A 41,106-nucleotide genomic window follows, 5' to 3' on the forward strand; every position below is an offset into this window, starting at 1 on the left:
AAGGTCGTGCTCTACCAACTGAGCTATTCCCGCAATGGCGTCCCCTAGGGGACTCGAACCCCTGTTACCGCCGTGAAAGGGCGGTGTCCTAGGCCACTAGACGAAGGGGACACGCTACATCTTCACTATTTATTACTGACTTGCTGCATCTAGCGGTTAGCTTTCCGCTGCAAGTGGCGCGCATTCTAGGGATGCCTTCGAAAGCCGTCAACCCCTTTGTATAAATTTATTGAAATCAATGACTTCGGCGCTGGCTGCGCAGCTATATAGGTAGCGTCCGGGGATTGGCGTTGATTTTCTGACAGCAGCCCGGCAAGCTCGCAGCAAAGTGCCACTAGCGATCGACTGCACTGCAGTTTTTGCCGTGCGAGCCGACACAGGATACAGGCATCGTGCCTGGCGTCCGCCAAGCTGCACTGTTCGCCCTCCAGCGAACTCACTACACTCATTGCAGCAAAACTTATTCATGAGGCGTTAACGGTGACACCACTTCTGATCACTCTGCTCATCGTTGCCGGCATTGCCCTGCTGATCGTTATCGGCTACCTCAACAATGTGGTCGAGAACAGCAAGCTCGAACGCGCACGGCTGAAAATCGAGCTGGCCGAACGTGCCCGCCGCTGTGGCGAAATCAACGAGACGTTCCCCGGGCAGCTGATGAACCCGGCGCTGAAGCTGTTGATGACGCGCCTGGAACACAACGTCACGCAGCGCCAGCTGGCGGTGGACAAGAACAGCGCCCCCCTGAAAGCGCGCTTGGCCGAGCTGGAAGGTTTGATTGCACTGGGCGACAAGCTGCCGGTGAACAACCCCCCGAGCCCGATCCAGACCGAAGTCAAAGCCAAGGATGTGCGTTTCCTGCTGGAAGCACTGCACAACCAGATCGTGCGTGCCACCCAGGAAGGCTTCCTGGCCAGCAACGAGGGCAAGTATTGGGTCAAGGAAATCCGCCATATCCTGGTGCTGCTGCACATCGAGTTCTTCAACAACCTCGGCCAGCAGGCGCTCCAGCAAAATCAGCCTGGTCAGGCGCGGTTGGCCTTCGAGCGCGGCGTGCAGTACCTGCGCAAGCAGCAGGAGCCCAAGCAGTATGAAGAGCAGTTGACCTATCTGGAGAAGCTGCTGGCCCGCGCCAACGCTATGGTGCTGGACCAGATGGAGCCTGCCGAGAGTGACAACAATGAGTTGACCGAAGGCCTCAAGACCGACGAGGAAGAGACCTGGAAGAAAAAGGTCATCTACGACTGATTGCCATGCTGCATCGGTTGCAACACAGCACAAGGGGCCTGATCAGGCCCCTTGTCGTTTTCAGCAGTCGGTCAATTCCAGAAAGATCGCCGCCAATCGCTCCAGCCCCATCTGATCGGCCTCAGTGAAACGCGCAAGCCTGGGACTGTCGAGGTCGAGCACGCCAATCAGCCTGCCCTCCTTGACCAGCGGAATCACCAGTTCGCTCTGCGATGCACTGTCACAGGCGATATGCCCGGGAAACGCATGCACGTCTTCCACCCGCTGGGTCTGCCAGCTGGCTGCGGCCGCGCCGCATACGCCCTTGCCGAAAGGAATGCGCACGCAGGCCACTTGCCCCTGGAATGGGCCAAGTACCAGCTCTTCGTCACGGTTGATATAGAAGCCGGCCCAGTTCAGGTCATCCAGCTGGCTGTACAGGAATGCCGAGAACTGCGCGGCATTGGCGATGAAGTCGCGCTCGTCGGCAAACAGCGCCTGCACTTGCGCGGCCAGCAGGTGATAGCCGTCCAGGCCTGCGCCACTGGCATTGAGGTCGATCATTTCAGTTTTGCTCCAGCAATTGCAGGCCGACCCAATAACGGGCGAACTGATAGGCACAGCGGCCGTTACGATTACCGCGCCCGGTGGCCCAGCGCACGGCGAGAATTTCCAGTGCTTCGTCGCGCTGCCATTGCAACCCGGCGGTACTGGCCAGTTGGCCGATCCAGTGCTCGACCACATCGAGGAAGTGCTCCTGGGTGAACGGGTAGAACGACAGCCACAGGCCGAAGCGGTCAGACAAGGCGATCTTGTCCTCCACCGCCTCGTTGGGGTGCAGCTCGCCGTCAACCATCTTCCAGTTTTCGTTGTCGCTCTGCTTCTCTGGCACCAGGTGGCGGCGGTTGGAGGTGGCGTACAGCAGGACGTTGTCCGGCGCCTGCTCCAGCGAGCCATCGAGCACGCTCTTGAGCACGCGGTAGTCGCCCTCGCCTGCTTCAAACGAGAGGTCATCGCAAAACAGCACGAAGCGCTGCTTGAGCTTGCTCAATTGCTCGACCACCCGCGGCAGGTCGGCCAGGTGATCGCGCTCGATCTCGATCAGGCGCAGACCGGCGCCGGCGTGCTCGGCGAGCAAGGCGCGCACCAGCGACGACTTGCCGGTGCCACGCGAGCCCCACAGCAGCGCGTGGTTGGCCGGCAGGCCGTTGATGAATTGATGGGTGTTGCGGCCGAGTTGATCGCGCTGCTTGTCCACCCCGATCAGGTCGGACAGGCGCATGTCCAGGCTGACTTCCAGCGGCATCAGGTAGCCGCTGCGGCCATCGCGCTGCCAACGGGCCGCCAGGGTTATGTCCCAGTCGATCTGCGGGCGCAGCGCGGGCAGCAGCGGTTCGAGCCGGGCGAGCACCGATTCGGCGCGCTCGAGAAAGGCGGTGAGGCGGGGGTCCATGGTGACTCCTGGTTAAAACGGATGCAGGGAAAGGCTGAATGTTTGACAGACCCACCAGTTGCCGAGGTTGATCGGCTATGCTTGCGCAGCGCAGGAGCGCGAAACCGGCTTGGGATCCATGGATATAAAGTTCACCAATCGTCTGTCTTACAAGCAAGCCCGGCTGACTGTCCTGGTCGGCTTCATACTGGGAACATTGCTCAGTCTCATCCAGATCGGTATCGATTATGCCAGCGAAGACGCGTCTATCAACCGCGAAGTGCAGGCATTATTGCAAATCAGCCACAACCCCGCCTCGCGCATCGCCTACAACATCGACACCGAGCTTGCCCAAGAGCTGACCGGCGGCCTGCTGCAATCGCCGGCGGTGATCCGTGCGCGGCTGATCGACAACAATGACACGGTGCTGGCCGATGTGCAGCGCCCGCGCCTGGAAGACCGCTATCGGCTTTTGAGCGACTTTCTGTTCGGCGAGCAACGCCAGTTTCAGGAGCGCCTGCACCTGGCGCAGATGCCCAAGGACTACCTCGGCACGCTGTACCTGGACGTCGACACCTACACCTTCGGCGGGCGCTTCCTCGAGCGCGCCTGGGTCACCCTGCTCAACGGCTTTACCCGCAGCCTGGTGCTGACCGGCATCCTCCTCGGCCTGTTCTACATGATGCTGACCAAGCCGCTGGTGACGGTGATTGCCGCGCTGAGCAACAGCGACCCGCGCCAGCCCCAGCAAACCCGGGTGGATTGCCCGCCCGGGCACGAGTCGGACGAGATCGGCGTGCTGGTCAAGGTGGCCAATCGGCAGTTCGTCAGCATGGCCACCGAGATTCAGCAGCGGCGCGCTGCGGAAAACCGCCTGACCGACTACCTCAACGAACTGGAGGACCGCGTCTCGGCCCGCACCGACGAGCTCAAGGCAAGCAACGATCGCCTCAGCCAGACCAACCAGGACCTTGAAGAAGCACGCCGCCGCGCCCTGGAAATGGCCCAGGCCCGCGCGGCGTTTCTGGCCAACATGAGCCACGAGATCCGCACCCCGCTGAACGGCATGCTGGGCATGATTTCGCTGGCCCTGGACAGCGGCCTGCCGGCCGAGCAGCGCCAACAGCTGTCGATCGCCCATGATTCCGGCAAGGTGCTGGTCGAACTGCTCAACGATATCCTCGACCTGTCCAAATTCGACGCCGGCCAGCTGGAGCTGGAGCGCATCCCGTTCGACCTCGGCGCAATGGTCGAAGACACCGCCAACCTGCTGTCGCAGAACGCCGCCGCCAACGTCGAGCTGACCTGCCTGATCGCCAGCCAGTTTCCCAGTACCGTGCTCGGCGACCCAACGCGGGTGCGCCAGATCGTCAGCAATCTGCTGTCCAATGCGCTCAAGTTCACCCGCTTTGGCCGTGTCGATGTGCGCCTGTCGCCAATTGTCGGCGGCGTACGCCTGGAAGTCTGCGACACCGGCATCGGCATCCCCGAAGAGGCCCAGGCACGAATCTTTCAGCCGTTCACCCAGGCCGGTGCCGGCATCACCCGCCAGTACGGCGGCACCGGCCTGGGACTGGCCCTGACGCGCAACCTGTGCAAAGCCATGCAAGGCCACCTGCATATCCAGTCAGCCGCAGGCTTTGGCAGCCGTTTCAGCGCTGACCTGCCGCTGCTGACCCACACCGAAGCGATTCCCGCCGCGCCACTGCGTGGCCGCGTGGTGGTCCTGAGCAAGGCCGGCAGTGGCCTGGCCGAGCTGCTGAGCAGCAACCTGCCTGGCTGGGGCCTGGACTATCAACAGCACGAAAGCGCCAGCACGCTGCAGCCAGGCGCCTTCGAGCTGTTGATCACCGATGACCTCGAACAACTGCTCGCGCTGCGCCCGCAATTCGCTGCGCCGATTCTGCTGGTCACAGCCTACGGCAACTTCCTCCCCTCCGAGCGCGCCGGCGAGCTGGCTCCGCTGGTGCAGCTGGCTCGGCCGTTGGCGCGCAACGCGCTCTACCAGACGCTGCGGCGGATGCTCCAGGGCGAACAGGCCCACACCGCTCCCGTGCAGGCTTCGCCCAACGCCCTGCAGCACCGCGCACGAGTGCTGCTGGTCGAAGACAATCCAGTCAATCAACTAGTGGCCAAGGGCATGCTGGGCAAGCTCGGCTGCCAGGTGCTGGTCGCCAGCCAAGGCGCCGAGGCCCTGGAAATGCTCGAACGGGAAACCGTCGACATGGTCCTGATGGACTGCAACATGCCGGTCATGGACGGTTACGAAGCCAGCCGGCGGATTCGCCAGAGCGGACGTTGGCAACAATTACCCATCGTCGCCCTGACCGCCAATGCCATGCCGGAAGAGCGCGAGCGCTGCCGCGCCGCCGGCATGGATGACTACCTGGCCAAGCCGTTTCGCCGCGAAGACCTGCTCGCACTGATCGAACACTGGGTGCCGCTCAAGGGTTGAGCAGTTTCTCCACCGCAGCCTGTAACGCCTGCGGCTTGGTGGTCGGAGCAAAGCGGGTGACCTTGCCGCTGACCGGGTCGAGCAGGAACTTGGTGAAGTTCCACTTGACCTTCTCGGTGCCAAGCAGGCCCGGCGCGCGTTTTTTCAGCTCGACGAACAGCGGATGAGTGCCTGGGCCGTTGACGTCGATCTTGCGCATCAACGGGAAACTGACGCCAAAGCGTGCTTCGCAGAACGAGGCGATTTCGCGGGCATCGCCGGGCTCCTGCTTGCCGAACTGATTGCAGGGAAAGCCCAGCACCACCAGGCCCTGCCCGCGATAGTCGCGCCATAGCTGTTCCAGGCCCTGATACTGCGGGGTGAAACCGCACTGGCTGGCGGTGTTCACCACCAGCAGCGCCTTGCCGGCGAAGTCGCCGAGCAGCTTGTGCTCGCCGCTCAAGGTCACGCAGGGGATGTTCAGCAAAGAATCGTCCATGGTCGCTCTCCGGTCAGTCACGCGGCTTGAAGTCCAGGCACACCGAGTTGATGCAGTAGCGCAGCCCGGTCGGCGGCGGGCCGTCAGGAAACACATGGCCCAGGTGCGCATCGCACTGGGCGCAGGTGACTTCGGTACGGATCATGCCGTGAGTCGTGTCACGGATTTCGATCATCGCCCTGTCGGCAATCGGCGCATAGAAGCTTGGCCAGCCACAGCCGGAATCGAACTTGGTGGTCGAGTCGAACAGGTCAGCGTTGCAACAGATGCAGGTGTACACACCGTCGGCCTTGTGGCTGTTGTACTTGCCGCTGAACGGGCGCTCGGTGCCTTTCAGGCGACACACCTGATACTGCTCGGGGTCGAGCATGGCGCGCCATTCATCCAGGGTTTTGTCGATCTTTTGCATGTTGTCACCTCGGCAGGCTGAATTTCACCTCGCACCGGCTTTTCCACGGCGCGGGTGGCACGTATATTAGTTGGCTTCGTGCGCAAGGCTCCAAGTCTGGCACCCGCGCCGCGCCCTTACAAACCTTTCGACGGCGACGCGTCCGCGACTTCTCAATCGGGATCACATCATGCAGTTCAGCAAATCGAACAAGCTGGCCAATGTCTGCTACGACATTCGCGGCCCTGTGCTCAAGCACGCCAAACGCCTGGAAGAGGAAGGCCACCGCATCCTCAAGCTGAACATCGGCAACCCGGCGCCGTTTGGCTTCGAGGCGCCGGATGAAATCCTCCAGGACGTGATCCGCAATCTGCCGACCGCCCAGGGCTACAGCGACTCAAAAGGCCTGTTCAGCGCGCGCAAGGCAGTCATGCAGTACTGCCAGCAAAAAGAGATCGAAGGCGTCACCATCGAGGACATCTACCTTGGCAACGGCGTCTCCGAGCTGATCGTGATGTCGATGCAGGCGTTGCTCAACAATGGCGACGAAGTGCTCATCCCGGCACCGGACTACCCGCTGTGGACCGCCGCAGTAAGCCTGGCCGGCGGCAACCCGGTGCATTACCTGTGCGACGAGCAGGCCGACTGGTTCCCGGACCTGGCCGACATCAAGGCCAAGATCACCCCCAATACCAAGGCGCTGGTGATCATCAACCCGAACAACCCTACCGGCGCGGTGTACTCCAAAGAGATGCTGCTGGGCATGCTCGAACTGGCTCGCCAGCACAACCTGGTGGTGTTCTCCGACGAGATCTACGACAAGATCCTCTACGACGAAGCCGTGCACATCAGCACCGCCGCGCTCGCCCCGGACCTGCTCTGCCTGACCTTCAACGGCCTGTCCAAGTCGTACCGGGTGGCGGGCTTCCGCTCCGGCTGGCTGATCATCTCCGGGCCCAAGCACAACGCCCAGAGCTACATCGAAGGCATCGACATGCTGGCCAACATGCGCCTGTGCGCCAACGTGCCGGCCCAGCATGCGATCCAGACCGCGCTGGGCGGCTACCAGAGCATCAATGACCTGATCCTGCCGCCGGGCCGCCTGCTCGAGCAGCGCAACCGGACCTACGAGCTGCTCAACGACATCCCGGGTGTCAGCTGCGTCAAGCCGATGGGCGCGCTGTATGCGTTCCCGCGGATCGACCCGAAGGTCTGCCCGATCCTCAACGACGAGAAGTTTGCCCTCGACCTGCTGCTCTCCGAGAAGCTGCTGATCGTCCAGGGCACTGCGTTCAACTGGCCGTGGCCGGACCACTTCCGGGTGGTTACGCTGCCGCGCGTGGATGACCTAGAGCAGGCCATCGGCCGCATCGGCAACTTCCTGCGCACCTATCAGCAGTGATCCAGCCTTGAGCATGACGGGGCCGCGCTGCGGTCCCGTCTACGGGTGCGGAATTCCCCTTACATCCTGCAACGCTCTCGCCTACAGCTGGGCGAAATTCCTCTGCCATACTCCGCGCTACACAGTTTGAAATAGTCGCCCGGTTGAATCAGCGCGACAGCCCCCTTATATACCCCGCAGTCAGCAAAATTTTCATCCGTCAGGAGAACGTAACAACCATGATGCGCATTCTGTTGTTTGTAGCCACCAACCTCGCGGTGGTGCTGGTTGCAAGCATTACCCTGAGCCTGTTCGGCTTCAATGGGTTCATGGCCGCCAATGGGGTTGACCTCGACCTCGGCCAGTTGCTGGTCTTCTGCGCCGTGTTCGGCTTCGCCGGCTCGCTGATCTCGCTGTTCATCTCCAAGTGGATGGCGAAGATGAGCACCGGCACGCAGATCATCACCCAGCCCCGCACCCGCCATGAGCAATGGCTGTTGCAGACGGTCGAAGAGCTATCCCGCGAAGCCGGCATCAAGATGCCCGAGGTGGGTATCTTCCCGGCTTACGAGGCCAATGCCTTTGCCACCGGCTGGAACCGCAACGACGCCTTGGTCGCCGTGTCGCAAGGCTTGCTCGAGCGTTTCTCGCCCGATGAAGTCCGCGCGGTGCTGGCCCACGAAATCGGCCACGTCGCCAACGGTGACATGGTCACCCTGGCGCTGGTGCAGGGCGTGGTAAACACCTTCGTCATGTTCTTTGCGCGGATCATCGGCAACTTTGTCGACAAGGTGATCTTCAAGAACGAAGAAGGCCGCGGTATCGCCTACTACGTCGCGACCATCGTTGCCGAGCTGATCCTGGGCATTCTGGCGAGCATGATCGTCATGTGGTTCTCGCGCCGCCGCGAGTACCGCGCCGACGAAGCCGGCGCTCGCCTGGCCGGCACCGGCGCCATGATCGCTGCCCTGCAGCGCCTGCGCGTCGAGCAAGGCATGCCGGTGCACATGCCCGACACGCTGAAGGCCTTCGGCATCAATGGCGGCCTCAAGCAGGGCCTGGCTGGTCTGCTGATGAGCCACCCGCCGCTGGAAGAGCGTATCGAAGCGCTGCGCCAACGCGGTTGATAACCGCCGGGCCGCTGCCAAATGCAGCGGCCTGGCACGTTACATCTCGGACCGCTTCAGCGGTGCAAGTGATACACCCGCTCCAACAAGCTGCTCACGCCGGCCTGACTGTACTTAGGGCTTTCGGCAATGATCTGGTGAGTCCCCAGCGCATCAACCTGCCAACCTGCATAGCCTTCCCGCACTTCACGCTCAGCCACCGAAAACGGCGGACCGTCGATACGTGCCTGATCGTACTCAAGGGTCACCAGCAAGCCTTGGGCGCCAGCTGGCAAGCCGTTGCCAAGCAACTGCAGATAGCTGCTACGCATTTCCTGCGGCAAGGCAATTAGCGCCGCACGGTCATACAGCCCGGCGCACTCGGCCAGGTCAGCCGCCTGCAAGTCGAAGATATCGCCACACCAAAGCTCGATTTCCCCGCTGCGCCAGACCTCGAACTGGCCCTGACGGGACACCTCTGGCTGCAGCCCGTTGCCGGCAAAAAACGCCTCGATTGCCTGAGCGGACAGCTCTACTCCACGCACCTGATGGCCCTGCCCGGCGAGCCAGAGCAGATCCAGGCTCTTGCCACACAGCGGCACCAGCACCCGGCTACCAGGCGCCAGTTGCAGGGCCGGCCAATGCGCCTGCAAATAGGGATTTACCTGGCTCTGGTGAAAACCGATCTGGTTGTCTGCCCACTTCTTGTGCCAAAACGCAGCCTGCATGCTTCCTCCTGGTTTTTCGATCAGTCACTGCAAAAACTTATATTGGAAGTCGATCTGAATCTGCTCGAAGATGGCCTCATCTTAGCCTTCAGGACCACCGCCATGTTGCCCAGCCTGTTTATTTCCCACGGCTCTCCAATGCTGGCCTTGCAACCTGGGGCCAGCGGGCCGGCCCTGGCCAGGCTGGCCCGCGAGCTGCCTCGACCTAAAGCCATCGTACTGGTCTCGGCCCATTGGGAGAGCCGCGAGCTGCTGGTCATGAGCAACCCGCAGCCAGCGACCTGGCACGACTTCGGTGGCTTCCCGCCAGCGCTGTATGCCGTTGAATACCCGGCACCGGGTGCGCCCGAGCTGGCCAGCCAGATCAGCCAGCAACTGAGCGCTGCCGGCCTGCCAGCGCGGCTTGATGACCAGCGTCCGTTCGACCATGGCGCCTGGGTACCGCTGTCGCTGATGTACCGCGAGGCCGATATTCCCGTAGTACAGGTGTCGCTGCCCAGCCACGCCGGGCCGGAGCTGCAACAGCGCGTCGGTCAGGCACTGGCCGCGTTGCGCGCAGACGGCATCCTGCTGATCGGCTCAGGCAGCATCACCCATAACCTCGGCGAGCTGGACTGGCACGCTGGGCCAGATGCTGTAGAGCCCTGGGCGCTGGCGTTTCGCGACTGGATCGTGGCCAGGCTGGAGGCGGATGACCGCCCTGCCCTGCTTGACTACCGGCGCCAGGCACCGCACGCGGTACGCAACCACCCGAGCGATGAGCACCTGCTGCCGTTGTTTTTCGCGATGGGTGCAGGGGCGCGCCTTGGCGTGGTCCATCAAGGCTTCACCCTCGGTGCGCTGGGCATGGACATCTATCGCTTCGATTGAGCCTGGGCGTTTTTCAGGCAAAAAAAATCCCCGAATCAATCGGGGATTTTTTTTAGTGCGCCAGGATCAATCCTCGCGATAGCGGCGCAGCTTGAGCTGCTTACCGGCTACGCGGGTGTCCTTGAGCTTGGTCAGCAGACGCTCCAGACCATCTTCTGGCAGCTCGACCAGGCTGAAGCTGTCGCGCACCTGGATACGGCCGATAGCATCGCGGGCCAATCCGCCTTCGTTGAGGATCGCGCCGAGCAGGTTCTTGGCGGCGATGCCGTCACGAGCACCCAGAGCGGTACGGCAACGCACACGGCCTTCGGCCAGTGGCATTGGCGCACGGCGCTCACGGTCGCCACGGTCGCTGCTGCTGCGCTCGCCACGATCAGGGCGGTCGCTACGCTCGGTACGCTCGCCACGCGGGGCACCGGTTGGTACCAGCGGCTGCTCGCGCTCAACCGAAGCCAGGTCCAGCGGCTGACCGTTGGTGGCTTTGCTCAGCAGGGCGGAAGCCAGGGCACGCGGGGTGCATTCCAGCGAAGCGGTCAGGCGGTCGAACAGGTCGCCGTGGGTGGTTTCTGCTTCGGCTACCAGTGGCGCCAGGCTTGCGGTCAGCTTCTTGATGCGCGCATCGAGCACAGCTTGTGGGCCAGGCAGACGGGCTTCAGCAACTTTCTGACCGGTCACACGCTCGATAACCTGCAGCATGCGGCGCTCACGTGGAGTCACCAGCAGCAGTGCACGGCCTTCGCGACCGGCACGGCCAGTACGGCCGATACGGTGAACGTAGGACTCTGGGTCGTACGGCATATCCACGTTGAACACGTGGGTGATGCGCGGTACGTCCAGACCACGGGCAGCGACGTCGGTAGCGACGACGATGTCCAGGCGGCCATCCTTGAGCGACTCGATGACGCGCTCACGCTGGTTCTGGGCGATGTCGCCGTTCAGCGCGGCAGCCTTATAGCCTTTAGCTTCAAGGGCGGCAGCGAGATCCAGGGTGGCTTGCTTGGTACGCACGAAGGCGATCAGGGCATCGAACTCTTCGACTTCCAGCAGGCGCAGTACGGCAGCGATCTTCTGGTCAGCGTGAACCATCAGGTGAGCCTGATCAATCGCGGTGACGGTCTGAGTCTTGCTCTGGATCTTGACGTGTTTCGGCTCGCGCAGATGACGCTCGGCGATGCTGCGGATCGACGACGGCAGGGTCGCAGAGAACAGCACGGTCTGGCGAGTCGGCGGCAGGGCCTCGAAGATGACTTCGAGGTCGTCCATGAAGCCCAGCTTGAGCATCTCGTCGGCTTCGTCCAGCACCAGGTGCTGAACAGTCGACAGGACTTTCTCGTCGCGACGCAGGTGGTCGCACAGACGGCCTGGGGTCGCTACGACGATCTGAGCACCATTGCGAATGGCACGCAGCTGTGGGCCCATCGGGGCGCCACCGTACACAGCGACTACATTGATACCCGGCGTTTGTTTGGCGTAGGTTTCGAATGCGGTAGCAACTTGCAGCGCCAACTCACGGGTTGGCGCCAGGATCAGGGCTTGCGGTTCGCGCTTGCTCACATCGATGCGATTCAGGATCGGCAGAGCGAAGGCAGCGGTTTTACCGGTGCCGGTCTGCGCCTGGCCGATCATGTCATGACCGTCGAGGATGATCGGGATCGACTGATGCTGAATGGCGGACGGCTCTTCGTAGCCGGTGGCCATTACAGCAGCAACAATGTTCGGGTTAAGTCCGAGAGCGGCGAATCCGCCGGTTTCCTGGGTCATGGGTCTGCCTCTATGTGCATCCGCAAAGACCCATGCTCCAAAACTGCACATGCCTTGAAAGACCCAAAGGTCACCCAGGCAGTTTTGGCGGCGGGGATTTGCGAAAACGATTGAAAAAGAAATACTTGAGAAGGTCCGACTAGCGGACGTGCAGCCGAAGCTGGACTCGGAGGATTTGCACCACCTGATTTTGCGGCCCGCTAAAAGACCGGCGCGTACTATACCCGAAATCCTTGATTACGGTGAAATTTTTTTCTCGACCGTGGTGGGGTGGGTAGCTGGCCAGGGATTATGGCTGAATCGGTTCGGCTTTTGCGGGTGGCAGGATGAAGAATTGTAGTGTGCAGGCAATTCGGGGGGCATGCGCCCCGAAGGCCTCAGGTCGCCGGGCGAATCGTCTTGATCAGGTACTCAAGGCTATACCCCAACTGCGGCGCCAACGCCTCGGCCCGCGCGCGCAACTCGTCGATCTGCAATTCCTGATCGAATTCGGCTGGCACCAGCACCACGACATTGCCCTCCTTCACCGGCAACTCCCAATAATGCCGGTGGTAGAGTCCACGCAGCAGCGCCGCACCCAGCGGCTTGCCGTCATCGCCGGCCCACTGGTTGATCACCAGCCAACCGCCTGGGTTTAGCTGCTGCTGACACTGCTCGAGGAAATTCCAGGCCAGATGCGCCACTCCCGGCCCATGGTCGGTATACAGGTCGACAAAGATCAGGTCAGCCTTCTCGGCCGTCGGCAGCAACTCGACCGCATCACCAATGCGCACATACAGCCGCGGGTCATCGTCCAGACCGAGGTATTCCATGGCCAGCCGCGGTACATCCGGGCGCAGCTCGATGGCTTCGACGTCATCCAACGGCAGGAACTTCAGGCACGCCTGGGTCAGCGTACCCGCACCCAGGCCGAGAAACAGCGCGCTCTCGGGCAGCTCATGGCACAGCGCGCCGATCAGCATCGCCCGGGTGTAGTCGTATTCAAGCCAGCTAGGGTCAGCGGTAAACACGCAGCTTTGCTCGATGGCCTCACCGAATTCGAGAAAACGATAATCCTCGACCTCGTAAACGCTGACGATGCCATAGGCATCCTCGACCCGAGCCAGCAGCCGCTCTTCCCGCTCGTTAGTCATTACCACTCCCGCTGCACCGCGCACAAAAGCGCCATTGTCCGTCAATGCCTGCGGTGCAACAAGCACGCCGCCACCTGATACCATGAGCCATTGCCCATAACAGCCATAACGAGCCCGTGATGAACCAACCCTGGAGCCCTGAAAGCTGGCGTGCCCTGCCCATCCAGCAGCAGCCGAGCTACCCCGATGCCGCGCACCTGGCCAAGGTCGAGCAGACCCTCGCCAGCTATCCGCCGCTGGTGTTTGCCGGTGAAGCGCGCGAGCTGCGCCGGCAATTCGCCGAGGTCACCCAGGGCCGGGCGTTTCTGCTGCAGGGCGGCGATTGCGCCGAGAGCTTTGCCGAGTTTTCCGCCGCGAAGATCCGCGACACCTTCAAGGTGCTGCTGCAGATGGCCATCGTCATGACCTTTGCGGCCGGTTGCCCGGTGGTCAAGGTCGGGCGCATGGCCGGGCAGTTCGCCAAGCCGCGTTCGGCCGGTGACGAGACCATCGGCCAGGTGACCTTGCCAGCGTATCGCGGCGACATCGTCAACGGCATTGGCTTCGACGCACCCAGCCGCATCCCCGACCCCGAGCGCTTGCTGCAGGCGTATCACCAGTCCACCGCCAGCCTCAACCTGTTGCGCGCGTTCGCCCAGGGCGGCTTTGCCGACCTGCATCAGGTGCACAAGTGGAACCTCGACTTCATCGCCAACTCAGCCCTTGCCGACAAGTACCACCAGCTCGCCGACCGCATCGACGAGACCCTGGCGTTCATGCGCGCCTGTGGGCTGGACAGCGCGCCGCAGCTGCGCGAAACCAGTTTCTTCACCGCCCACGAAGCGCTGCTGCTGAACTACGAACAGGCGTTTGTACGCAGCGACAGCCTGACCGGCGATTTCTATGACTGCTCAGCGCACATGCTGTGGATCGGCGACCGCACCCGCCAGCTCGATGGCGCGCATGTCGAGTTTCTGCGCGGAGTGCACAACCCGATCGGGGTCAAGGTTGGCCCGAGCATGGACCCTGAGGAGTTGATTCGGCTGATCGATGTGCTCAACCCGAGCAACGATCCAGGCCGTCTGAACCTGATCGTGCGCATGGGCGCAGGCAAGGTCGGCACACACCTGCCGGGGCTGATCCGTACGGTAGAGCGCGAAGGCCGCCAGGTGCTGTGGAGCTGCGACCCGATGCACGCCAACACGATCAAGGCCAGCAGCGGCTACAAGACCCGCGACTTTGCGCAGATCCTCGAAGAGGTGAAGCACTTCTTCCAGGTTCATCAGGCCGAAGGCTCGTACGCTGGCGGCATTCACATCGAGATGACCGGGCAGAACGTCACCGAGTGCATTGGCGGTGCGCGACCGATCACCGAAGACGGCTTGTCCGATCGCTACCACACCCACTGCGACCCGCGGCTGAATGCCGACCAGTCGCTGGAGTTGGCATTCCTCATCGCCGAAACCCTCAAACAGGTCCGTCGCTGACCTGCTCCGCGCAGTCACTGCCAGCCAGTGACTGCGCGACCGGCTTACAGCTCGTAAGCCAGCAGCACGGCGCACACCACCAAAAAGCCACAGAACATCATGCGCAGCACGCGCTCGGGCAAGGCGTGCGCGAGCTTCACGCCCCAACTGATGCTGAGCAGCCCGCCCACGGCCAGGGCAGCGCCCATCTGCCAGTCAACACTGTGGTGCAGGCCGTAGGTGAGCAAAGTCACCGAGGTGCTCGGTGCCGCCAATGCTAGCGACAGGCCCTGGGCGACTACCTGAGTGGTGCCGAACACACTGGTCAGTACCGGTGTGGCAACCACCGCGCCGCCAACCCCGAACAGCCCGCCCATGGTCCCGGCAAAACAGCCGAGCACACCCAGCCACGGCCACGGATAACGCAACTGGCTGCTGGCCGGTGCGGTGCGCATGAACATCCGCGCCAGGTTCCACACCACCAACGCCAGCAAAAAGCCGACAAAGCCCAGGCGCATCGAATGGGCATCGATGCCGACCGCCCAGATCGAGCCCAGCCAGGCGAACAGCAGACTGCACAGCGACAACGGCAAGGCGTAGCGCAGTTCGATGCGATTGCGCTGGTTGTAGCGCCACAGCGCCAGCAGCACATTCGGCACCACCATCACCAGCGCGGTGCCTTGCGCGAGTTGTTGGTCCAGACCAAACAGTACGCCCAGCGCCGGGATCGCGATCAAGCCGCCACCGATGCCGAACAACCCGCCCACCGTGCCCAATGCAGCGCCCAGTACGATATACAGCAACCACTCGATCATCAGGGCCTCATCTGCCTGTTACACAATGTGTACATGCTAACCACTGCGGGCTGGTAGGGAAACGCACAGCAGCGCACAATGGCTTTGCGTATCTCGCACAAGCAGAGCCTGAATGAACCCCGATGCCCTTACCGAACAGCTGAGCCTGTTCCTCGACGTGCTCGACACCGGCAGTTTTTCCGCCGCGTCCAGGCGCCATCCCCTGACCCCATCAGCCGTAGCTCGGCGCATCGACAGTCTCGAGGCAGCAGTGGGCAGCCGGCTGTTCGTGCGCAGCACCCATGCTGTACGCGTGACTCCCGCCGGCAAGGCCTTTGCCGAACGCGCGCGACGCATCATCGAAGAGCTGCGCCTGGCCCGCGCCGAAGCGGTCTCGCTGAGCAACGCCCCTGAGGGGCTGATCCGCATCGACGCCCCGGCCGCCTTCGGCCGCCTGCACCTGGCCCCGGCGATTGCCGACTTTCTCGCGGCGTATCCCGGGCTGGACGTGCGCCTGCGCCTGATCGACAGCTTCGTCGACCTGCACGGCAGCCACCTGGGCGAGGTCGATCTGGTGTTGCGCGCCGGCCCCTTGGCCGACACTCGCCTGGTTGCTACACCACTGGCCTACATGGTCCGCGTGGCCTGCGCCAGCCCGGCGTATCTGACCAACCGTGGCCTGCCCAACTGCCCCAGCGAACTACCAGAGCACGACGGCCTCGACTGGGACGGCCTGGCGCCACCGTTTGCCTGGCGCTTCAACGTCGACGGCCAACTGCGCCTGTATCGGCCCAGCCGCATGCGCATGTCGGCCAACAACGCCGAGACCCTGCTGTGCGGCGCCCTGGCCGGTTTGGGCGTGGCACACCTGCCGACCTGGCTGATCAGCGAGCACCTGCTGCGCGGCGACCTGGTGCCGTTATTCTGCCAAAACGGCCTGCCTGCAGCCGAGACCAGCGGTATCTATGCATTACGCCTGGAACATGAAACGAACTCTCGCAGCCGCTTGCTGCTCGAATTCCTCAAGAGCCGGTTCAGTCCGTTGCCGCCGTGGGATCTTGCCCTGCGCAGCGAATTACGCTGGTAGTGAGCGCGCCAGCTATCAGCGTGCTAGATTTTAAATCTGAAGAATTCAAGGACCTGCATGAACGCCGACACTAAAGCCCCCTGCGACGAGCTGCTGCTGAACAACCAGGTCTGTTTTGCCCTGCACTCGACCTCGTTGCTGATGACCAAGGTTTACAAGCCCTTGCTGCAGGCGCTTGGCCTGACCTATCCGCAATACCTGGCGATGCTGGTGTTGTGGGAGCAGGACGGCCTGACCGTAGGTGAGATCAGCAATCGCCTGCTGACCGACCCTGGCTCGCTGACCCCGCTGCTCAAACGCCTGGAAAGCGAGGGCCTGCTCAAGCGCACCCGCAGCCGCGAGGATGAACGGGTGGTACTGGTGCAACTGACCGACAAGGGCCATGCCCTGCATGAGGATGCCAAGCGCGTGCCGCAGTGCATTCTGCAGGCAAGCGGGCGCAGCCTGGAGCGGCTCCAGCAGTTGCAGGCCGAACTGTTGGACCTGCGCGCCAGCCTGCAAAAAGCCGTATAGCAACTAGGCTGTGACAGCCGCTCCGACAAACGGTCAGCTATTTATCTTGCGCACTAACTAATTGCGCGCTAATTTAAATCCCACACCAACCAGCGCCACGGCGCGCAGCACATTACGCGAGGCTAGTCATGCAAAAGGTCACTCCGCTGTACATTGCCCAAGCCACTTCTACCGGTGGTCGTGATGGCAAATCCCGCTCGGACGACGGCAAGCTCGAAGTCAAACTGAGCACGCCGAAAGAGCTCGGCGGCGCCGGCGGCGAAGGCAGCAATCCCGAGCAGCTGTTCGCTGCCGGCTACTCGGCCTGCTTCATCGGTGCCCTGAAGTTTGTCGCGGGCCAGGCCAAGCAACCGTTGCCAGCAGACACCACGATCACCGCCAAGGTCGGCATTGGCCAGATTCCCGGTGGCTTTGGCCTGGACATCGACCTGGAGATCAACCTGCCCGGCCTGGAACAAGCCGCAGCGCAGGAGCTGGTCGACAAGGCACACCAGGTCTGCCCGTACTCCAATGCCACCCGCGGCAACGTCGATGTACGCTTGCATGTGAACGTCTGAGTAATCTTCAGGCATAAAAAAACCCGGCCAGCGCCGGGTTTTTTTGCGTTCGGCAGAAGTGATTACTTCTTCGAACGGCCTTTGAAGCTACCGTCACGGGTGTCGATATCGATCATTTCGTCGATTTCGATGAAGTCAGCAACCTGAACTTCAGTACCGTTGGACAGTTTGGCAGGCTTCATGACCTTGCCCGAAGTGTCGCCACGCGCCGAGTTCTCGGTGTAGACAACTTTACGGCTGATGGTGGTCGGCAGTTCAACCGAAACCAGACGGTCTTCGAAGAACACCGCTTCGCAGACGTCTTCCATGCCTTCTTCGATGTACGGCAGAACGGCCTCGATGTCTTCGGCGTTCAGCTCGTACATGGTGTAGTCGCTGGTGTCCATGAAGGTGTACGAGTCACCGCTGATGAACGACAGGGTCGCTTCTTTGCGATCGAGGATCACGTCGTCCAGCTTGTCGTCTGCACCGTATACGGTTTCAGTCTTGTAGCCGGTCAGCAGGTTTTTCAGCTTGGTCTTCATGATCGCGCTGTTACGGCCCGACTTGGTGAACTCAGCTTTCTGAACCAGCCACGGATCGTTATCGATGCGCAGAACGGTACCGGGTTTGATTTCTTTACCAGTTTTCATTGCGAAATATCCGAATCTGGATGGATTTATAAAAATCGAGGCCGCGTATCATAGCGAATTTCGGCAAAAGTGTACTAGCGCTGTGGCGAGGTCCGGCTGAGCGGCTTGCGCGACAGCCCATTCGCGGGCATGGGTTTGCAGTTCGTCCCAGTGTGGCTGCAGCGCTTGCCAGGCCTGGCCCATGTCGCCGTCGATGTTCCATGCCCGCCACAATGCGGTCAGCGCCACGCTGGCCGGGTCTGACAGACCCTGGCGATAGAGCGCCAGGAACGCTTCGAGTTTTTCCCAGTGGGCATTCTCGTCCTGGACGTAGATATGCCACAGCATCGGCACACCGGACCACTGCGCACGCACGAACGAATCTTCACCACGCACGGCATTGAAGTCGCAGGCCCACAGCAGCTTGTCGTAATCACCCTGACTGACGAATGGCACCACCTGCACAGTCAGCGCGCCGCGCTGATGCAGCGCACCCGGCGCCAGCGTGGCAACCTCGAGCCAGGCCGCCAGGTCCGCCAGAATCCGCCCTTGTGGCACCAGCAAGTGAGTCGCTTGCGGCCCTGCCGCCAGCGCCTGCAGCCAACTGCCCAACTGGCGGTTCTCATAAGCGAACAGCGACAGCAGCCGGCTGCCGGATGCGACCTGCACGCCCAGCCCTGCCAAAAACTCTGCCCGTTGCTTTGGCGCTGACTGCAGGCTGTCGCGGCTCGCCAGCAAACCGGCCTCGCGCAGCAGGCCGCCGGTCCTGGCGGTGAAACCCGGGAAGAAAAACACCTTGCGCAGGCCGTTGGGCTGGGGCGACGGCAAACCGTGGCAACCCTCGACCCAGTCTTCGGCGCTCAGGTACTCGAGGTTCAGCCACAACGGCGGCGTCGCTTGCGCGCTCATCGCTTCGATGTAGGCCGGGGGCAGTTGGCAGGCAAAAGCACCGATCACCACCTCGGCTGGTGTAGTGGCCGGCCATGCCGCCGGCCAATGGCGCACATCGACACCCTCGTGCCACTGCTGCTCGGCGTTGGCGTCAGCGGCTGGGCACAGCGGCACGAAGGCGTTCAGGTCGTCGACCCACAAGCGAACAGCCAGGCCATGTTCAGCCACCAGTTGCCGGGCCAGGCGCCAGGTCACGCCGATATCACCGTAGTTATCCACAACGGTGCAAAAGATATCCCAGCTGGCTTTCATCGCCGCTCCCATGCTGCGCGGTAAAACCCGCGATTTTGCGGATAAACGCCTGCCGACAAAAGCACCGCGCTGAATATTTGTCGGCGGCCATGCGACAATGCTCGCCACCCCGCCCTGCCAGGAGGCCGCCATGTACCGCCGCCGTGAACTGAAGATTACCCTCAAGCCCGTGCAACTGGTGCTGTGTATTGCCTTCGGCCTGTGGCTTGGCGCCGTCGCGATTGCCGTGAGCCTGTGGCTGGCGGCGCGGTTGTGGCCCGAACACGTGCAGCCGGTCGCTCAGGTGCTGGCACCGGCAATCGTAGCGCCGGCACCGGCCGCAGCCGGCGATGCCCAGGCGCAGATGTTCGAGCGCTACAAGGACATTCTGCACAACCAGGAAGCCGAGCAGGCCGCCGCAGCCGCGCAGGGCAACCCGCGTAACCTGAACAAGCCCAAGTGCCAGTTCTGGCTGCAGCAGAATCGCACCGCGCCGACCGACAAGAGCCAGGCCAACGTACTCGAGTTCTGTTACTGATGCTGAACAAGAATGAAGTCCTCAGCGCCATCGTCACTGCCCTCGAAGCCGACGTCGAGGCACTGCGGCGGGCCGCGCAGATCGCCTATGAAGCCGCCACCGCCGAAGAGAACAAGGCCGAGAACAAGTACGACACCCTCGGCCTCGAGGCTTCTTACCTGGCAACCGGCCAGGCCCGTCGCGCTGCCGAGATCCGCCAGGCGCTGCTGACCTATCAACAGTTGGTGCTGCGTGACTATGACCCCGCACGCGGCATTCAGATCAGCAGCCTGGTCACCCTCGAAGACGAACAAGGCGATCAGCGTCGGGTGTTCATTGGCCCGGAGGGCGCCGGTCTGAAGATTGGCCACGGGCCGCAGCAGGTGACCGTGATCACCCCGCGCTCACCACTGGGGCAAGTGTTGATCGGCAAGCGGCTGGACGATGAAGTGAGCCTGGTGGTGGCAGGCGTGGCCCAGGTGTCCGCCGTGGTTGCTGTCGTCTAAAGCAGCTCCAGCGCATCAAAGGCGCTGGCCAGGCCCTGCTCGGCAAACTGCTCGACGACAAAGTCGATGAACGCGCGGGTCTTGCCCGGCAGCAGCTTGTGCCCAGCGTAGTAAACGCTGATGTTGCCATCGTCCACGTACCAGTCCGGTAGCACCCGTTGCAGCAGGCCAGCGCGCAGGTACGGCACAGCAAACGGCAGGCTGACCAAGGCAATCCCTAGGCCTTGCTGGGCCACCGCGCAGGCAGCATCGGAGTCGCTCATGGTCATGGCCTGACGCAACTGCAGCGGTCGTTGCTCACGCCCGCGACTGGTCAATGGCCAGGCCCGCACGCGGCCGGTCTGCGGCGAGCGGATAAGAATGCCGGGCAACTCGAGCAGATCTTCCGGCTGATTGATCGCGGCGCGCCCTTGAATAAACCCAGGCGCCGCGACCAGCACCCGATGCGCTGGAGTCAACCGCCGCGCCACCACCCCCGGCGGCAGCTCGAAGCCGCCGCCGATGGCCGCATCGAAGCCCTGGCCGATCAGGTCGACCTGGCGGTTGTCGAAGTGCCAATCCGGCGTGATCGCCGGGAAGCGCTGCAAGAACTCACCCAGCAGCGGCAGCACGTACAGGCGGCCGAACACCGTGCCCATGCTCACCCGCAACAGCCCCGCCGGCTGCCCCTGCGCGCTGGCCAGGTTGGCCATTGCCGACTGGATAGTGCCGAAGCTGTCCTTGACCTCGCTTAAAAAGCGTTGGCCGGCTTCGGTCAGGGTCAGCTTGCGGGTGCTGCGCTGAAACAGCCGCACACCCAGGCGCGACTCCAGCTGGGCAACGTTCTTGCCCACTGCGGCCGGAGTCAGGCGCAGCCGCCGAGCCGCTTCGGCGAAGCTGCCAACCTCGGCGCTGCGGATAAAGCATTCCAGCGTACTGAATGACTCGATGGCCATGATTAGCAACCCAGGGTTTACTCTGCTGATAGTGATTAGCATCTTATCAGTAGCTAATCGGCAGCGGATACTGCGCCCATGCCAAGGCCTTTCGCCTTGCCCACTAGCAGGAGTTCGCCCATGTCCAGTTCCCTCACCCTCACCGGCAAAGTCGCTTTGGTCCAAGGCGGTTCGCGTGGCATCGGTGCAGCCATCGTGCGCCGCCTGGCGCTGCAAGGCGCACAGGTGGCCTTCACCTACGTCAGCTCCGCCGGGCCTGCCCAGGCCTTGGCCGAAGAGATAAATAGCGCCGGCGGCAAGGCCTTGGCGCTGCGCGCAGACAGCGCCGATGCCAGCGCCGTCCAGCAAGCGGTAAAGAACACCGTCGACGCCTTCGGCAGGCTGGATATCCTGGTCAACAACGCCGGCGTGCTCGCCGTTGCACCCGTCGCCGAGTTCGATCTGGCCGAGTTCGACCGCATGCTCGCGGTCAACGTGCGCAGCGTGTTCGTCGCCAGTCAGGCTGCAGCGCCGCACCTGGGCCAGGGCGGGAGGATCATCAATATCGGCAGCACCAATGCCGAGCGCATGCCGTTTGCCGGCGGCGCCCCGTATGCCATGAGCAAGTCAGCGCTGGTTGGCCTGACCAAAGGCCTGGCACGCGACCTCGGCCCGCAGGGCGTGACCGTCAACAACGTGCAGCCAGGGCCAGTGGATACCGACATGAACCCGGCCGATGGCGACTTTGCCGACAGCCTGATCCCGTTGATGGCCGTCGGCCGTTATGGCCACGCCGAGGAAATCGCCAGCTTTGTCGCCTATCTGGCCGGCCCCGAAGCGGGCTACATCACCGGCGCCAGCCTGACCGTGGATGGCGGCTTTTCGGCCTGAGTACCTGCCCCGTTGCGCCAGACAGCGCGACGGGGTCGCCTGGTAATCGCTACCATGCAGCAATTGAATTGGGATGGGGCCAACGCAGCCCCAATACTCGATGTACTTTTTACTGCCAGCAAAGGACCTGCCATGCCCTCCCCGACCTTGAGTCGCGCCCTCATCCTGCTGATGGCGACCGCCACCGGCCTGGCCGTTGCCAGCAACTATTACGCGCAACCTTTGCTGCACAGCATCGCCGAACAGTTTGGCCTGAGCACAGCCAGCGCCGGCACCATCGTCATCGCTGCGCAGCTTAGCTACGGCGCCGGCCTGCTGCTGCTGGCGCCGCTGGGCGACATGTTCGAGCAACGGCGGCTGATCGTGTGCATGATTGCCATCGCCACGGTCGGCCTGGTCATCAGTGCCTGCGCCCCGAACCTGGCCTGGTTGCTGGTCGGCACCACGCTGACCGGATTGTTTTCGGTGGTGGCGCAGATTCTGGTGCCGATGGCCGCCAGCCTGGCCGCCCCCGAACAACGCGGCCGCGCGGTCGGCACCTTGATGAGCGGGCTGCTGCTGGGAATCCTGCTGGCGCGCACCGCTGCGGGCTTCATGGCCGAGCTGGGCGGCTGGCGCAGCATCTATGTGCTGGCGGCAGTGTTGATGGCGATCAGCGCCATCGCGCTATACCGCAGCCTGCCGCAGCACAAGAGCCACGCTGGGCTGAAATACCCGGCACTGATTGGCTCGGTGTTTCGCCTGTTCGCCGAAGAGCCGGTGCTGCGCCTGCGCTCGTTGCTGGGGCTGTTGGCGTTCAGCCTGTTTGCGTTGTTCTGGACCCCACTGGCGTTTTTGCTGGTGCGCGAGCCCTACCACTATGGCGAGGCGGCCATCGGCCTGTTTGGCCTGGCCGGGGCTGCCGGTGCCCTGGCAGCGAACTGGGCCGGGCGCCTGGCCGACCGCGGCAAGGGTGCCCTCGGCACTACCGTGGGCCTGAGTGCGCTGGTGCTGTCGTGGCTGCCACTGGGTTTTGCCGAACAGTCGCTGGTGGCCCTGCTGATCGGTGTGTTGCTGCTTGATCTGGCGGTACAACTGGTACATGTCAGCAACCAGAACGCCGTGATCAGCCTGCGTCCCGAGGCCCGCACCCGGCTCAATGCCGGCTACATCACCTGCTACTTCATCGGCGGCGCGCTGGGCTCACTGCTGGGGACGCAGTTGTTCGAGTACAGCGGCTGGAAAGCCATCGTCGTCGCCGGGATCCTGATCGGCACGCTGGCCTTGCTGGTGTGGGTTCTGGCCGAGCGCAGGCGCAAGCTGCAGCCGCCACGCCCGTCGGCTGCCGCGAGCTGAATTATCTGCCAGCTCAATCGTTTCTCTGAACGGGCGCCTCTGAAATAGGGGCGCCCGGCGCTGCTGCGCCTGCTACCATGGCGCCCCTTTTTCGCCTGCCTGGCGCAACACCAGCAGGCTGCCCGCTGCCGCTGCCACGCCCCGCCTGCCCTCGGCGCAGCGGTGCCGCGCGCGCGTTTTTCCAGGAGCCCTGCATGACCTCGCTTCGCCCTCGCCTGCCCCTGAGCCTGCTCAGCCTTGGCCTTGCTCTGCACAGCGGGCAGGCCCTCGCTGACGGCGTGACCCTGGCGCCGTTGCAGGTGACCGATGTTTCCGCCAGCGACGGTTATCAGGTGCGCCAGGCGCAGGTCGGCGGCTGGCAGCCAGCGGCGCTGCTCGACACCCCGGCCTCGATCAGCGTATTCAGCCAGCAACTGCTGGAAGACCGCCAGGTGCGCAAGCTCAGCGAAGTGCTGCAAAGCGATGCCTCGGTGGGCGAAAGCTATGCGCCGATTGGCTACTACGAAAACTTCAACGTGCGCGGCTTCGAGCTCAATGCTGCCAGCAGCTACAAGATCAACGGCCAGACCATCGCCGGCGAGCAGAACGTCGCACTGGAGAACAAGCAGCAGGTGGAACTGCTCAAGGGCTTGTCCGGTTTGCAGAGTGGCGTCTCCGAGCCGGGCGGCCTGATCAATTACGTGACCAAACGCGCCGCCGATGTGCGCAGCGTCAGCGTCTCGACCAACGAACACGGCGAGCGCTATCTGGCCACTGACGTTGGCGGCTGGTTCGGCAGCGAGCGCCAGTTCGGCCTGCGCGCCAACCTCGCCCACGAGGACATTCGCTCGTATGTCGACCACGCCGACGGCAAGCGTGATTTTGCCTCGTTGGCGTTTGACTGGCAGATCAGCAGCAACGCCACCTTGCAGCTGGACGCCGAGTATCAGCACCGCGAGCAGCGCTCAGTGCCGGGTTATCAGCTGCTTGGTGGCAGCGCAGTGCCGCATGGGGTCGATCCGAGTGATCGGCTTGCTTATCAGCAATGGGCCAAGCCCGTGCAGAACGATTCGCTGAACCTTGGCGGGCGCTTCGAGTACCGCTTCAATGACGACTGGAGCGGCACGCTGAGTGCTTCGCGCAGCAAGGTGGTGATTGATGACTACAGTGCATTTGCCTGGGGCAGTGAAGATGGCATGCAGTCGCATTTCAGCCCAGACGGCGACTATGACATCTACGACTACCGCAGCCCGGACGACACCCGTCGTACCGATGAGGCGCAGGCGATGCTCAATGGGCGCTTCGATGCGTTGGGGTTAGGTCATGAGTTGACCGTCGGCACCAGCGCCCAACGGCGCACCGTGGACCAGCGCCCGTACTACAACATCGATGTCGGCAACGGCAACATCGAAACGGGTGCGCCAGCAGCCAACCCGTCAGATTTGCCGGTTGGCGCCAGCCAACGCCGCCTGGATAGCCGCCAATACGGTGTGTTCTTCAGTGACCGCATCACTTTCAATGAGCACTGGCAAACCGTGCTCGGTGCTCGCGAAGTGCGCCTGGATGAGAAGGCCTGGCTCGAGACCGGTGAACTCAACCGCCATACTCAGCAATACCAGTTGCTCCCAAACGCCGCGCTGATCTACAAGCCGCAACCTGACACCACCGTCTACGCCAGCTACTCCAAAGGCCTTTCGGCCGGGGGCACGGCACCGTGGTTCACCAGCAACCTCGGCGAAATCCTCGCCCCGACGCTCTCAAGGCAACTGGAACTGGGCATCAAGCATGACTGGCAAGGCATGAGCTTCAGCGCTGCGCTGTTCCAGATCCGCCAGGCCTACCAGTACGCTCGCCCTGAGGTCGGTGGCTTTACCTACGTCCAGCAAGGCCAGCAAAAAAACACCGGCCTGGAGCTCGGCGCCAGCGGTTGGGCCACCTCGAAGTTGCAACTCCAAGCCAGCGTCGCAGCTATTCGCGCGCGGGTCGAAGACAGCGGCACCGACGCTTACGAAGGCCACCAGGCGATCAACGTGCCGAAGGTGCGCGCCGCGCTGCACGCCGAATACACCCTGCCGGTGCCCGGCCTGGCCCTGCTCGGCGGCGCCCGTTACAGCGCCAGTAAGTACGCCAGCCAGGCCGGTAACGTCGAAGTCGGCGGCTACACCGTGTTCGATCTCGGCAGCCGCTACCGCACAGCCATCGGCGGCTATGACACGGTACTGCGCCTGACCGTCGACAACCTGTTCGACAAGCGCTACTGGCGCGACACTGGCGATTATCTGGGCGACAACTACCTGTTCCAGGGCGCCCCGCGTACGGCTCGGTTGTCGGCTTCGGTAAGTTTTTAACCCAGCGTCGACCTGCATGCGGTCATCAACCGCATGCAGGTGAAGTACAGCCCGCCAAACCGCGCCCAAAACAAAAAGCCCCCGAACTTTTCAGTTCGAGGGCTTCTCGTAGAATGTGGCGGTGAAGAAGGGATTTGAACCCTTGATACGATTTCTCGTATACACACTTTCCAGGCGTGCTCCTTCGACCACTCGGACACTTCACCGTTTCTCTTCAAGCTATTCAGCCTGTCGAGGCGCGCTAATTTAGTCGAAGAGTCGGGTATTGGCAAGCGCTTTTTTCAGAATTTTCATGCGCTTAAGCAAACCCGAGGATCGCTGCAGGGGCCGATGGCAAAGCTGCCATTGTACCCGGCGCTTTTCCCGCGCAACGGCGGCCACGGCCGCAACCCGTGGCCGCGATGGCCGCAGCTGACTGACCGGTCAGCCTTGCTGCTTTACCTGCGCAGCTGCGCTGGGTAACGTCATCGCCACGCCACTTAAAGGACTCTGCCATGAACGAGCTGATCACTTACCACGCCGAAGACGGCATCGCCACCTTGACCCTGAACAACGGCAAGGTCAACGCCATCTCGCCAGACCTGATCACCGAATTCAACGCCGCCCTTGATCGTGCGGTAGTGGAGCGCGCTGTGGTGATCATCACCGGTCAGCCCGGCATTCTCTCCGGCGGCTACGACCTCAAGGTAATGACCTCGGGCCCACAGCAGGCGGTCTCGCTGGTCACCGCAGGCTCGACCCTGGCCCGCCGCCTGCTCGCGCACCCATTCCCGGTGATCGTCGCCTGCCCCGGCCATGCCGTGGCCAAGGGGGCGTTCCTGCTGTTGTCGGCCGACTATCGCATCGGCGTCGAAGGGCCGTACAAGATCGGCCTCAACGAAGTCGCCATCGGCATGACCATGCACCACGCCGGCATCGAACTGGCCCGCGACCGCCTGCGCCGCTCGGCCTTCCACCGCTCGGTGATCAACGCCGAGATGTTCGACCCGCAGGCCGCCCGCGAAGCTGGCTTCCTCGATGCGGTGGTACCCGCCGAGCAATTGCTTGAAGCCGCCACCAGCGCAGCCCATACGCTGAAAAAACTGAACATGAATGCGCACAAGAAAACCAAGCTGAAAGTGCGCAAGGACCTGCTCGATGCGCTCGACGAAGCGATCATCCTCGACCAGGACTTTGCCCTCTGAGCCCGCGCCGAGGTTGCCTGCGCGGCGCAGACCGACCAAGCTGTCCGACATAGTCAACCGAACAAGCGGACAGCCATGGGTCGAGTCGTCGCAGCGGCGGTGTACAGCGCCGGAAGAAAGGTCACCAACATCAGCATCGACGAGGGCAGTGAGTGGGCGAAAAAGCCCGGCCACTTCGTCTGGATCGGCCTGGAAGCGCCCAGCGCCGAAGAGCTGGCCAGCCTGCAGTGCCAGTTCAACCTGCATGAGCTGGCCATCGAGGACGCGCTGGAGAAACACAGCCGGCCCAAGCTGGAAACCTTCGGCGATGCGCTGTTCATCGTCACCTATTCGCCGGTGCGGCAGGACGGCAAGCTGGAATTCATCGAAACGCACATCTTTGCCGGCAACGGCTACATCATCACCTGCCGCAACGGCCACTCCAAATCCTACGCGCTGGTGCGCCAGCGCTGCGAAGCCCGACCGTTGCTGCTCGATCACGGTGAAGACTTCGTGCTGTATGCCCTGCTCGACTTCGTCACCGAGAATTACCAGCCAGTCAGCGAAGCGATCCACGGCGAGATCGAGGAGCTGGAACAGAGCGTGCTCAGCAGTTCGCTGATGGAAGACGACATCCGCCGCCTGCACAGCCTGCGCCGCGACATCCTGCGCCTGCGCCGCTACGTGGCGCCGATGGTGGAAATCAGCGAAGAGCTGCAGCGGCTGAGCTTCCCCTTCATCGACAAAAACATGCGCCCGTATTTTCGCGACGTGCAGATCCACGTCACCCGGCAGATGGAAGACCTGGTGAGCATTCGCGATATCGCCAGCCAGACCATCGAGATCGGCATGCTGCTGGAGTCGTCACGCCAGAGCATTACCCAGCGCAAGTTCGCCGCGTGGGCAGCGATCCTGGCGTTCCCGACGGCGATTGCCGGGATCTACGGGATGAATTTCCAGAATATGCCCGAGCTAAGCTGGCACTACGGCTACTTTGCCGTGCTGAGCGTGATCGGCCTCGGCTGCACCGGGCTGTTCGCCAGTTTCAAGCGCTCGGGTTGGCTGTAGCGGGATAAGCAGGAGCCGCGCTGGCGGCTCCTGACAACTGCCTCAGGCGGCGCTTTCCTTGGCGCTCGGTGCGTGCGCAACAAAGCGCAGCATCCACTCGCCAACCAGATCGCCTTGGTGCTCCAGCTTGAGGCTGGCAATGGCGCGCTGGTAAACCTCGTCCCCCAAATGCTCCTGGCGGGCATCGAGCAGTGCCCGCGAGTAATCATGGACAAACTCAGGGTGGCCCTGGAAGCACAGCACCTGATCGCCCACATGGTAGGCAGCGTTCGGGCAGAAATCGCTTGAAGCAATCACCGTGGCGCCTTTGGGCAGCTGAGTGACCTGATCCTGGTGGCTGATCAGCAGGGTCAACTCGGTTACCTGCGGGTCCATCCATGGCGCATGCGCAGCCAGGGTGTAGCGGTGCACGCCCACGCCCCAGCCACGGTCGGCACGTTCGGCCTTGCCGCCGAGCACCAGCGCCAGCAGTTGGTGGCCAAAGCAAACACCGAGCAGCTTGTCACCACGCTCGTACAGCTTGAGCAGGTACGCCTTGAGGGTCTGGATCCACGGATCATCGCCGAATGAGTCGGCCTTGCTGCCGGTCACCAGATACGCATCGAAGCGCTCGCCCTCGGGGGGATAGTCGCCGTTCATCACGTTGTACACACGAAACTCGGCCTGGTTGACCGACTGACGCAAGAACAGCTGCTCGAACATCCTGCCGTAACCCTGGTACTGCGCCGTCAGCTCTGGCCGCAGGACGTCGGTTTCAAGGATGCAGATGCGTAACGACATAGCGATAGTCCTGAACGACACAAGGAGGGTTTGGCTGTAGAGACTGCCGCGAAAGACACGTACAAGCAAGTAGGCTGTACTGACGAACGGTAAGGGGTGTCACCCTTGGTAACCCCCATCGCGCAGCGGTCTAGCCCAGACATATCGGGCTGCTGGCAAGTGGCCTTAAATGAAACTTGAATGACAAAGCCCGCACTTAGAATAAAGGGTTCTCAAACATGCATAACCTACACCCTACTGTTGGATGTATACCCAAAAGCAGGAGGCCAGCAGAACCGGCGTGTAGCCACGCCGCTGTGATCGACCCGACCCGGCAAAGGGAAGCCAACGGCTATTCAGGAATAACAACAAGAAGGCGGTCCGCCATGTTCAGACAATCAAAAGTACGCCAAGCCGGACTCATATTGTTCGCTACCACCTTGCTGCTGATCTTGCCGAACCTTTCTCGGCTGTTTGGCTGACAGCTTGTGTGGCTATTTCAGACACTGCGTAGGTAATCTGCCGATCTCACCGGTTGGAGATTACCTATGCGCATCACCTTCGCCCTGCTGGCACTGCTGCTCAGCCTGCCCGTGGCTGCGGCGCAGCTGAACCTTGAGCTGGGTGAGCGCACGCGCCGTTGGCAAACTGCTGAGCTGCTTGCCCATCCGCAGGCACGTGATATCGACATTCCGGCAGACGTCGCCTACAAGCGGCCCATGCATTACCGCGTAGTGCCCTTGGCTGTGTTGCTCGAGGGCGTGCAGCCAGGCGAACACCTGCAGGCCATTGCGCTGGATGGCTTTGCTGCCGAGATGCCCGCTGCGCCGCTGTTGGCCAATGGCCCCGCGCAGGCGTGGCTGGCGGTAGAGGACAGCGCCAAGTCATGGCCCGCACTGGGTAAAGACCAGCCGAGCGCCGGGCCATTCTATCTGGTCTGGAGCAACCCTAAGGCCAGTGCCATCCGCCCGGAGCAATGGCCCTTCCAGATCGCCACCATTCGCCGCCTGGCAGCGGTCGAGCAACGCTTCCCGGCACTGCTGCCCGAAGCCGGCCTGCCCATTGACGACCCGGTACGCCAGGGCTTTGCCCTGTATCAACAGAACTGCATGGCCTGCCACCGCCTCAATGGCGCCGGTGATGCGCAGTTCGGCCCGGACCTGAATCGCCCCTACAATCCTACCGAGTACTTCCAGCCGGCGTTTTTGCGCAAATACATTCGCGACCCACAAAGCTTGCGCCAGTGGTCGCAGGCAAAAATGCCTGGCTTTGCCGAAAGTGTATTGAGTGAACAGGAACTGGACGCGCTGCTGGCGTACCTGACGCACATGAGCAAGCGCAAAGGGTGAGCCGCAGGTAGAGCCATTCGCGAGCGCACTCGCGAATGGCCATGGCACTTAAGCGGTTTGCCGCTCGTGCTTGACGCCCCAGCCTTCGACTTCGCCACCGAGGGGCGAAACCACCCCCTCGAAGGCCTCTTCGAAGGCACCGATGCCGCGGTAGGTTGCATACATGATCTTGCTCAACTCAAGGTTCCAGCCGCCATCATCACGTTCTCGTACCTGAGCATTCAACGACTCGCCACGAAACCGCCCGGCCGCCTGGCGGGCGCCGCTTTCATCTGGAAATACCGCATAGAACTCGATGGGGTGGATCTGGGTGAAGTCAAAACCGCCAGCTTTCATCTGGCGCAGGACATTGCTGCTGATGTCGTCGTTCTGGCTGCTCATGAATCGTCCTCCTGAATAATGCAATGGATAGACTTTCCGTGCACTACGCACTTGCCGGCGCCGGTAAGGGCCGCAAACAAGCCGAGCTGATCGAGCTGATGCAAGACGCGAAGAAAACCGCGTCGGCCCGCAGAAGAGGCCGATGCGTGAGACTAGCGTAGTGCTTATCGCAGCACTACGCCAGAGGGGCTGCTCAAGGCAGTTCGCGGATGTCGCTGATGGTTACGCCGTTCTGCTCCTTGAGCCAGCGTGCCGTCGGCGCGTCGCTACGGTCCTGGAAGTCATTCAAATCCAGTTCATTCAAAAGCGGAAAAAGCTTGGTGCGTATTGCGCGTGCCGCCTCTTCATCACTGGGACGCTGATCGCCGGTAAGCAGCAGCGTCGTCGGTTCACCTTTCTGGTCGGCAAAGATGACTTCCCACTCTTTCATCGAATAACCCTCGGTGGATACGGAATTGACTGACATCCGTTCTAGCTTGACCACTGGCTGCAGAAGTTGTTCAGCGCGCTCGCCAGGCGCACATGAAAAAGGGCCCGCCGGTTACCCGGCGAGCCCTTCACGGTGCCTCAGCGCGCCCTATTTGGGCGTGCCGTGGACCACGCCTGCGGTGTTGTCGAGCAGGCTCTTGGTAGCGGTCTGGATGTAGGCTTCGAGGTTTTTCAGCAGTTCGGGCTGATCCGGGCTTTCGATCAGTTCGGCCTTGAACTCGCTGCCCAGCTGGTAGCGATACATGCGCGGCGTCATGTCCTTGGACTCGATCAGAATGCGGTCGCCCTTGACCAGGCCAACGATCTGCTCGCTGCCCGAAGGCTTGATCATGCCCATGCCCTGGTCGCCTTCCGGCAGGTTGAGCAGGTCACGGCCCCAGCACTGATGACGGGTCTGACCACCCAGGCGACCCATGATGGTCGGCACGATGTCGACCTGGGTGCCGACGGTGTGGTCGACCGCGCCGAACTTCTCCTGGATGCCCGGACCGATCAACAGCAGCGGCACGTTGAAGCGGCCCAGATCGAGCTCGGTGACCTGTTGATGGTTACCAAAGCCGTGGTCGCCAACGATGACGAACAGGGTCTCCTTGAAGTACGGCTCTTTACGCGCCTTCTCGAAGAACTGGCCCAGCGCCCAGTCGGAGTAACGCATGGCGGTCAGGTGCTCGTCGAGACGGCCCTGGCCGGTCACAGGCTCAACCGGCAGGTCTTTGGGCAGCGCGTACGGCGTGTGGTTGGAAAGCGTCTGCAGCAAGGCGTAGAACGGTTTCTTGCCGTAGTTTTTTGCCAGCTCTTCGGCACCACGGTCGAACATGTCCTGGTCGGACACACCCCAGGTTGGATCGGAGAACACCGGATTGACGAAGTCGTTACGGCCGATAAAGGTGGTCATGCCCTGGTTGCCGAAGAAACCGGACTGGTTGTCCCAGGCAAAGTCGCCGTTGTAGACGTACACATCGTCGTAGTCGCGGGCACTGAGCAGCGCCGGCAGGCCGGACAGTTTGTGGCCACCCTCAGGGGTCTGCATCAGGTATTCGAAGCCTGGCAGGTTGGGGAAGCACGCCATGGTGGCAAACATGCCCTGATGGGTATGGGTGCCGTTGGAGAAGAAGCGGTCGAACAGCAGACCCTCCTTGGCCAGCTTGTCGAAGTACGGCGTGATGTTGTTGGGGCTGCCCAGCGCGCCCACCGAGTGACCGGCAAAGCTCTCCATCAGGATCACCACGACGTTCTTGATCGGCAGGGTGCGCTCGGCTGGCGGTACGAAATCACGGCGGATCGCAGCTTCGTCGGCATCGACCAGGGTGTCGTGCGGCGTCAGCAGCAGGTCACGCACAGTTTGCTGTGCCACTTGCTGATCGAGCACCGGCTTCCAGACATTGGCGCGGTCTTCGCCGAAGCGGCTCTTGGCAGCGTCGATCAGGGTCAGGGTGCCATTGAGGCCCAGCTGGTTGATGAAGTTGGAGTCGGTGGTGAAGGCGTCGCCCCAGCGCATCGGCGGGCCTTGGCGCAGGGTGCCACGGGCGGCAATCACGGCAATCAGCAGGATCACCATGAATACGGCCAGGCGGTAATACCAGGCCACAGGCGGGCGCGGGTTGCCGTGCAGCGCGCCGCTGGCAGGCCGGGTCAGCCGATCGATGCCTTTGAACAACAGGCTCAGCAGCCAGGTGCCGATCACCCAGGCGAGCAGATAGCGCACCACCGGGAAGCCGTACCAGAGCATGCTCAGGACGGTTTTCGGGTCTTCCTTGACGTACTGGAACACCAGTCCGTTGAGGCGCTGGTGGAACTCGCGATAGAAGTCCAGCTCCATCAGGCCAAGGAACATGACCACGCTCGAGGCGATCGTCAGCCACACGCGGAATACACCACGCGCTGCCATCGCGGCCGGGCTGAGGATCGCCAGCAGCAGCGGGATGCTCAGGTACACCACCACCCGCAGGTCGAAGCGCAGGCCATTGAGGAAGCCCTCGGCAACCGTGGAATACGGCGTATCGCCGATCATGTCGCTGTTGTAGACCAGCAGGCCAAGGCGTACCAGGCTGAGCATCAGCATGATGACCAGGCCGCAGAGCAAGGTGTAGGCCAGGTGCGATTGCAGGGTTGGCGCGGAACGAACCGGCACGGCCCGTTGTTTCAAGGCATCCGTGTTAGCCATGAATGGGGAGATCCTAGGAGTTTGCGGGAAGGCGACAGCGCCCATAAGCCCTGCCAGCGGTCGTGGCGATAGGGCAAACGCGGCATTGTGCGGCGCGGATTCTGGTTAATCCAGTGTGAAAATTGTGTCACGAAGCAGCGACTGCGCAGTCAGCCCCGCGCTGACACGGGGCTGACTGCCCCCAAGGGTCAGACGCGCACGTTGCCGCGCGGCCCGGCGATGGCCCAGATGATCAGGCCCACTACCGGCAGCACCAGAATCAGCAGGATCCAGAGCAATTTACTGCCCGTAGACCCGCCGCTTTTGACCACATTGATGATCGCCCAGATGTCCAGGGCAAGAATGATCAGGCCGATCAGGCCGTTGAATGTCGATCCCATGCAGGTACTCCCCATAAAGTCATGTCCGATGAGCATAGTCGCCTATCACGTCGATAGAAGGGAATCCTTGGCGAGCAGGCGCGGTCACTGCTTAGACTGCTTCATCCATTGCCCAGAGGTTCGCATGCCCCCCGCTCACACCGACAGCGCCGTCGACAGCCCGACCGTTTCCCGCCTGTTCAGTAGTCTGCGCCAGCATGCGCAGGCGTCGCCGTGGCTGAGCTTCGGCCTGGGGGTGGCCTTGCTGGCCATCCTCGGCTTGCTCGGCGCCAGCATGTGGAATGCGGTCAATGGCGATCACTCGGAGAACCTGCACCTGGCCGTCCTAGGTGGCCTCGCCGGCTTTGGCGCGACGGCGCTGGGTGCGGTATTGGCGGTGGTGCTGCGCGATGTCAGCTCGCGTAGCCAGGATGTGATGCTCGGCTTTGCCGCCGGCATGATGCTCGCGGCCAGTTCGTTCTCGTTGATTCTGCCGGGGCTGGAAGCAGCCCGGGAAATTACCGGCAACGGCGCAGCAGCAGCACTGACCGTGGTGGTCGGCATGGGCCTGGGCGTGTTGCTGATGCTCGGCCTGGACCGCTTCACCCCGCATGAGCACGAAACCGTCGGCCGGCAAGGGCCGGAGGCCGAGCGGATAAATCGGGTGTGGCTGTTTGTGCTGGCAATCACCCTGCACAACCTGCCCGAGGGCATGGCCATCGGCGTCAGTTTCACCAATGGCGACATGGCTGTCGGCCTGCCGCTGACCAGCGCCATTGCCATTCAGGATATCCCCGAAGGCCTGGCAGTCGCCCTGGCCCTGCGCGCGACCGGGCTGTCGAACTTCAAAGCGGCGCTGGTTGCTGTCGGCTCGGGCTTGATGGAACCGCTAGGCGCGGTGATCGGCCTGGGCATCTCTACCGGCTTTGCCCTGGCCTACCCGATCAGCATGGGCCTGGCGGCTGGCGCGATGATCTTTGTGGTGTCCCACGAAGTGATCCCCGAAACCCACCGCAATGGCCACCAGACTTCGGCAACGCTGGGCTTGATGGGCGGCTTTGCGGTGATGATGTTTCTTGATACCGCGCTGGGCTAACCCCGGCGCGCGGTCCCCGGCTCAGACGTGGACGGCGACCTTCAAGGCTTCCAGTGCCGGCTCGACCTTGATATTCAGTTGCTGGCCCAGCTCCAGCACCCGCGCCAGGTCATGCTGGCCAACCATGACCATCTGCAGCTCCTCGTCCAGTAACTGGCTGAAGTTGAGCAGTACATAGCCGCCGGCTTCCTTGTTCAAGGCAGCCATCTGCACCTGAATGCGGTTGAGCGCAGTCAGCGCCTCGGTCTTGGCCAGTTGCTTGGGCTTGAGGTTGAGGGCGACGCTGCTGTCGAACGACTCGCTGATCGCCTGGAACAACTCCTGATAGCTGTCACCGATGAACACCACCGTCTCCGGCAAGCTGCCGAGCACGATCCACTCGCCCAGCGGCATCGGGTAGCTGTCGTCGTAGTTGATGTCTGGGTTGGCAGCGAGGAATGCGGCGGGGTCGGCGTAGGCCTGAGCGGCCTCGTCGGCAATGCGCTCGATCTCGTCATCGGGCATGCAGCCGGCACCGATGAGGCTGATGAATTCGCGCAGTTGGTCTTTCATGTGGGGGCTCTGCAAGGTGAAAAATGTCACCAAGGATAGCCGCAAACGCCCCCTGAGGGTTAGCCGGCGAGCGCCTGCAAGCGTGCTGCGGTGTCGGCCGCACCCATGGTCTGCGCTGCTGCCAGGGCGTTGGCACCGCGCACATCCTGGCGTACCGGGTCTGCGCCTTTGGCCAGCAGGAACTCAAGAATTTCGCTGCGGTTGAACATTGCCGCCAGCATCAACGCCGTACGCCCGTCGGCAGCGGCGGCATCCACCGGTACCCCATGCTCGATCAGCAGCTCGATCATCGGCAGGTCACCCTTGAACGCCGCGCCAGCAATCGGCAACTGGCCGTTGTCGTTGGCAATCAGCGGATCGGCGCCGTGCTCGAGCAGCACGCGCACGGCCTGATGATGGCCGTGGTAGCTGGCAAGCATCAGCAGGGTATCGCCCTTGTGGTTACGCAGGTTGACCGGCAGGCCGCTGTCGAGCAGGCGCCCTAACATGTCGGCGTCGCCACGGCGGGCGCGGTCGAACACCTCGTCGGCAAATGCGGCTGCTTCATCGTCATTCATGGTGGCGGGCTGTTGGTCGGACATCTGTAACCTCCTGGCAAAATGGATGGCCCAAGTGTTGGTGAGGCACTGCCAGTGGGTCAAAGGTTCAGATTCTATGGGGGCAAGAGGCTGCGGCTATGACCTTGCAAAATGCACTGTGCAAATTGCATGACCTTGCACACTGCACGAGGCGCAAAATCAATAATAGGTTCAAGCTGCTGATTTTAAAGGGTTTTTTTACATGGTAAAAGCTGGCACGGTCACTGCAACCATCAACTCAACGTCTGCACACACATTCAGCCAGGAGTTGATATGGACCTTATTCAGCAAAAATTCGCCTCGGTCTTTTCCGCCTACTCGGTCAACACTCAGCCACGCCCTGACGGCGGTATCCTGCTGACCCTGCGTGCTGCCGATGGCAAAGTTACCCGCCGTGTACTGACCTACGGTCAAATGCACAGTGCCGAGCAGCTGTCGTGGGCCATCAGCGCTATCCGCCGCGACCTGGCTGAACAAGCCAGCGAACTGCCGATGATCAATATGCTGCAAAGCCAGCAGCGCTTTGCACTGCCGACTTATCGCTAAGCAAAAAGCACCTCCGCGAAGCTGATCCTGCACAGCCTGTTCAGGCCTTACAGGAGCAGCCTTGCAGCGCTGGCGAGGGCGCAATCCTCGCCAGCACTACCCTTCAGAGTTCGTCCATCCCCAAAAATTCCCTTGCTGCCGGATCCCCGGTGAATTGTGCTTGCACACCTTGCTGATCGCGGAACAATCGCGCTGCCAGGCAAAACGGCGAGTTACCCAGATCAATCCAGCGTCGCGTCTGTGCCGGCACGTGCAACACATCGCCCTTCTCACATACCACCGCAAAAACAAATTCGCCTAGACGCAGAGCCATTTGAGCACGTCCGCTGATTACGGCGAACAGCTCGTCGCTGCTGTGCACATGCTCGTCGCGCAGGTCGATCTGCGACTCGATGGCACCTGCCTGATTGAGCAGGCTGACCGCGCTGAAACCGTTGGCGGTCAGCAACTGATCGAGCGGCTCACGCCAGGCATCGAGCACCTGATCATCCGGCGTACCTGGACGAATACGTACATCTGCAGGTTGCCGGGCAAAATGCACGCCATGCTCGGCCAAGGTGGCGGCGATGTCGTCGTGGTGGGTCAGAACCTTGTTCGGCTGGCCGGGGCTGGAGGGGTGGAAAACACTGAGGATGCTCATCAGGGGCTGTTCCTGCTATCGGTCATTCGAGTGGCAATGATACCGGCTGCGGCAAAGGCTGCGACGCTGGCCATACCAAAGGTGAAGTCGGGGCCCAACAGGTTCCAGCTGTAGCCCGCATACAATGCGCCAAGCGCGCCGCCAGTGCCGGACAGCGCCGCATACAGCGCCTGGCCCTGGCCTTGCTGGCGGGCGCCGAAGCTGGCCTGGACGAAGGCGATCGAGGCGGCATGGAAGCAGCCGAAGGTGGCCGCGTGGAGCAACTGCGAAACGATCAGCACGCCAGCATGGTCGGCCAGACTACCTAACAGCAGCCAGCGCAAGCCCGCCAGAACAAAGCTGACCAGCAGCACCTGGCGCACCGAGAAGCGCGCGAACAGTCGGCTCATGGCCATGAACATCAGCACTTCCGCAACAACCCCGAGTGCCCACAGCAAACCGATGCTGCCGCGGCTGTAACCCAGATGCTCCAGGTGCAGGGTGAGGAAGGTGTAGTACGGGCCGTGGCTGAGCTGCATCAACGCCACGCACAGATAAAAGGCAATCACCCCTGGCGCCAGTAGCTGGCGACCGAATCCCCCTGCCCTGCTGCGTTCGGCGTTCTCCACCGGCTGGGCGTTAGGCACCCACAGGCTGGCGCCGAAAATCCCGGCCATGATCGCCACCAGCGCCAGCGGGTAGATATCCAGGCTCAACCATTCAAACAACTGGCCCAGTCCCACCACCGCCAGAATAAAGCCGATCGAGCCCCACAGCCGCACCTGGCTGTAGCGCGAGGTCTGGCCATGTAGGTGGGCCAGCGTAATCACCTCGAACTGCGGCAGTACCGCATGCCAGAAGAACGCATGCAGGGCCATCACCAGCGCCAGCCAGGCGTAGCTCTTGCCGAAGAAGATCAACGAGAAACTGGCCAGGGTCGCCAGCGCGCCGAGGCGCACGATCAACAGCCGCTGACCGCTGCGATCACCCAGCCAACCCCACAGGTTGGGCGCCACGCAGCGCATCAGCATGGGGATCGCGACCAACTCGCCAATCCGCGCCGGAGAAAATCCCAGATGATCGAAATACAGCGCCAGAAACGGCGCAGTAGAGCCGAGCAATGCGAAGTAACAGAGGTAGAAACTGGACAGGCGCCAGTACGGGATGGGCGGCATGGGCGGGGTCGTCATGTACTGCCGTTGGCGGCCCGCACGCAGGCCGCCCGTGGCGAGCGAAATTTACAGCTGGCGCAGGACCGGGGTCGTTACCTGCACATTGGCGTTTTGCGCGCGGTGGCGCAGCAGATGGTCCATCAGCACCAGGGCCATCATCGCCTCGGCGATCGGCGTGGCGCGGATGCCAACGCACGGGTCATGGCGACCCTTGGTGATGACCTCCACCGGATTGCCATGGATATCGATCGACTGGCCTGGGGTGGTGATGCTCGAGGTCGGCTTCAAGGCCAGGTGGGCGACAATCGGCTGGCCCGAGGAGATCCCGCCGAGAATGCCGCCGGCATTGTTGCTGAGGAAGCCTTGCGGGGTCAGCTCGTCACGGTGCTCGGTGCCGCGCTGGGCGACGCTGGCAAAGCCGGCGCCGATTTCCACGCCTTTGACCGCGTTGATGCTCATCAGCGCGTGGGCGAGTTCGGCATCGAGGCGATCGAAGATCGGCTCGCCCAGGCCAGGCATGACGCCTTCGGCAACCACGGTGATCTTGGCCCCGACCGAGTCCTGGTCGCGGCGCAGCTGGTCCATGTAGGCCTCGAGCTCCGGTACTTTGTCCGGGTCGGGGCTGAAGAAGGCGTTGTCTTCGACGCTGTCCCAGGTCTTGAACGGGATTTCGATCGGGCCGAGCTGGCTCATGTAGCCACGCACGGTGATGCCAAGGCCGGCCAGGTATTTCTTGGCGATGGCACCTGCCGCTACACGCATGGCCGTTTCGCGGGCCGAGCTGCGCCCGCCACCACGGTAATCACGCTCACCGTATTTGTGGTGATAGGTGTAGTCAGCGTGGGCCGGGCGGAACAGGTCCTTGATCGCCGAGTAGTCTTTGGACTTCTGGTCAGTGTTGCGGATCAGCAGGCCGATCGAGCAGCCGGTGGTGCGCCCTTCGAACACGCCGGAGAGGATTTCGACTTCGTCCGGCTCCTGGCGCTGGGTGGTGTGACGGCTGGTGCCAGGCTTGCGCCGGTCGAGGTCGCGCTGCAGGTCGGCCTGGGAAATTTCCAGACCTGGCGGACACCCATCGACAATGGCGACCAACGCCGGGCCATGGCTTTCGCCAGCGGTGGTAACAGTGAACAGCTTGCCGTAGGTATTGCCGGACATGGACGCTCCGCGAAATCAGCCTGAATGGGGTGCAGCGGGCAGTATACGGAAAGCAGCCGCCTTGCGACGAGTCTGCGGGCTGATTTGTTGCCTGCAGCGGCCAGAACCTTCGTCAGAGCGCTGGGTCAAACCCTCAACTCACTACGAAGCCCTGCCCATGCTGCGCCTCACCGCCCTGCTTCTGCTGCTGTGCAGCACCCTCGCCAATGCCGCCGCCCCGACCGTTCTGCAACGCCCGATCGAACTCGATACTGGCCATGGCGTGCTGTACGGCAGCCTGCTGTTGCCACAACAGGACACCCCGCCGCCGGTGGTGCTGATCATTGCCGGCTCCGGGCCGACCGACCGCGATGGCAACAACCCGGCGGGCGGGCGCATCGACAACCTCAAGCGGCTGGCCTTGCTGCTGGCCGGCGAACACATCGCCAGCGTGCGCTTCGACAAGCGTGGCGTGGCCGCCAGCCAGCCGGCGACTCCAGACGAACGCAACCTCAGCGTCGAGGCATATGTGGCCGATACCGTGGCCTGGGCGCACGAGCTCAAGGCCGACCCGCGCTTCGGCCCGCTGATTCTGCTCGGCCACAGCGAGGGCGCGCTGATTGCCACCCTGGCCGCTGAGCAAGCCGGCGCCAGCGCCGTGATCAGCCTGTCCGGCAGCGGGCGACCGGTGGCCGAGGTCATCCGTGAGCAACTGGCCCAGCGCCTGGCGCCGGCGCAACTGGCCCAGGGCACCGCATTGCTCGACAGCCTGCAGGCCGGGCAGACCAGCCTCAACGTACCGGTGCCACTGCGCCAGGTATTCCGCCCGACCGTGCAGCCGTACTTGATCTCGCTGCTGCGTCAGGACCCGGCCGCAGCGTTCGCCCAACTCAAGGTGCCGGCGCTGATCATCCAGGGCCGCAACGACGTGCAGGTGGATGTGGCCGACGCCGAGCTGCTCAAGGCGGCCAAGCCCGATGCGCAACTGGTGTTGATCGATGGCATGAACCACACCCTGCGCATCAGCCCGCGGGACATCAGTGGCCAGCGGGAAACCTACCAGAATCCAGAGCTGCCACTGGCGCGCGAGCTTGGCCAGCGGATCGTCGCTTTTATCCGGCAATTGCCACCAGCCTGAGTAGATCGCCCTCAGGTCTTGCCTGCGCCTGCCGATAAGCAGGCATTGGCCCGCGTTTGACTGGCCGACCCCGATTCGAGGACGACCGTGATGACCGATGCCCCAGCCGCCGAAGCGACCGCAGAGCCGCAAGCCCCGGAGAGCGCCCCGCTGCCTTGGGCGGATCTGGCCGCCGAGCACTTCCAGTTGCTGCGCCTGGCGCCATTGCCCACCGACCGCCACACCGGCCCGCGACCGCTGCGTTTCGTGCAGTTTGGCTATGCCGAGCGCCACAGCAAAGAGCACAGCCTGCTGCGCATGCAGATCACCCTGCCGGGACAAAAGGTGCGCAAAGAGCAGAATCAGCTCGACATCCGCGTCGATCACCAGCTGCAACGGGTCTCGATTGGCAGCGAAAACGGGCTGCAGATGGAGCCGCTCAACCGCGGCCTGGGCCGGTTTCTGTTTGCTCAGGCGGTGCAGTGGCTGCAGGCCAACTGGTCGCACTACCAGATCGAGACGGTGGCACTGCCAAACAAGGACGCACTCAACGAAGACACCCGCCTGCGCCGCGACAATGTGCTGCGCTGCGTCGGTGTTGAAGTCGAGTACGTAGAAGGGCAACTGCTCAAAGGGCGCACGCCCGCGCTTGCCGTCAGCCAGCTCAAGGGCGGCTGGAACACCGAGAAAGTCCAGCGGGTGGACATCCTCGAATCGGCCGGCATGCTGCAACAGGCCGAGCAGACCTTGCTGGAGAAAGAAGCTCAGATCCGCGAGCGGGATGAACGCGTGGCCAAGTACCGTCGCGAAGACGGCGGGCTGCGCTTCACCATCACCTGTCTGGTGGCCTTTGCGGTGTTCCAGGCAGGCCTGCTGATCTGGATCGCTACACGCTGATCGGCTAGCCAGGCGGGGCCGC

40 protein-coding genes, 2 tRNA genes and 2 pseudogenes are annotated in these 41,106 nt (G+C 62.6%); 21 read left to right on the plus strand and 23 right to left on the minus strand.

The features are described 5' to 3' along the window. Nucleotides 1-35 precede the first annotated feature (35 nt). Nucleotides 36-111: transfer RNA gene (locus IDM28_RS16605), tRNA-Glu, on the minus strand. Nucleotides 112-480: 369 nt separating this feature from the next. On the opposite strand from IDM28_RS16605, the gene IDM28_RS16610 reads away from it, so the two are divergent. Next, nucleotides 481-1,248: a hypothetical protein gene (locus IDM28_RS16610; protein WP_150570126.1), complete on the plus strand. Its 768-nt coding sequence runs from the start codon at nucleotides 481-483 to the stop codon at nucleotides 1,246-1,248. Nucleotides 1,249-1,308: 60 nt separating this feature from the next. Here the strand turns inward: IDM28_RS16610 and IDM28_RS16615 are convergent, their stop codons facing one another. Then, nucleotides 1,309-1,791 (minus strand): GAF domain-containing protein, encoded by a 483-nt coding sequence (locus IDM28_RS16615; protein ID WP_150570125.1) that lies wholly within the window; start codon nucleotides 1,789-1,791, stop codon nucleotides 1,309-1,311. 1 nt (nucleotide 1,792) lies between these two features. After that, entirely contained in the window at nucleotides 1,793-2,680 is an 888-nt protein-coding gene (locus tag IDM28_RS16620) for an ATP-binding protein (protein WP_101321545.1), read from the minus strand. A 77-nt stretch (nucleotides 2,681-2,757) separates the two neighbouring features. Between IDM28_RS16620 and IDM28_RS16625 the strand changes: the two are divergent. Then, nucleotides 2,758-5,114, plus strand: a pseudogene (locus tag IDM28_RS16625) (response regulator). Here IDM28_RS16625 and IDM28_RS16630 read toward each other — a convergent pair. Then, nucleotides 5,104-5,592: a glutathione peroxidase gene (locus IDM28_RS16630; protein ID WP_101321549.1), complete on the minus strand. Its 489-nt coding sequence runs from the start codon at nucleotides 5,590-5,592 to the stop codon at nucleotides 5,104-5,106. The pseudogene IDM28_RS16625 and the gene IDM28_RS16630 overlap by 11 nt on opposite strands. 13 nt (nucleotides 5,593-5,605) lie before the next feature. Further along, the gene (msrB, locus tag IDM28_RS16635) at nucleotides 5,606-6,001 is read right to left on the minus strand and encodes a peptide-methionine (R)-S-oxide reductase MsrB (RefSeq protein WP_188036497.1); all 396 of its coding nucleotides are present in this window, start codon (nucleotides 5,999-6,001) and stop codon (nucleotides 5,606-5,608) included. 169 nt (nucleotides 6,002-6,170) lie between these two features. Here msrB and IDM28_RS16640 point away from each other — a divergent pair, with 169 nt between their 5' ends. After that, a complete protein-coding gene (locus IDM28_RS16640) occupies nucleotides 6,171-7,382 on the plus strand; it encodes a pyridoxal phosphate-dependent aminotransferase (RefSeq protein ID WP_101321553.1) in 1,212 nt (403 codons plus the stop codon). Between the two features lie 218 nt (nucleotides 7,383-7,600). Further along, nucleotides 7,601-8,488, plus strand: coding sequence for a protease HtpX (gene htpX, locus IDM28_RS16645; protein WP_101321555.1), 888 nt, complete (start codon nucleotides 7,601-7,603; stop codon nucleotides 8,486-8,488). Nucleotides 8,489-8,544: 56 nt separating this feature from the next. On the opposite strand, the gene IDM28_RS16650 is transcribed toward htpX, so the two are convergent. Beyond that, nucleotides 8,545-9,195: a thiopurine S-methyltransferase gene (locus tag IDM28_RS16650; protein ID WP_188036498.1), complete on the minus strand. Its 651-nt coding sequence runs from the start codon at nucleotides 9,193-9,195 to the stop codon at nucleotides 8,545-8,547. Between the two features lie 102 nt (nucleotides 9,196-9,297). On the opposite strand from IDM28_RS16650, the gene IDM28_RS16655 reads away from it, so the two are divergent. Beyond that, complete coding sequence (locus IDM28_RS16655; RefSeq protein WP_101323082.1) at nucleotides 9,298-10,065, plus strand: DODA-type extradiol aromatic ring-opening family dioxygenase; 768 nt, start codon at nucleotides 9,298-9,300, stop codon at nucleotides 10,063-10,065. 66 nt (nucleotides 10,066-10,131) lie between these two features. On the opposite strand, the pseudogene IDM28_RS16660 reads toward IDM28_RS16655, so the two are convergent. Both IDM28_RS16660 and IDM28_RS16665 read right to left on the minus strand, forming a co-directional pair. Further along, nucleotides 10,132-11,860: pseudogene (locus IDM28_RS16660) on the minus strand (DEAD/DEAH box helicase). Nucleotides 11,861-12,203: 343 nt separating this feature from the next. Further along, complete coding sequence (locus IDM28_RS16665; RefSeq protein ID WP_188036499.1) at nucleotides 12,204-12,959, minus strand: spermidine synthase; 756 nt, start codon at nucleotides 12,957-12,959, stop codon at nucleotides 12,204-12,206. 119 nt (nucleotides 12,960-13,078) lie between these two features. Here IDM28_RS16665 and IDM28_RS16670 point away from each other — a divergent pair, with 119 nt between their 5' ends. Next, entirely contained in the window at nucleotides 13,079-14,425 is a 1,347-nt protein-coding gene (locus IDM28_RS16670) for a class II 3-deoxy-7-phosphoheptulonate synthase (RefSeq protein ID WP_188036500.1), read from the plus strand. A gap of 44 nt (nucleotides 14,426-14,469) precedes the next feature. On the opposite strand, the gene IDM28_RS16675 is transcribed toward IDM28_RS16670, so the two are convergent. Then, nucleotides 14,470-15,219 carry a sulfite exporter TauE/SafE family protein gene (locus tag IDM28_RS16675; RefSeq protein ID WP_103438148.1) on the minus strand — a complete coding sequence of 250 codons (750 nt, stop codon included), beginning with the start codon at nucleotides 15,217-15,219 and terminating at the stop codon, nucleotides 14,470-14,472. Between the two features lie 112 nt (nucleotides 15,220-15,331). Between IDM28_RS16675 and IDM28_RS16680 the strand changes: the two genes are divergently transcribed. From IDM28_RS16680 to IDM28_RS16690, 3 genes are all read left to right on the plus strand, one after another. Then, entirely contained in the window at nucleotides 15,332-16,285 is a 954-nt protein-coding gene (locus IDM28_RS16680) for a LysR family transcriptional regulator (RefSeq protein ID WP_181106973.1), read from the plus strand. A 57-nt stretch (nucleotides 16,286-16,342) separates the two neighbouring features. Continuing rightward, nucleotides 16,343-16,798, plus strand: a complete 456-nt coding sequence (locus IDM28_RS16685; protein ID WP_101321569.1) for a MarR family winged helix-turn-helix transcriptional regulator — start codon at nucleotides 16,343-16,345, stop codon at nucleotides 16,796-16,798. 128 nt (nucleotides 16,799-16,926) lie between these two features. Next, nucleotides 16,927-17,355, plus strand: a complete 429-nt coding sequence (locus tag IDM28_RS16690; RefSeq protein ID WP_150570117.1) for an organic hydroperoxide resistance protein — start codon at nucleotides 16,927-16,929, stop codon at nucleotides 17,353-17,355. Between the two features lie 62 nt (nucleotides 17,356-17,417). Here the strand turns inward: IDM28_RS16690 and efp are convergent, their stop codons facing one another. Both efp and earP read right to left on the minus strand, forming a co-directional pair. Continuing rightward, complete coding sequence (efp, locus tag IDM28_RS16695; protein ID WP_101321573.1) at nucleotides 17,418-17,987, minus strand: elongation factor P; 570 nt, start codon at nucleotides 17,985-17,987, stop codon at nucleotides 17,418-17,420. Between the two features lie 48 nt (nucleotides 17,988-18,035). Beyond that, nucleotides 18,036-19,169, minus strand: coding sequence for an elongation factor P maturation arginine rhamnosyltransferase EarP (earP, locus tag IDM28_RS16700; protein WP_188036501.1), 1,134 nt, complete (start codon nucleotides 19,167-19,169; stop codon nucleotides 18,036-18,038). Nucleotides 19,170-19,299: 130 nt separating this feature from the next. Here earP and IDM28_RS16705 point away from each other — a divergent pair, with 130 nt between their 5' ends. Together IDM28_RS16705 and IDM28_RS16710 are read left to right on the plus strand one after the other, a co-directional pair. Next, nucleotides 19,300-19,686, plus strand: a complete 387-nt coding sequence (locus IDM28_RS16705) for a hypothetical protein (RefSeq protein WP_188036502.1) — start codon at nucleotides 19,300-19,302, stop codon at nucleotides 19,684-19,686. Further along, nucleotides 19,686-20,171: a GreA/GreB family elongation factor gene (locus IDM28_RS16710; RefSeq protein ID WP_371918883.1), complete on the plus strand. Its 486-nt coding sequence runs from the start codon at nucleotides 19,686-19,688 to the stop codon at nucleotides 20,169-20,171. The genes IDM28_RS16705 and IDM28_RS16710 overlap by 1 nt, the downstream gene beginning before the upstream one ends. Here IDM28_RS16710 and IDM28_RS16715 read toward each other — a convergent pair. Next, nucleotides 20,168-21,106 carry a LysR family transcriptional regulator gene (locus tag IDM28_RS16715; RefSeq protein ID WP_101321577.1) on the minus strand — a complete coding sequence of 313 codons (939 nt, stop codon included), beginning with the start codon at nucleotides 21,104-21,106 and terminating at the stop codon, nucleotides 20,168-20,170. The genes IDM28_RS16710 and IDM28_RS16715 overlap by 4 nt on opposite strands. A 120-nt stretch (nucleotides 21,107-21,226) precedes the next feature. Between IDM28_RS16715 and IDM28_RS16720 the strand changes: the two genes are divergently transcribed. From IDM28_RS16720 to IDM28_RS16730, 3 genes are all read left to right on the plus strand, one after another. Next, entirely contained in the window at nucleotides 21,227-21,976 is a 750-nt protein-coding gene (locus IDM28_RS16720; protein WP_188036503.1) for a 3-oxoacyl-ACP reductase family protein, read from the plus strand. A gap of 132 nt (nucleotides 21,977-22,108) precedes the next feature. After that, nucleotides 22,109-23,311: an MFS transporter gene (locus IDM28_RS16725; protein WP_150570112.1), complete on the plus strand. Its 1,203-nt coding sequence runs from the start codon at nucleotides 22,109-22,111 to the stop codon at nucleotides 23,309-23,311. 194 nt (nucleotides 23,312-23,505) lie between these two features. After that, the gene (locus IDM28_RS16730) at nucleotides 23,506-25,638 is read left to right on the plus strand and encodes a TonB-dependent siderophore receptor (RefSeq protein ID WP_188036504.1); all 2,133 of its coding nucleotides are present in this window, start codon (nucleotides 23,506-23,508) and stop codon (nucleotides 25,636-25,638) included. Between the two features lie 116 nt (nucleotides 25,639-25,754). Here the strand turns inward: IDM28_RS16730 and IDM28_RS16735 are convergent. Then, a tRNA-Ser gene (locus tag IDM28_RS16735) sits at nucleotides 25,755-25,844 on the minus strand. 288 nt (nucleotides 25,845-26,132) lie between these two features. On the opposite strand from IDM28_RS16735, the gene IDM28_RS16740 reads away from it, so the two are divergent. Beyond that, complete coding sequence (locus tag IDM28_RS16740; protein ID WP_150570110.1) at nucleotides 26,133-26,822, plus strand: crotonase/enoyl-CoA hydratase family protein; 690 nt, start codon at nucleotides 26,133-26,135, stop codon at nucleotides 26,820-26,822. Nucleotides 26,823-26,897: 75 nt separating this feature from the next. After that, nucleotides 26,898-27,869, plus strand: a complete 972-nt coding sequence (locus IDM28_RS16745) for a magnesium and cobalt transport protein CorA (protein WP_101321582.1) — start codon at nucleotides 26,898-26,900, stop codon at nucleotides 27,867-27,869. Between the two features lie 42 nt (nucleotides 27,870-27,911). On the opposite strand, the gene IDM28_RS16750 is transcribed toward IDM28_RS16745, so the two are convergent. Further along, nucleotides 27,912-28,649, minus strand: coding sequence for an amidotransferase (locus tag IDM28_RS16750; RefSeq protein ID WP_103438161.1), 738 nt, complete (start codon nucleotides 28,647-28,649; stop codon nucleotides 27,912-27,914). A 527-nt stretch (nucleotides 28,650-29,176) separates the two neighbouring features. Here IDM28_RS16750 and IDM28_RS16755 point away from each other — a divergent pair. Then, nucleotides 29,177-29,977, plus strand: coding sequence for a cytochrome c (locus IDM28_RS16755; protein ID WP_188036505.1), 801 nt, complete (start codon nucleotides 29,177-29,179; stop codon nucleotides 29,975-29,977). 48 nt (nucleotides 29,978-30,025) lie between these two features. Here the strand turns inward: IDM28_RS16755 and IDM28_RS16760 are convergent, their stop codons facing one another. The 4 genes from IDM28_RS16760 to IDM28_RS16775 form a co-directional block, all read right to left on the minus strand. Continuing rightward, the gene (locus tag IDM28_RS16760; RefSeq protein WP_101321585.1) at nucleotides 30,026-30,358 is read right to left on the minus strand and encodes a ribonuclease E inhibitor RraB; all 333 of its coding nucleotides are present in this window, start codon (nucleotides 30,356-30,358) and stop codon (nucleotides 30,026-30,028) included. Nucleotides 30,359-30,551: 193 nt separating this feature from the next. Beyond that, nucleotides 30,552-30,788, minus strand: coding sequence for a hypothetical protein (locus IDM28_RS16765; protein WP_101321586.1), 237 nt, complete (start codon nucleotides 30,786-30,788; stop codon nucleotides 30,552-30,554). A gap of 147 nt (nucleotides 30,789-30,935) precedes the next feature. Continuing rightward, a complete protein-coding gene (locus IDM28_RS16770; protein ID WP_101321587.1) occupies nucleotides 30,936-33,011 on the minus strand; it encodes an LTA synthase family protein in 2,076 nt (691 codons plus the stop codon). A gap of 188 nt (nucleotides 33,012-33,199) precedes the next feature. Further along, nucleotides 33,200-33,391, minus strand: coding sequence for a PLDc N-terminal domain-containing protein (locus IDM28_RS16775; RefSeq protein WP_101321588.1), 192 nt, complete (start codon nucleotides 33,389-33,391; stop codon nucleotides 33,200-33,202). Between the two features lie 124 nt (nucleotides 33,392-33,515). On the opposite strand from IDM28_RS16775, the gene IDM28_RS16780 reads away from it, so the two are divergent. After that, nucleotides 33,516-34,466 (plus strand): ZIP family metal transporter, encoded by a 951-nt coding sequence (locus tag IDM28_RS16780; protein ID WP_101321589.1) that lies wholly within the window; start codon nucleotides 33,516-33,518, stop codon nucleotides 34,464-34,466. A gap of 21 nt (nucleotides 34,467-34,487) precedes the next feature. Here the strand turns inward: IDM28_RS16780 and IDM28_RS16785 are convergent, their stop codons facing one another. Both IDM28_RS16785 and IDM28_RS16790 read right to left on the minus strand, forming a co-directional pair. Further along, a complete protein-coding gene (locus IDM28_RS16785; protein WP_101321590.1) occupies nucleotides 34,488-35,018 on the minus strand; it encodes a hypothetical protein in 531 nt (176 codons plus the stop codon). Nucleotides 35,019-35,077: 59 nt separating this feature from the next. Then, entirely contained in the window at nucleotides 35,078-35,599 is a 522-nt protein-coding gene (locus IDM28_RS16790) for an ankyrin repeat domain-containing protein (protein WP_101321591.1), read from the minus strand. Nucleotides 35,600-35,869: 270 nt separating this feature from the next. Here IDM28_RS16790 and IDM28_RS16795 point away from each other — a divergent pair, with 270 nt between their 5' ends. Next, on the plus strand, nucleotides 35,870-36,142 hold the full coding sequence (locus tag IDM28_RS16795; RefSeq protein WP_101321592.1) for a DUF3509 domain-containing protein: 273 nt from the start codon (nucleotides 35,870-35,872) through the stop codon (nucleotides 36,140-36,142). Between the two features lie 103 nt (nucleotides 36,143-36,245). Here the strand turns inward: IDM28_RS16795 and IDM28_RS16800 are convergent, their stop codons facing one another. The 3 genes from IDM28_RS16800 to aroC all read right to left on the minus strand — a co-directional run bounded on the left by IDM28_RS16800 (nucleotide 36,246) and on the right by aroC (nucleotide 39,091). Beyond that, nucleotides 36,246-36,782, minus strand: coding sequence for an oxidase (locus IDM28_RS16800; protein ID WP_188036506.1), 537 nt, complete (start codon nucleotides 36,780-36,782; stop codon nucleotides 36,246-36,248). After that, nucleotides 36,782-37,936 carry an MFS transporter gene (locus tag IDM28_RS16805; protein WP_188036507.1) on the minus strand — a complete coding sequence of 385 codons (1,155 nt, stop codon included), beginning with the start codon at nucleotides 37,934-37,936 and terminating at the stop codon, nucleotides 36,782-36,784. Before IDM28_RS16805 ends, IDM28_RS16800 begins: the two co-directional genes overlap by 1 nt. 63 nt (nucleotides 37,937-37,999) lie before the next feature. Then, nucleotides 38,000-39,091, minus strand: a complete 1,092-nt coding sequence (gene aroC / locus IDM28_RS16810) for a chorismate synthase (protein WP_101321595.1) — start codon at nucleotides 39,089-39,091, stop codon at nucleotides 38,000-38,002. A 157-nt stretch (nucleotides 39,092-39,248) separates the two neighbouring features. Here aroC and IDM28_RS16815 point away from each other — a divergent pair, with 157 nt between their 5' ends. Next, entirely contained in the window at nucleotides 39,249-40,208 is a 960-nt protein-coding gene (locus tag IDM28_RS16815; protein WP_188036508.1) for an alpha/beta hydrolase, read from the plus strand. A 90-nt stretch (nucleotides 40,209-40,298) separates the two neighbouring features. After that, nucleotides 40,299-41,084: a hypothetical protein gene (locus IDM28_RS16820; protein WP_101321597.1), complete on the plus strand. Its 786-nt coding sequence runs from the start codon at nucleotides 40,299-40,301 to the stop codon at nucleotides 41,082-41,084. Nucleotides 41,085-41,106: the final 22 nt, after the last annotated feature.

The organism is Pseudomonas sp. EZ-C24, assembly GCF_014525325.1.
Lineage (GTDB): Bacteria > Pseudomonadota > Gammaproteobacteria > Pseudomonadales > Pseudomonadaceae > Aquipseudomonas > Aquipseudomonas shirazensis.

Coding starts and splice junctions, on each gene's coding strand:
- IDM28_RS16760 (WP_101321585.1), bottom strand. CDS start 30,358: ATGAGCAGCCAGAACGACGACATCAGCAGCAATGTCCTGCGCCAGATG.
- IDM28_RS16745 (WP_101321582.1), top strand. CDS start 26,898: ATGGGTCGAGTCGTCGCAGCGGCGGTGTACAGCGCCGGAAGAAAGGTC.
- IDM28_RS16820 (WP_101321597.1), top strand. CDS start 40,299: ATGACCGATGCCCCAGCCGCCGAAGCGACCGCAGAGCCGCAAGCCCCG.
- IDM28_RS16815 (WP_188036508.1), top strand. CDS start 39,249: ATGCTGCGCCTCACCGCCCTGCTTCTGCTGCTGTGCAGCACCCTCGCC.
- htpX (WP_101321555.1), top strand. CDS start 7,601: ATGATGCGCATTCTGTTGTTTGTAGCCACCAACCTCGCGGTGGTGCTG.
- IDM28_RS16690 (WP_150570117.1), top strand. CDS start 16,927: ATGCAAAAGGTCACTCCGCTGTACATTGCCCAAGCCACTTCTACCGGT.
- IDM28_RS16720 (WP_188036503.1), top strand. CDS start 21,227: ATGTCCAGTTCCCTCACCCTCACCGGCAAAGTCGCTTTGGTCCAAGGC.
- IDM28_RS16620 (WP_101321545.1), bottom strand. CDS start 2,680: ATGGACCCCCGCCTCACCGCCTTTCTCGAGCGCGCCGAATCGGTGCTC.
- IDM28_RS16795 (WP_101321592.1), top strand. CDS start 35,870: ATGGACCTTATTCAGCAAAAATTCGCCTCGGTCTTTTCCGCCTACTCG.
- IDM28_RS16715 (WP_101321577.1), bottom strand. CDS start 21,106: ATGGCCATCGAGTCATTCAGTACGCTGGAATGCTTTATCCGCAGCGCC.
- IDM28_RS16670 (WP_188036500.1), top strand. CDS start 13,079: ATGAACCAACCCTGGAGCCCTGAAAGCTGGCGTGCCCTGCCCATCCAG.
- IDM28_RS16805 (WP_188036507.1), bottom strand. CDS start 37,936: ATGCCGCCCATCCCGTACTGGCGCCTGTCCAGTTTCTACCTCTGTTAC.
- IDM28_RS16775 (WP_101321588.1), bottom strand. CDS start 33,391: ATGGGATCGACATTCAACGGCCTGATCGGCCTGATCATTCTTGCCCTG.
- IDM28_RS16710 (WP_371918883.1), top strand. CDS start 19,686: ATGCTGAACAAGAATGAAGTCCTCAGCGCCATCGTCACTGCCCTCGAA.
- aroC (WP_101321595.1), bottom strand. CDS start 39,091: ATGTCCGGCAATACCTACGGCAAGCTGTTCACTGTTACCACCGCTGGC.
- IDM28_RS16730 (WP_188036504.1), top strand. CDS start 23,506: ATGACCTCGCTTCGCCCTCGCCTGCCCCTGAGCCTGCTCAGCCTTGGC.
- IDM28_RS16650 (WP_188036498.1), bottom strand. CDS start 9,195: ATGCAGGCTGCGTTTTGGCACAAGAAGTGGGCAGACAACCAGATCGGT.
- IDM28_RS16665 (WP_188036499.1), bottom strand. CDS start 12,959: ATGACTAACGAGCGGGAAGAGCGGCTGCTGGCTCGGGTCGAGGATGCC.
- IDM28_RS16740 (WP_150570110.1), top strand. CDS start 26,133: ATGAACGAGCTGATCACTTACCACGCCGAAGACGGCATCGCCACCTTG.
- IDM28_RS16655 (WP_101323082.1), top strand. CDS start 9,298: ATGTTGCCCAGCCTGTTTATTTCCCACGGCTCTCCAATGCTGGCCTTG.
- efp (WP_101321573.1), bottom strand. CDS start 17,987: ATGAAAACTGGTAAAGAAATCAAACCCGGTACCGTTCTGCGCATCGAT.
- earP (WP_188036501.1), bottom strand. CDS start 19,169: ATGAAAGCCAGCTGGGATATCTTTTGCACCGTTGTGGATAACTACGGT.
- IDM28_RS16630 (WP_101321549.1), bottom strand. CDS start 5,592: ATGGACGATTCTTTGCTGAACATCCCCTGCGTGACCTTGAGCGGCGAG.
- IDM28_RS16675 (WP_103438148.1), bottom strand. CDS start 15,219: ATGATCGAGTGGTTGCTGTATATCGTACTGGGCGCTGCATTGGGCACG.
- IDM28_RS16785 (WP_101321590.1), bottom strand. CDS start 35,018: ATGAAAGACCAACTGCGCGAATTCATCAGCCTCATCGGTGCCGGCTGC.
- IDM28_RS16640 (WP_101321553.1), top strand. CDS start 6,171: ATGCAGTTCAGCAAATCGAACAAGCTGGCCAATGTCTGCTACGACATT.
- IDM28_RS16705 (WP_188036502.1), top strand. CDS start 19,300: ATGTACCGCCGCCGTGAACTGAAGATTACCCTCAAGCCCGTGCAACTG.
- IDM28_RS16765 (WP_101321586.1), bottom strand. CDS start 30,788: ATGAAAGAGTGGGAAGTCATCTTTGCCGACCAGAAAGGTGAACCGACG.
- IDM28_RS16685 (WP_101321569.1), top strand. CDS start 16,343: ATGAACGCCGACACTAAAGCCCCCTGCGACGAGCTGCTGCTGAACAAC.
- IDM28_RS16770 (WP_101321587.1), bottom strand. CDS start 33,011: ATGGCTAACACGGATGCCTTGAAACAACGGGCCGTGCCGGTTCGTTCC.
- IDM28_RS16800 (WP_188036506.1), bottom strand. CDS start 36,782: ATGAGCATCCTCAGTGTTTTCCACCCCTCCAGCCCCGGCCAGCCGAAC.
- IDM28_RS16725 (WP_150570112.1), top strand. CDS start 22,109: ATGCCCTCCCCGACCTTGAGTCGCGCCCTCATCCTGCTGATGGCGACC.
- IDM28_RS16615 (WP_150570125.1), bottom strand. CDS start 1,791: ATGATCGACCTCAATGCCAGTGGCGCAGGCCTGGACGGCTATCACCTG.
- IDM28_RS16680 (WP_181106973.1), top strand. CDS start 15,332: ATGAACCCCGATGCCCTTACCGAACAGCTGAGCCTGTTCCTCGACGTG.
- IDM28_RS16790 (WP_101321591.1), bottom strand. CDS start 35,599: ATGTCCGACCAACAGCCCGCCACCATGAATGACGATGAAGCAGCCGCA.
- IDM28_RS16780 (WP_101321589.1), top strand. CDS start 33,516: ATGCCCCCCGCTCACACCGACAGCGCCGTCGACAGCCCGACCGTTTCC.
- IDM28_RS16755 (WP_188036505.1), top strand. CDS start 29,177: ATGCGCATCACCTTCGCCCTGCTGGCACTGCTGCTCAGCCTGCCCGTG.
- IDM28_RS16750 (WP_103438161.1), bottom strand. CDS start 28,649: ATGTCGTTACGCATCTGCATCCTTGAAACCGACGTCCTGCGGCCAGAG.
- msrB (WP_188036497.1), bottom strand. CDS start 6,001: ATGCAAAAGATCGACAAAACCCTGGATGAATGGCGCGCCATGCTCGAC.